The 56977-nt window shown below is 55.0% G+C and carries 55 protein-coding genes and 1 pseudogene (1 of these 56 cut by a window edge); 26 read left to right on the top strand and 30 right to left on the bottom strand.

What is annotated here, in order from left to right; translation table 11 throughout:
* A pseudogene (locus AC2VLR_RS05825) lies at positions 1-190 on the bottom strand (MotA/TolQ/ExbB proton channel family protein); the annotation flags it as partial.
* Between the two features lie 495 nt (positions 191-685).
* Here AC2VLR_RS05825 and AC2VLR_RS05830 point away from each other — a divergent pair.
* Together AC2VLR_RS05830 and AC2VLR_RS05835 are read left to right on the top strand one after the other, a co-directional pair.
* Positions 686-952, top strand: a complete 267-nt coding sequence (locus tag AC2VLR_RS05830) for a superinfection immunity protein (RefSeq protein WP_215844667.1) — start codon at positions 686-688, stop codon at positions 950-952.
* Between the two features lie 195 nt (positions 953-1147).
* Positions 1148-1663: an AAA family ATPase gene (locus AC2VLR_RS05835; RefSeq protein WP_486881270.1), complete on the top strand. Its 516-nt coding sequence runs from the start codon at positions 1148-1150 to the stop codon at positions 1661-1663.
* Between the two features lie 8 nt (positions 1664-1671).
* Here the strand turns inward: AC2VLR_RS05835 and AC2VLR_RS05840 are convergent, their stop codons facing one another.
* Positions 1672-2622, bottom strand: coding sequence for a cation diffusion facilitator family transporter (locus AC2VLR_RS05840; protein ID WP_486881332.1), 951 nt, complete (start codon positions 2620-2622; stop codon positions 1672-1674).
* A gap of 153 nt (positions 2623-2775) precedes the next feature.
* Between AC2VLR_RS05840 and AC2VLR_RS05845 the strand changes: the two genes are divergently transcribed.
* Positions 2776-3201 (top strand): tetratricopeptide repeat protein, encoded by a 426-nt coding sequence (locus AC2VLR_RS05845; protein ID WP_486881271.1) that lies wholly within the window; start codon positions 2776-2778, stop codon positions 3199-3201.
* A gap of 21 nt (positions 3202-3222) precedes the next feature.
* Positions 3223-3996, top strand: a complete 774-nt coding sequence (locus tag AC2VLR_RS05850; RefSeq protein ID WP_215844665.1) for a DUF481 domain-containing protein — start codon at positions 3223-3225, stop codon at positions 3994-3996.
* Here the strand turns inward: AC2VLR_RS05850 and AC2VLR_RS05855 are convergent.
* Both AC2VLR_RS05855 and queF read right to left on the bottom strand, forming a co-directional pair.
* Positions 3993-5411, bottom strand: coding sequence for an FGGY-family carbohydrate kinase (locus AC2VLR_RS05855; RefSeq protein ID WP_486881272.1), 1419 nt, complete (start codon positions 5409-5411; stop codon positions 3993-3995). The genes AC2VLR_RS05850 and AC2VLR_RS05855 overlap by 4 nt on opposite strands.
* A gap of 11 nt (positions 5412-5422) precedes the next feature.
* Positions 5423-5848: a preQ(1) synthase gene (queF, locus tag AC2VLR_RS05860; protein WP_486881273.1), complete on the bottom strand. Its 426-nt coding sequence runs from the start codon at positions 5846-5848 to the stop codon at positions 5423-5425.
* A gap of 61 nt (positions 5849-5909) precedes the next feature.
* Between queF and smc the strand changes: the two genes are divergently transcribed.
* Positions 5910-9356 carry a chromosome segregation protein SMC gene (gene smc / locus AC2VLR_RS05865; protein WP_486881274.1) on the top strand — a complete coding sequence of 1149 codons (3447 nt, stop codon included), beginning with the start codon at positions 5910-5912 and terminating at the stop codon, positions 9354-9356.
* Between the two features lie 45 nt (positions 9357-9401).
* On the opposite strand, the gene AC2VLR_RS05870 is transcribed toward smc, so the two are convergent.
* From AC2VLR_RS05870 to AC2VLR_RS05885, 4 genes are all read right to left on the bottom strand, one after another.
* Positions 9402-10211, bottom strand: coding sequence for a hypothetical protein (locus AC2VLR_RS05870; protein WP_486881275.1), 810 nt, complete (start codon positions 10209-10211; stop codon positions 9402-9404).
* A gap of 33 nt (positions 10212-10244) precedes the next feature.
* The gene (locus tag AC2VLR_RS05875; RefSeq protein ID WP_486881276.1) at positions 10245-12470 is read right to left on the bottom strand and encodes a CPBP family intramembrane glutamic endopeptidase; all 2226 of its coding nucleotides are present in this window, start codon (positions 12468-12470) and stop codon (positions 10245-10247) included.
* The gene (locus AC2VLR_RS05880; protein WP_486881277.1) at positions 12467-13198 is read right to left on the bottom strand and encodes an ABC transporter ATP-binding protein; all 732 of its coding nucleotides are present in this window, start codon (positions 13196-13198) and stop codon (positions 12467-12469) included. Before AC2VLR_RS05880 ends, AC2VLR_RS05875 begins: the two co-directional genes overlap by 4 nt.
* Positions 13199-13342: 144 nt before the next feature.
* Positions 13343-14017, bottom strand: a complete 675-nt coding sequence (locus tag AC2VLR_RS05885) for a histidinol-phosphatase (protein ID WP_486881278.1) — start codon at positions 14015-14017, stop codon at positions 13343-13345.
* Between the two features lie 80 nt (positions 14018-14097).
* On the opposite strand from AC2VLR_RS05885, the gene ligA reads away from it, so the two are divergent.
* On the top strand, positions 14098-16134 hold the full coding sequence (gene ligA / locus AC2VLR_RS05890) for an NAD-dependent DNA ligase LigA (RefSeq protein ID WP_486881333.1): 2037 nt from the start codon (positions 14098-14100) through the stop codon (positions 16132-16134).
* A gap of 77 nt (positions 16135-16211) precedes the next feature.
* Positions 16212-16799: an OmpA family protein gene (locus tag AC2VLR_RS05895; protein ID WP_486881279.1), complete on the top strand. Its 588-nt coding sequence runs from the start codon at positions 16212-16214 to the stop codon at positions 16797-16799.
* Here AC2VLR_RS05895 and AC2VLR_RS05900 read toward each other — a convergent pair.
* Positions 16791-18458, bottom strand: coding sequence for an ArnT family glycosyltransferase (locus AC2VLR_RS05900; protein WP_486881280.1), 1668 nt, complete (start codon positions 18456-18458; stop codon positions 16791-16793). The two genes, AC2VLR_RS05895 and AC2VLR_RS05900, sit on opposite strands and share 9 nt — an antisense overlap.
* A gap of 334 nt (positions 18459-18792) precedes the next feature.
* On the opposite strand from AC2VLR_RS05900, the gene AC2VLR_RS05905 reads away from it, so the two are divergent.
* The gene (locus AC2VLR_RS05905) at positions 18793-20700 is read left to right on the top strand and encodes a penicillin-binding transpeptidase domain-containing protein (protein ID WP_486881281.1); all 1908 of its coding nucleotides are present in this window, start codon (positions 18793-18795) and stop codon (positions 20698-20700) included.
* A gap of 44 nt (positions 20701-20744) precedes the next feature.
* Here AC2VLR_RS05905 and AC2VLR_RS05910 read toward each other — a convergent pair whose 3' ends face one another.
* The gene (locus AC2VLR_RS05910) at positions 20745-21011 is read right to left on the bottom strand and encodes a Txe/YoeB family addiction module toxin (RefSeq protein WP_486881282.1); all 267 of its coding nucleotides are present in this window, start codon (positions 21009-21011) and stop codon (positions 20745-20747) included.
* Positions 21005-21247 carry a type II toxin-antitoxin system Phd/YefM family antitoxin gene (locus AC2VLR_RS05915; protein ID WP_486881283.1) on the bottom strand — a complete coding sequence of 81 codons (243 nt, stop codon included), beginning with the start codon at positions 21245-21247 and terminating at the stop codon, positions 21005-21007. Before AC2VLR_RS05915 ends, AC2VLR_RS05910 begins: the two co-directional genes overlap by 7 nt.
* Before the next feature lie 213 nt (positions 21248-21460).
* On the opposite strand from AC2VLR_RS05915, the gene AC2VLR_RS05920 reads away from it, so the two are divergent.
* The gene (locus AC2VLR_RS05920; protein ID WP_486881284.1) at positions 21461-21700 is read left to right on the top strand and encodes an addiction module protein; all 240 of its coding nucleotides are present in this window, start codon (positions 21461-21463) and stop codon (positions 21698-21700) included.
* The gene (locus tag AC2VLR_RS05925; protein WP_486881285.1) at positions 21700-22014 is read left to right on the top strand and encodes a hypothetical protein; all 315 of its coding nucleotides are present in this window, start codon (positions 21700-21702) and stop codon (positions 22012-22014) included. The genes AC2VLR_RS05920 and AC2VLR_RS05925 overlap by 1 nt, the downstream gene beginning before the upstream one ends.
* Positions 22015-22101: 87 nt before the next feature.
* Here AC2VLR_RS05925 and AC2VLR_RS05930 read toward each other — a convergent pair whose 3' ends face one another.
* From AC2VLR_RS05930 to AC2VLR_RS05945, 4 genes are all read right to left on the bottom strand, one after another.
* On the bottom strand, positions 22102-22575 hold the full coding sequence (locus AC2VLR_RS05930) for a group II intron maturase-specific domain-containing protein (RefSeq protein WP_486881286.1): 474 nt from the start codon (positions 22573-22575) through the stop codon (positions 22102-22104).
* Positions 22576-23387: 812 nt separating this feature from the next.
* Entirely contained in the window at positions 23388-23789 is a 402-nt protein-coding gene (locus tag AC2VLR_RS05935) for a GFA family protein (protein ID WP_486881287.1), read from the bottom strand.
* Between the two features lie 292 nt (positions 23790-24081).
* Positions 24082-25341: a hypothetical protein gene (locus AC2VLR_RS05940; protein WP_486881288.1), complete on the bottom strand. Its 1260-nt coding sequence runs from the start codon at positions 25339-25341 to the stop codon at positions 24082-24084.
* Between the two features lie 360 nt (positions 25342-25701).
* Positions 25702-26160, bottom strand: a complete 459-nt coding sequence (locus AC2VLR_RS05945) for a Fur family transcriptional regulator (RefSeq protein ID WP_486881289.1) — start codon at positions 26158-26160, stop codon at positions 25702-25704.
* A gap of 195 nt (positions 26161-26355) precedes the next feature.
* Between AC2VLR_RS05945 and AC2VLR_RS05950 the strand changes: the two genes are divergently transcribed.
* The 4 genes from AC2VLR_RS05950 (at position 26356) to AC2VLR_RS05965 (ending at position 30591) form a co-directional block, all read left to right on the top strand.
* On the top strand, positions 26356-26835 hold the full coding sequence (locus AC2VLR_RS05950; RefSeq protein ID WP_486881290.1) for a peroxiredoxin: 480 nt from the start codon (positions 26356-26358) through the stop codon (positions 26833-26835).
* Positions 26832-28241: a PhoH family protein gene (locus AC2VLR_RS05955; protein WP_486881291.1), complete on the top strand. Its 1410-nt coding sequence runs from the start codon at positions 26832-26834 to the stop codon at positions 28239-28241. The genes AC2VLR_RS05950 and AC2VLR_RS05955 overlap by 4 nt, the downstream gene beginning before the upstream one ends.
* A 67-nt stretch (positions 28242-28308) precedes the next feature.
* Positions 28309-30195: a biosynthetic arginine decarboxylase gene (gene speA / locus AC2VLR_RS05960; RefSeq protein ID WP_486881292.1), complete on the top strand. Its 1887-nt coding sequence runs from the start codon at positions 28309-28311 to the stop codon at positions 30193-30195.
* Positions 30196-30198: 3 nt separating this feature from the next.
* On the top strand, positions 30199-30591 hold the full coding sequence (locus tag AC2VLR_RS05965) for a group II truncated hemoglobin (RefSeq protein ID WP_486881293.1): 393 nt from the start codon (positions 30199-30201) through the stop codon (positions 30589-30591).
* Between the two features lie 15 nt (positions 30592-30606).
* Here AC2VLR_RS05965 and AC2VLR_RS05970 read toward each other — a convergent pair whose 3' ends face one another.
* Complete coding sequence (locus AC2VLR_RS05970) at positions 30607-31467, bottom strand: fumarylacetoacetate hydrolase family protein (RefSeq protein ID WP_486881294.1); 861 nt, start codon at positions 31465-31467, stop codon at positions 30607-30609.
* Positions 31468-31556: 89 nt separating this feature from the next.
* Between AC2VLR_RS05970 and AC2VLR_RS05975 the strand changes: the two genes are divergently transcribed.
* From AC2VLR_RS05975 to AC2VLR_RS05985, 3 genes are read left to right on the top strand one after another with little or no spacing between them, the layout of a single operon-like run.
* Positions 31557-32114 (top strand): mechanosensitive ion channel domain-containing protein, encoded by a 558-nt coding sequence (locus tag AC2VLR_RS05975; protein WP_486881295.1) that lies wholly within the window; start codon positions 31557-31559, stop codon positions 32112-32114.
* Positions 32111-32815 carry a PfkB family carbohydrate kinase gene (locus tag AC2VLR_RS05980; RefSeq protein WP_486881296.1) on the top strand — a complete coding sequence of 235 codons (705 nt, stop codon included), beginning with the start codon at positions 32111-32113 and terminating at the stop codon, positions 32813-32815. Before AC2VLR_RS05975 ends, AC2VLR_RS05980 begins: the two co-directional genes overlap by 4 nt.
* On the top strand, positions 32749-33018 hold the full coding sequence (locus AC2VLR_RS05985; protein WP_486881297.1) for a PfkB family carbohydrate kinase: 270 nt from the start codon (positions 32749-32751) through the stop codon (positions 33016-33018). Before AC2VLR_RS05980 ends, AC2VLR_RS05985 begins: the two co-directional genes overlap by 67 nt.
* A gap of 8 nt (positions 33019-33026) precedes the next feature.
* Here AC2VLR_RS05985 and AC2VLR_RS05990 read toward each other — a convergent pair whose 3' ends face one another.
* Positions 33027-33509 (bottom strand): Lrp/AsnC family transcriptional regulator, encoded by a 483-nt coding sequence (locus AC2VLR_RS05990; protein WP_486881298.1) that lies wholly within the window; start codon positions 33507-33509, stop codon positions 33027-33029.
* Positions 33510-33651: 142 nt separating this feature from the next.
* On the opposite strand from AC2VLR_RS05990, the gene AC2VLR_RS05995 reads away from it, so the two are divergent.
* Positions 33652-35349 carry a 2-isopropylmalate synthase gene (locus AC2VLR_RS05995; protein WP_486881299.1) on the top strand — a complete coding sequence of 566 codons (1698 nt, stop codon included), beginning with the start codon at positions 33652-33654 and terminating at the stop codon, positions 35347-35349.
* Here the strand turns inward: AC2VLR_RS05995 and AC2VLR_RS06000 are convergent.
* From AC2VLR_RS06000 to xseA, 8 genes are all read right to left on the bottom strand, one after another.
* Positions 35332-35580 (bottom strand): hypothetical protein, encoded by a 249-nt coding sequence (locus AC2VLR_RS06000; protein ID WP_486881300.1) that lies wholly within the window; start codon positions 35578-35580, stop codon positions 35332-35334. The genes AC2VLR_RS05995 and AC2VLR_RS06000 overlap by 18 nt on opposite strands.
* 110 nt (positions 35581-35690) lie before the next feature.
* Positions 35691-36470, bottom strand: a complete 780-nt coding sequence (locus AC2VLR_RS06005) for a TSUP family transporter (RefSeq protein WP_486881301.1) — start codon at positions 36468-36470, stop codon at positions 35691-35693.
* A gap of 26 nt (positions 36471-36496) precedes the next feature.
* Positions 36497-37330 (bottom strand): hypothetical protein, encoded by an 834-nt coding sequence (locus AC2VLR_RS06010; RefSeq protein ID WP_486881302.1) that lies wholly within the window; start codon positions 37328-37330, stop codon positions 36497-36499.
* Entirely contained in the window at positions 37314-37532 is a 219-nt protein-coding gene (locus AC2VLR_RS06015; protein WP_486881303.1) for a hypothetical protein, read from the bottom strand. Before AC2VLR_RS06015 ends, AC2VLR_RS06010 begins: the two co-directional genes overlap by 17 nt.
* A gap of 52 nt (positions 37533-37584) precedes the next feature.
* A complete protein-coding gene (locus AC2VLR_RS06020; RefSeq protein ID WP_486881304.1) occupies positions 37585-40071 on the bottom strand; it encodes a cation-translocating P-type ATPase in 2487 nt (828 codons plus the stop codon).
* A gap of 64 nt (positions 40072-40135) precedes the next feature.
* Positions 40136-40912 (bottom strand): UDP-2,3-diacylglucosamine diphosphatase, encoded by a 777-nt coding sequence (locus AC2VLR_RS06025; RefSeq protein WP_486881305.1) that lies wholly within the window; start codon positions 40910-40912, stop codon positions 40136-40138.
* A gap of 2 nt (positions 40913-40914) precedes the next feature.
* Positions 40915-41427 carry a peptidylprolyl isomerase gene (locus AC2VLR_RS06030; protein ID WP_486881306.1) on the bottom strand — a complete coding sequence of 171 codons (513 nt, stop codon included), beginning with the start codon at positions 41425-41427 and terminating at the stop codon, positions 40915-40917.
* 136 nt (positions 41428-41563) lie between these two features.
* Complete coding sequence (gene xseA / locus AC2VLR_RS06035; protein WP_486881307.1) at positions 41564-42913, bottom strand: exodeoxyribonuclease VII large subunit; 1350 nt, start codon at positions 42911-42913, stop codon at positions 41564-41566.
* A 117-nt stretch (positions 42914-43030) separates the two neighbouring features.
* Here xseA and trxA point away from each other — a divergent pair, with 117 nt between their 5' ends.
* On the top strand, positions 43031-43402 hold the full coding sequence (trxA, locus tag AC2VLR_RS06040; protein WP_486881308.1) for a thioredoxin: 372 nt from the start codon (positions 43031-43033) through the stop codon (positions 43400-43402).
* Positions 43403-43457: 55 nt separating this feature from the next.
* Here trxA and AC2VLR_RS06045 read toward each other — a convergent pair whose 3' ends face one another.
* The 4 genes from AC2VLR_RS06045 to AC2VLR_RS06060 all read right to left on the bottom strand — a co-directional run bounded on the left by AC2VLR_RS06045 (position 43458) and on the right by AC2VLR_RS06060 (position 46249).
* Complete coding sequence (locus AC2VLR_RS06045) at positions 43458-43892, bottom strand: DUF3429 domain-containing protein (protein ID WP_486881309.1); 435 nt, start codon at positions 43890-43892, stop codon at positions 43458-43460.
* A complete protein-coding gene (locus tag AC2VLR_RS06050; RefSeq protein ID WP_486881310.1) occupies positions 43885-44058 on the bottom strand; it encodes a hypothetical protein in 174 nt (57 codons plus the stop codon). Before AC2VLR_RS06050 ends, AC2VLR_RS06045 begins: the two co-directional genes overlap by 8 nt.
* A gap of 20 nt (positions 44059-44078) precedes the next feature.
* Positions 44079-44930: a TonB family protein gene (locus AC2VLR_RS06055; protein ID WP_486881311.1), complete on the bottom strand. Its 852-nt coding sequence runs from the start codon at positions 44928-44930 to the stop codon at positions 44079-44081.
* Positions 44931-45028: 98 nt separating this feature from the next.
* A complete protein-coding gene (locus AC2VLR_RS06060) occupies positions 45029-46249 on the bottom strand; it encodes an MFS transporter (protein ID WP_486881312.1) in 1221 nt (406 codons plus the stop codon).
* 142 nt (positions 46250-46391) lie between these two features.
* Here AC2VLR_RS06060 and xseB point away from each other — a divergent pair, with 142 nt between their 5' ends.
* From xseB to clpB, 7 genes are read left to right on the top strand one after another with little or no spacing between them, the layout of a single operon-like run.
* On the top strand, positions 46392-46631 hold the full coding sequence (gene xseB / locus AC2VLR_RS06065; RefSeq protein WP_486881313.1) for an exodeoxyribonuclease VII small subunit: 240 nt from the start codon (positions 46392-46394) through the stop codon (positions 46629-46631).
* Positions 46621-47553, top strand: coding sequence for a polyprenyl synthetase family protein (locus AC2VLR_RS06070; RefSeq protein ID WP_486881314.1), 933 nt, complete (start codon positions 46621-46623; stop codon positions 47551-47553). Before xseB ends, AC2VLR_RS06070 begins: the two co-directional genes overlap by 11 nt.
* Complete coding sequence (gene dxs / locus AC2VLR_RS06075; protein ID WP_486881315.1) at positions 47550-49409, top strand: 1-deoxy-D-xylulose-5-phosphate synthase; 1860 nt, start codon at positions 47550-47552, stop codon at positions 49407-49409. The genes AC2VLR_RS06070 and dxs overlap by 4 nt, the downstream gene beginning before the upstream one ends.
* Before the next feature lie 56 nt (positions 49410-49465).
* Positions 49466-50260 (top strand): GTP cyclohydrolase FolE2, encoded by a 795-nt coding sequence (gene folE2, locus AC2VLR_RS06080; RefSeq protein WP_486881316.1) that lies wholly within the window; start codon positions 49466-49468, stop codon positions 50258-50260.
* Between the two features lie 3 nt (positions 50261-50263).
* The gene (gene aroC, locus AC2VLR_RS06085) at positions 50264-51355 is read left to right on the top strand and encodes a chorismate synthase (RefSeq protein ID WP_486881317.1); all 1092 of its coding nucleotides are present in this window, start codon (positions 50264-50266) and stop codon (positions 51353-51355) included.
* 43 nt (positions 51356-51398) lie between these two features.
* Complete coding sequence (locus tag AC2VLR_RS06090; RefSeq protein WP_486881318.1) at positions 51399-52565, top strand: MFS transporter; 1167 nt, start codon at positions 51399-51401, stop codon at positions 52563-52565.
* Between the two features lie 40 nt (positions 52566-52605).
* Positions 52606-55203 carry an ATP-dependent chaperone ClpB gene (clpB, locus tag AC2VLR_RS06095; protein WP_486881319.1) on the top strand — a complete coding sequence of 866 codons (2598 nt, stop codon included), beginning with the start codon at positions 52606-52608 and terminating at the stop codon, positions 55201-55203.
* Positions 55204-55216: 13 nt separating this feature from the next.
* On the opposite strand, the gene acs is transcribed toward clpB, so the two are convergent.
* Positions 55217-56977: the 3' portion of an acetate--CoA ligase gene (gene acs, locus AC2VLR_RS06100; protein ID WP_486881320.1), read on the bottom strand. It continues 207 nt past the right edge of the window; the window shows 1761 of its 1968 coding nt (coding positions 208-1968); its start codon lies beyond the right edge, outside the window — the gene reads right to left on this strand; the stop codon is at positions 55217-55219.

Genomic DNA, 56977 nt, shown 5'->3' on the forward strand with positions numbered 1-56977 from the left:
TCAGGGCTTCCCGATCCAGACGTCCGTGGCGCCCCAGTTCCTGAACAAACACCAGACCGCGCAGAATCGTGCGCCGCAAATACCAGAAACGATCGACTATCACCGCCAGCTCCACCAGCAGCATTAGACCCAGAATGTACAAAACCCCGTCCGAATAATTGGCGAGGTGAATGAGATATTGCAGATTCATAAAATGATTGGCTCCATGTCGTGGTGTGCTTGAAATGGCGAGCTAATAGGAGAGACAGTGAGTAATGCGAAATTGCTGCAAGCGGATACGCAAGCTGCCCCTGATCCGAACAGCAATTTTCGGAACTTGGGCATACGACGAACAAAGAAGTTATTGTCCTGCAGTACTGCGTGTTGCATGGGCTATCCTCTATCCATTCCTCGCAGACGCTCACTGCAAGGATGCTTCGTAGAGTTCTATACCTTTAGTGGCAAACACGATAACAGGGGAATGTGACAGTAATACGACAGTTTGATGACAAATTTCTTTCAAATCGTTTTTTTTTCATATTTTCTAGAATTTCTCATAAAACCATATGGTTAACATTGATATAAATATTTTTATGGCCTTATATTGTTATATGGTGGTTCGCTGGTGTCGCACGATGGAAAATGAATGTTCCCTTCCCGGGCGAAATCACGATATGATAAGGCATTCCTGTTGTGGAGGTGCTTCGTGTTGCGTTGGATGACGAACAGCACTACCGGGTTTGTCGTACTGCTGATCATCGCTTTTATCGTGCTGCTGGGCGTGTATTTGCTACCGACTCTGTTGGCATGGTTGATGGCTTGTCCGCAACGTATCAAGATCATGCTGCTCAATGTATTTTTGGGCTGGACCATACTGGCCTGGATTGCAGCGCTGACCTGGGCACTGGCCACCGCGCAGGATGAAAGTTTTGATGATGAAGTGCCGGAAAGGCAGGAGCCCTGGCTGCGCTAGTCACCGCTGGCAATTACAAACATAAAATGCATGGAATGCCGTTTTTTTGTTTCATTGTGGTTCAATACGGGTAATTTGATAAAGGCTGCTTCGCCCCAAGGTCTTACAGACGCTGCAGACCGTGTGTATCTGCAGCGCTGCTGAATTGCTGCCGACTGGTTAACAAGAGCGTAGTTGATAATAAGGAATTTTTTGATGAGTGATTCATCCCCATCAACCGATCAGCAGGATTTTCCGTTGATCATTTTTACGGTAGGTACGGCGGCTTCGGGCAAAAGCTCCTGGGCAGAAGCCATGCGTGCTCGCCATCCTTCCTTGCGGATCTGCATCCTCGAAAGGGACATGATTCGGGTAGAACTGTTTGAGGCCGAAGCCGACAAGCCATTTTCCTGGACGGACTGGAATCAGGCCTGGGAAAACAAGGTGCAGTGGTTATGGGAACAACGTGTGCAGGAGTTGGCGAAACAGTGTGATGCCTTGATTCTGGCCGATACCCATCTGGACACCGGAGAATTACGAAAAAAAGCGACCTGGCTGCGCGAGTTGGGCGCCAGCGAATTTACCCTGCAATATTTTCCGGCCCTGCCGTTGACCGATTTATTGCGTCGCGATCAGGGCAGAAGCCACCCCGTGGGAGGCGAAGCCCTGCGCGAACATCTTAAAAAAATAGGCGCGGAAGAACAGTACTGGGCGGCCATAGAAGGAGTTTGAGTGGCGACCTATACTTTCTGCTCGGGTTCCAGCGCGCAAGGATAGGCCTCGTCCCCGGTTTCCACCTGAAGGGTGGGATGGACTATGGCGAACTGTTCCCGCAGTGCTGTCGCGACATCTGTCAGGAAAGCATCGCCAGGATAACCCCGGGGCATGACGAGATGGGCTGTAAGCGCCGTTTCAGTGGTGCTCATGGCCCAGATGTGCAGATCATGGACGGCAGTGACTTCTGGCAGGTCGCGCAGGTACTGACGCACCGCATCTGTATTGATGTTGTCCGGGACCCCATGCAGAACCAACCGGGCGGCCTCTTTCAGCAAGGACCAGGTGGCCAGGATGATGAGCGCGCTGATGACCAGGCTCACCCCTGAATCCAGCCAGTACCAATGCAGATACAGCATGAAGATGCCGGCGAGCACGACACCCAAAGAGATCAGCGCATCTCCGGCCATGTGCAAAAAGGCCGCCTTGATATTGAGGTCGCCCTTGCGGCCCGACATGAAGAGCAGGGCAGTGGCGGAGTTGATGATTACGCCCAGAGCAGCGATAACAATGACCACACGGCTGTCCACAGGGCTCGGTTGGAGCAGACGCTCAATGGCTTCCCAGGCAATTCCCCCGGTGACCACCAGCAAAAACAGGGAATTGGCAAGCGCTGCCAGGATCGAGCTGCTGCGCAAGCCATAGGTGTAACGCTGAGATGGCGGGCGAGTCGCTAGGGCGCTGGCACCCCAGGCCATGACCAGGCCCAGCACATCACTGAGGTTGTGCCCGGCGTCAGCAAGCAAAGCCAGAGAATGACCAATGACGCCAAAAAACGCTTCGGCGATGACAAAAAAAACATTGAGGAAAATACCGATGGCGAAAGCCCGACCAAAATTTTTGGGAGCGTGGTGATGCCCATGATGATGTCCCTGGTGGGCATGACTATGGTCATGATCGTGGTCATGGTGCCTGATTGTCGGATGATGATGCAGATGTTCTGTCGGGGATTGTGCTTCGCTCAAGGACTATTCTTCTCTGAATGGATCGATCTGAATGAATCAACATGCTTCACAAGCTTAGGGAAAAAGCTTAGGCTGGGCAATAACCAACTGTGTTGGAGGTTAGTGTTGATTTCAAGTCTGTTTGTAAAAGTTCTGTGTGCCGGTTTATTGCTATTGCCTGCGACGGCCATGGCCGCCAGTGTGGCTCCCTCGGTGGCTTCTGCTCCTACTGCCAGTGTAACTCCCCAGGTTTTGGCCAAGTGGATGGCCGGTGCGCAAAATGGTTACGGGCCGGATCAATATCGCTTGGGTCTTGCCTATGCTGCAGGCGATGGCGTCCCCCAAAACTTTCAAGAGGCGGCCCATTGGTGGCGAAAGGGCGCTTATAACATTAATCCCCAGGCTGAACTGATGCTGGGTGAGGCTTATGCCCACGGGTGGGGCGTACCCCGCGATATCGATAAGGCGATTCACTGGTGGAAGGCCGCTGCCCGTTTCGGTCCGCCGGAAGTCGCCCAACGCGCCCAACTTTTGCTCGATTCTTCTGTATAATCTGTTCATTTCAAGGAATTTATGGGTTTTTTCAATAAACAGCGGGTGATGACGGCTGTGTTGTCATCTTTTTTGGGTTTTCCTGTGGTGACCATGGCGGATGTACCGGATGTCAATCCTGTCGCCATTGGCCAGAACGCGTTCACTAAAAAGCCGGAGTGGTCGGGCAGTGTGGGCCTGGGATTCAGTAATAGCACCGGAACCAGTCAGGCCTTGAATCTGAATACGGATGACAACCTGCTCTGGCACCGTGGGCCTTGGGCGAATCAGAGCAAACTCCTCTATAATTATGCCACCTCTCAGGGAGAGGTGAGTGCAGACCGCCTCGATGTCAGTAATCAGACCCGCTATGATTTTGCCCTCAATCAGTATCTTTTTGGGAATCTCAATTATCACCGCAATCATTTTGATGGCTATTATTTTCGGGCAGATGAAACTCTGGGTTATGGGCATTTTTTTGTGCTGAACCGGGTTTCGCATTTGCGCCTAGAAGCCGGTGCCGGTGTGCGCCAGTCCCATCCCATTGGCGGCAATTACAGTAACCATCCCATTGCCCGCCTTTACGGAAAATATCTCTGGCAGTTCAGTCCCCACGCCCATTTGTCGGAAGCGGTGGATGCCATTCTGGCGGATAATGGCGCGAATACCTATAACTCGATTTTGGCCCTGACCAGCCCTTTATATGGGCCATTAAATCTGCGCCTAGCTTTTATAGCTACCTATAACACGAAGGTGCAACCGGGTTACAAGCCATTGAATACGCTGACTACCATTAATCTGGCCTATGAATTTTAGGCGCTGAAACGCGTAAATTCATCCTGGAACTGTTGTAGGTAGGGGGCATAGCGTTCCACCGCTACGGTTTCCGGATAAAAAATCTGCCCTGACAGAATATCGGCCTGTTCCAGGGCAGCTACGCCCCCCATATCAGCGCTGGCGGCCAGTAGCGCCACCCCTCGGGCCGGATCGGCGTCAGGGAGAGTCTCCACTGGACGCTTGAGTATATGGGCACGCATCTGCATCCACGCCTGGTTGCGTGTACCTCCGCCGACACTGCGGATGGGTCCGCAGATTTTTCCGCCTGCAGTTTCCATAAGGTCATAGGACCAGGCTTCTATATAACTCAATCCCTCCAAAAGGGCCTGAAAATTGCGGGCATTGGGCTCGGCCGGGAGATTACTGCCCGGCCAGCCCGGCGCTCGAATCGGAAAGCGTTCGCCACTGGTGATGCCACTGGTGATGAGAGGATAAAGCAATTGGCCCGTTGCTTCGGCGGGGCGGAGAGCCGCTTCCAGTGCAGCCATTTGCGCCGGCTGGAAAACCCGTAACAGCGCTCCGGCACCAGCATTGGAGGCTGCCCCAGGCAGGCAGAAATCGCCCAGATAATGACTGTACAAGCCCCGGGTGTTCAGTGGAGTGGGATGAACGAACTTGAATGCTAACGAAGAGCCCAGGCTGGTCAGGGCCTTTCCGGGAGAGTTCAAGCCCGCTGCCAGCGCAGCGGCAACACTGTCGGTACAACCGGCACGGACTTCCACCGGAGTCGTCATTCCCAGCCGTTCCGCCCATTGTGGCTGAACCAAACCAAGGGTGCTGCCTTCCACTACGGCGTGAGGCAGAATGGCCGGATCAATGTCTAATGTTTCCAGGATGCGCAGTAATGCTGCAGGATAAGTTCTGGTTTGCGGATCAAGACCGATTTTCAGCAGGTTGCCCCGGTCGGCAATGCCACCCTTTCCGGTCAGTTGCGCCGCTACCCAATCGGCCTGATGTTGCACAAAGCGGGTTTGCTGGAAGTCGGCATGATGATGGCGTAACCATAAGAGTTTACTCAGAGAACTGGAGGGTGAAAGGCAGACGCCACCTGCGGGCCATTGTTGCTGGAGCCAGTCGGCCTCTGCCACGGCACGTTGATCGGAATAAGCCAGTGCCGGTCCTAAAGCCTGACTGTTCTCATTGCAGATCAACAATGTACCTGAGGTACCATCCAGACTCATGGCGCGTAAGGCGGCCCAGCCCCGGGAATGGGCCCGACGCAACTGTCGGGTCAGTTGCTCCAGTCCCGACAACCAGGTCTGGCTGTCCGTGAAGTTTTCAGGTGGATGACCGGGATAGGGCAGGGCGATACTGGCCAGTTGATGCAGGTGGTCATCGAGGAGTACACCGCGCAGGCCGGATGTACCGAGATCCACCCCCAGGTAGGTAGGCATCTGTAATGGTTTCAGTAACCGGGTTGCTGACGGGTCCAGTGGATGGTTGGTAACTGGGACAGGATTTCGGGGTTTTCCCAGCCCTTCTGGCGATGCTCGATGAGCAGGTCGGTACTGATGCCGCCGCGCACATACCAGCGTCCCAGCAGGCGCAAATAACGCGGCTGGATGAGCTGAATGATGTCGTCGGCAATCCGGTTGCTCATGGCTTCATGAAAAGCGCCTTCGTCGCGGAAACTCCAGAGATACAGCTTCAGGGATTTCAGTTCGACATTATACTCGCCGGGAATGAAATCCAGCAGGAAATGGGCAAAATCCGGTTGCCCGGTGAGGGGGCAGAGACAGGTGAACTCCGGCATATCCATGTGGACGACGTAATCTCTTTCCGGATGCGGGTTGGGAAAGCGTTCCAGAGCTTTGCTGGGTTGACTGGGCATGGCTTAATCCTCATCATCAAAGTTTCGACAGCTCGGTATATTACCTCAAAAAAGACCGTTCATGCGCCTCTCGGCCATTATTCTGCAAGGCTTCAAGTCTTTCCGCGAAAATACCCGTATCCAGATCAGCGCCAATCCGGTGGTGATCGTCGGGCCCAATGGTTGTGGCAAGTCCAACACCGTAGATGCCCTGCGCTGGGTGCTGGGCGAATCCTCCGCCCGGCAGTTGCGTGGTGGCACCCTGAGTGATGTCATCTCCAATGGTGGCGGCAGTCGTCCGGCGGCCTCCCTGGCCAGTGTGGAATTGCGCTTTGATAATAGTGACGGCAGTGCCCCGGGCGCCTTTGCCGAGGTGGCTGAAATCAGCGTCAAACGCAGTCTCGACCGCAAGGGCGACGGTCATTACCGGATCAACGGCGCGCGCTGCCGGCGTCGCGATGTGGGCGATCTGTTTCTGGGCACGGGTTTGGGCAGCAGCGCCTATGCCATTGTCGAGCAGGGGACCATTGGCCGCATCATCGAAGCCCGCCCCGATGATCTGCGCGCCATGCTCGAAGAGGCGGGTGGGATCAGTCGCTATAAGGAAAGACGCCGGGAAACGGCGCAACGCATGGCGGAAACCCGGGAGCATCTGCAACGTCTGCGCGATATTCATGGTGAAATGGACGGGCGCTGGCAACGCCTGCAACAACAGGCAGAAGCGGCGCGAAAACTCCGCGCCCTGCGGGTGGAAGAACGCCAATGGCAATGGTGGACTGTGGCCGCACGCGTGCAGGAATTGGAAAGTGAAGCCCAGGGCTTGATTCTGCGCCGCGATGCTGCGCTGGGCCAGCAGCTAAGCCTGGATGAACACCGCCTGCAGGTGGAGCAGCAACTGGTGAATTTGCGCGAAGCGGCGCGCAGTGCCCAGGAAAAGTTGAGCGCTGCCCAGGCGGATTTGTACACCGTGCAGGCTGAACTCAGTGAAGCCGAACACCAGTTCAAAGAAAGCAAAGGGCATATTCAAAGAGCGCAGACCGAGTTAACACAACTGGATCAGCAACAGCAAAAAATCCAGCAGGAAAGGCAACGCCAACAGGATAGCGAAACCCGGCGGCAGGAGCAGTTGCAGGCATTGCTGGAGCGTCAGGAGAGTTTGTCCCAGGAAGAAGAACAGACCCGCAAGGCGCGACAGGCAGCGGAGCGTCAGGCGGAAGAGCAGGAACAGTTGCGCCAGCAGGCGCAGCAAAATGTGGCAGATGTACGCCGGAAAAAAGAAGTCCTGCTGGCGCAACTCCGTGAACTAGAACCGCAAGTAGAGGGTCTGGAGCAGCGCCTGAGCCGTCTTGCCCAGAGTATTCCCTCGGAACGCCCGGCCCTGGAAGCTGCTGATTTGCGGGTACAACAACTCGATCAGGCCCTGAATACTGTCCACGAGCGTCTGACGGCTTTGCGCAAGACAGCAGAGCAACAGCAGGAACGGCAAGAACAGTTACGTGAACCCCGCGAACATGCCCAAAGTGCGGTTCAGGAATACCGCGCCCGGCAGAAGGCACTCAGCAGTCTGCTGCAACGCCTGCAAAAATCCCGTCCTGAGATGCGTGCTGGCCAAACAGCTTTGATGGACTGCCTGCAGGTGCAAAAGGGTTGGGAAGCCGCCATTGAACGGGTGCTGGAGGCTCGCCTGTTTGCGCGGGTGCAAGCTGAGGGAGATGCTCCGGAGCCGACTGCAACAACGCTGTGGGAATCTTCCACAACCCCCGTTCCGGTTGCCGCCGATGCCCTACTGAAAATGCTGGAGATTCCCGATGCGCTGCAGACCGGGGTACAAGATTGGCTGCGCGGCTTGCGTACTGCGCCCGATTTGCCGACAGCCCTTGCCCGGCGGCGGCAGTTGCAGACCGGAGAAGCCTGGATTACCCCCCAGGGGGTCATCGTGTATCCCTTGGCCGTGGTTTTTCCTGAACAGGAAGATGCGGCCAGCCTGCTGCAATGTCGTCGCGAGCTGGAAGAAAATGAACAACAGCTGGCTGCTGCCGAAATCCAGGCGTTGGCTACACAAGCGGCCCTGAACGAAGTCGAAACAGCGCTTCGCAATGTTCAGCAGTCCTTGCGGGAAAGTGAACAGGAAGCGCAGAATGCCGCACGGGAAATGGCGCAAGAACGGGAAATGCTGGTGCGTTTGCGCAGTCGCGTCGAAACGGAAGAACGGCAACGGAGCGAGCGTCAGGCCGAAGAGCAGCGACTGCAAGCAGAAAAAGCCGACATTTTGGCGCGCCTGAGTCAGTTGCGCCAATCCCTGACCACTGAAGAATCACACTGGAGCCAAGAGGAGCAGGCCCTGCGCGCCATCCTGCAAGCGGCGGAAGTGGACAAGCGCCGCGTGCAGGAATTGCGCACGGCCTTTGGGCGGTTGCGGGAGCAACGTCAGCAACAGGCCTTGCAGATTCAAAAATTGCAAACCGAATCCGTGGCCGCGCAGCAACGTCGGGATGATCTGCAGCAACAGGAACAACATCTTGCGCTGTCCAGATCCAGCAAGCAGCAGGATTTGGAACGACTACAGCAACAACTGCCGGGTTTGCAGGCCAATCAGACGCGTATTCAGGCGCGTCGGGAGGCCCAGCAGGCGGCTGTGCAAGATCAGCAGAATTCTGCCCAGACATTGGATCAACAGATTCGCGCACTGGAGCAGCAACGCCATCCCCTGGAAACCCAACTGCGCGATCTCCAAAAAAATCTGGCGTTGACCGAACAGGAAATAGCGGCAGTGCAGGTGCGTCTGGAAGAAAATGCTCTCCGCGCCGCAGAACTGGCGCAGCAGCTCGGCGAAAATCCCGGCCCCTGCCCCGACCCCGGTGCATTGCCGGACCAACAGGAGCGCATTGCCCGCGCCATTCAGCGTCTGGGTAATGTCAATCTGGCGGCCGAAGAAGAACTGCAGGAACTGGAAGAGCGCCGGGGCAATTTATTGGCCCAGATGGAGGATGTGGAAAGCGCTCTCAACAGCCTAGAAGAAGCCATGGCGGCCATGGATCAGGAAACCATCAGCCGCTTTGCTGATACCCTGCAACAGGTCAATCAGGAATTGCAGGTTCTCTTTGCCATTCTTTTTGGTGGCGGTCAGGCAGCCCTCAGTCTGCTGGGAGACGATTTGCTGGATGCGGGCCTGGTGTTGCGCGCGCAACCCCCCGGAAAACGTAATGCGAGCCTGCAGCAATTATCGGGCGGCGAGAAAGCTTTGACCGCCATCGCCCTGGTATTTGCCCTGTTTCGCCTGAATCCCGCGCCTTTCTGTGTACTCGATGAAGTGGACGCTCCCCTGGACGATGCCAATGTCGGCCGTTTCTGCCATCTGGTTCAGGAAATGGCGGCGCAAACCCAGTTTTTGATCGTGACCCACCGTAATTTGACCATGCAGGTCGGGGAACAACTCATCGGTGTAACCATGACCGAGCCCGGCATTTCCCGCATTGTTCCCGTCAGCGTAGCCGCGACCCTGGCCGCAGCTGCCGAAACTACGCAATGACGATCTTGTGTCAGGCTATATACCGCCGATAAAATCGGTTTGGAGCTAGTTTATATCAGCTAATAAAGCACTACTGGCTATGATCATGCTGGCATACATCCAGATAATAAAAGCTATCATGATGGCGACGAAAATGACCACAAAAAATACGCCAATAATAATTTTACCAACAAGTATGAATCCTAAGTATTTAAATATAAATACTAATAAAGCAGCGAGCAACCCCAGAATAATGCTGATGCCCAACAAAATTATCAAAAGCAGGGCTGACAAAACCAGCGGAAATAACAACCATTTCCATTTTTTTCCATAAATCTGCAAACTGAGAGTGACGGCCTTTTTTATTTCTACGCCATAGGCCGAATAGAGCATGAGTATATAACTGGCTAATATCCCTAAAAAGAACAAAATAAATAAGATCATGCCAACCTGGGGATGCATAAACCAATCATTCGGTAATTTTTGACCGGGCGTGACCGTGGGCAAACCCATATTCAGAATGCTGGCAATAATAGAATATACGATGGCAATTAACCAGGCCTCTTGCTGTCGGAACGCCCAAAATAAATTACCTGTGTTCCAGTGGTTGTTAGTAATCGTTTTGGCAATAATGTAGAACAATCCCATATCGAGCAGGGTAGTCCATAAGTTTAACGGGAATCGCCATAAATCAATATATGCAGGGAGAATGCGGTTGAGTAATAAATCTATGGCAAAGCCAATCCCTAAAAGTATCATCAGGAGTATCAGGGTTCCAGCCAGAGAATAATATTTTTGCTTTAAAAGGTGAAATCCTCCAGTAATAGCGCTGGCATAAGTCGGGTTGTGCGGTGACATTGTGTTAAACTCATTCATAAAATCATCCTGTAGAGCGAATAAAGTAAACCTTCACTGCCAGAGCAGCAATAAAAATCCACTGCTGTTCCAGAGCATGTGCAACAGTATTCCCGGCCAGAGGGAACGATAACGGATGCGCAGAAAAATCAATGCCGCCGCCAATAAGGCAATAATAATCAGAGCGGGTGGATAGTGAAACTGCTCGATTTTGCTGGGGATATGGGCGAGGATAAATAACAGGCTCACAAAAATTGCGGACCAGGTGACTGAAAAGCGACGGCGCAGGCCGGCATAAATGGCCCCCCGAAAAATGATTTCTTCGGCAAAGGGAGCAATCACGATCAATAGCAATAAAACCACATAGTGGGTGAAGCCGGAACCTTTCAGTCCTTCGAAAAGACCCAAAGAACGAGGATTCAGGTGATCGGGAGGCGGAAAAGCCTGAAAAAGCAGATGCGCGATCAGCCCGAGACCCAGAGCCAGCAAAATGGCCAGCCCATAGCCGGAGGGACGAGATGGTGCGCACCAGGCCAAACCATTGTTTTTGGCGCTGAGCCAGGCGGCTTTAGGAAAGGTGCGCAACAGAAAAACCAATACCGCCAGCGCAGATAGGCTATAACCGAGAATGCCAAGCCAAATGCGCAATGGGCTACCGATGGTATGGAAGGCTTTTTGCTCGACCAGATGGGGTATTTTTTCGTGGAGAGCGGCGTAATGGATGCCTAATTGTATGCCGAGTACAAAGTCTCGCGCCATGATGATGATAACGGCAATAATGGCCTGGCCCAGGAAAAATGCGAGAAACAGTAATAAGGCGGACCAGGGTCCCCAGCGCAAATAGAGGGATTTGTGCGGAATGTGGCTGTTCCCCGCCATGGTTGCTGATTGCTGGATGCCTTGTAAAAGCGGAACGTTTTTGCCCGTATAGTGCGTGAGATTCCAGTCACTATGTTGCAATTTGCGGCACGCCAGAAAGGCAGCAATGCTCGCACTGAGTAGCGCCAGAAGCAATAACACGCTTGTTCCACGGAGATGAAAGGGCACATGAATAAGATGACGATAAAACCAGTAGTGTCCTGTACGCGCGACCAGAAAAGCATCGAGCATAAAAGAGAGGATCATGATGAGTTGCTGCCAGATTCCCGTAATTCCCAGCCCGATGGCGCCCATGGGTGCCCAGGCCATAACCAGCATGCCGCAATATAAGGTCCACAAAATCATGATGATTTGCAGGGCAGGATAGCCTAGATAAATGAGTATCAAAGCAGGCCAGAACAGCAGTGCCAGAGCCAGCAAGCTGGTATGAGCGGCATGGCTTTTCAGGATTTGCGTGCTGGCCTGCCCGTGGTTACCACCAAAACGGCCCGTCAGCATCAGATATTGCCAGTCAAATACCCGCAGTGGCCAGGCCCCCCAGGTCATAACTGGAATCAGAAAAAGTACCGGAAAAAATGGTAACAGGGCGGATAGATGCACTGCACCCAAGCGCAGATATTCCAGCCCAAGAATGAGCAGTGGTGCCAGGGGTTGGATCAACAGAACTGCCGGAATCCCTAGAGGGCGTCGCGCTGTATCAAGGATTGGGCTGTGCCAGGAGCCGGGCATCCAGCGCCAGAAATTTGCCCAGACTATCCCACGGAGGCGAAATTCCCTGGGAAAATGTAAGAGGGCTCTCCCGTATTCCTGCCACTCCTGCGGGGTTTTTCTCATCAAAAGCGCGATGAGCAGCAGCAGGACTGTCCCCAGCGTCCAATCCAGAAAAGCCGGTATGGCCAGAAATGCCTTTCTGGCAGGGGCAAAATACAGCACCGGATAGATGGTCAACAGGGGAAAAATCTGCCAGGGTTTGCGATCTTGTCTGCGATAGCCCCCAAGGCTCAACAACAGGGCAAATATCGCGGCCCAGAAAACAATATAGGTACTGAACAGGTAAGCGCCGGGCGCAAGGATGGGAATCTGCAGCACTTCCACCCCAAAAAGGATCATGATGGTCAGCAGCAGGGCAAAAAACAGGTTTCTGGATTGTCGGCGAAAGTCGGGGAGCAGACGTAACAGGTCTTCGGAAATCAGGCGCCAGTAGTGCAGCAAAAAACCCGATGCGATGAAAAATAAGGACAAGGCTAATATCGAAAAAAAAGCGTTTAAAGCGTGTGGATGTTCCGCTTTAAGCGCAAAAATACCCGCTGAACCCGCCAAAAAAAAGCCAACTCCTGCAAAGAGGTTCAGGTTATTCTGGAACAGCAGACGCGGATGCAGGCAGCGCCAGATGCCGCTCATGACAACTCCCGGGTCAGTTCCAGAAAGCGGGCTTCGGTTTCCCCGGGCTGTAAGGTCTGACGGGGCCAGTCTGCCAGCATCCGGCCATGATGCAGTACCAAAAACCGTGAGCAGATGCGTTCCAGATCGGACACAATGTGGGAGGACAGTAATACGGCTGCTTCCCGCTCCTGCACATGCTCATGGAGCAGACTGAGAAAATCCTGACGGGCCTGTGGGTCCAGTTGGGAAACCGGTTCATCGAGCAGCAGCACCCGGGGACGGTGGCGCATGGCCAACACAATGGCCAGGCGTTGCCGTTGTCCCCCGGAAAGTTCCTGGACCTTTTTCGCGGGATCCAGATCTGCCCAGTCTTCCAGTTTTTTCCAGTGTCGATCTGCCGCAGGGTAGAAACCGGCAATCAGTTCGAGAAGCTGGTGTACCCGCAACCAGGAAAATCCCGAAAATTCCTGGGGAACGTAGCCAGTTTGAATGCGCCTTTGAACATCCAGTTGGGCAACATTTTGCCCCAATATTTGGATGTCCCCGTGATTGGGCAGAACAAGGCCAGTCAGGCAGGTGAGGAGGGTGCTCTTACCCGCCCCATTGGGCCCCAGTAATGCCACGATTTGGGCAGCCGGTAATTCCAGACTGACATTCTGGAGGATGACGGTCTGTCCGTAGCTTTTACTGATATCCCTGCACAGTAATAAGGGACAGTCCTGTGCAGGGTTCTCCAGGTTCGACATTGCGGCTCCTGAACCGGTTTTTACCGGTTATGATCCTCTTTGTCATTTAAGTTATCACAGAAATATGACAGTTTCATGAACTTCCGGCACCCATATCAATGGGTTACAAAAGAGTCGATCAGGAACGCATTTTTCGCATGGAGATCACGCGTCATATAGAGAAAGAATAGGCCAGCCTTGGGCCTCCGCATGGGCTTGCAAGCGCTGGTCAGGATTCACCGCCACAGGATGCTCAACGGTTTCCAGTAGTGGCAGATCATTATACGAGTCGCTGTAAAAGGTGCTGCCCTGCAGACTTTGCTGCCAGTCGTGACCTTGTTCCTGCAACCAGTGGCGGAGACGTTCGATTTTGCCTGCTTGAAAACAGGGCGTGCCGACAGTTTTTCCGGTAAAGTCGCCGGCCGCATTTTCTTCAATTTCGGTCGCCAGTAAATGCTTAATACCGAATTCTTCCGCAATGGGCGCTGTGACAAAACGATTGGTCGCAGTAATGATGACCAGCTGATCGCCTTGTTGGCGATGATCTTCCACCAGTGCCCGGGCTCGGTTGGAAATCATGGGTAAAACCCGTTCCTGAAGATATTCCCGGTGCCAGGCATCCAGTTGGGCGCGGGGATGAGCAGTCAGTGGCGTCAATTGAAAATCCAGAAAAGCCCGAATATCCAGTTGGCCCGCCACATAATCTGCATAAAACTGATCATTACGCCGGTTGAATTGTTCGGCATCGACAATGCCGCGACTTCCCAGAAATTCCATCCAGGCGTGGTCGGAATCGCCCGTCAGCAGGGTGTTATCCAGGTCAAAGAGGGTCAGCGCCATTTTTTCTCCGTCAGATTAGGGGTGTCGGCATGGATTATACCAGAAAGGGCAATTGGGATATGCTCGCCACAGCATTCACGATGGGCAATTTGAAGGAGTTTACGGTGGCATTGGCGCATGAAAAAGATCGGGAACGGATGATGCATTTACGGGCGCAATTGACAGATGCCAATGCCGCTTATTATCAGAAAGATGCCCCCACTCTCAGTGACGCTGAATATGACAATCTTCTGCGGGAATTGCAGCAACTCGAAGCGCAGTATCCGCAATGGCAAAGCCCTGATTCCCCCACCCAACGGGTAGGCGCTGCTCCACTCAGTCAGTTTGCCGAGATCCATTATCAGGTGCCCATGACCTCTCTGGATAATGTGTTTGATGCGGCGGGTTTTGCCGACTGGTTGGCGCGGGTACACAAGGGTTTGGGACAGGAGCAGGTCAGTTTGAGTGCTGAACCCAAATTTGACGGTCTTTCGGTCAATATCCGCTATGAACACGGACAACTGCAGCAGGCGGGAACCCGTGGGGATGGGCAGACCGGCGAAGATGTCACCGCTAATGTCCGGAGTATTCGTAATGTCCCTTTACAGCTGCAAGGGAATAACTGGCCGGATATTCTGGAGGTGCGGGGGGAGGTGGTCATTCCGGTGGCGGCCTTTGCGCGCTTGAATGCCGAACGGCTGCGTCAGAAGGAAAACCCGTTTGCCAATCCGCGTAATGCAGCGGCAGGAAGTTTACGGCAACTGGACTCGCGGATCAGCGCCCAAAGACCCTTGGCTTTTTTCCCCTGGGGCTGGGGAGAAGTTCATGCGCCGTTGGCGCCCACGCATCTTGAAGTAATGTCTAAACTGTCGGAATGGGGATTTGAAGTGACTCCTTACCTGAAGAAGGTGGGCGATCTATCTGAATGCGCAAAATATTATCAGGAAATGCAGAATCTGCGTGAACAAATGCCCTTTGAAATTGACGGGTTGGTGTTCAAGGTCAACGGCCTGGAAGAGCGGGAGCAACTGGGTTTTACGGCGCGGGCGCCACGCTGGGCCATTGCTTATAAGTTCCCGGCCCATGAAGAAAAGACTGTGGTTGAAGATATTCTCGCTTCCGTGGGCCGGACCGGGGTCATCACCCCGGTGGCTCAGTTGCGCCCGGTGCAAGTAGGTGGGGTGATGGTCAGTCGCGCCAGTCTGCATAATCAGGATGAGGTGGAACGCAAGGATATCCGGGTCGGTGATACGGTCCTGGTGCGTCGGGCGGGCGATGTGATTCCCGAAGTGGTCATGGTGATACTCGACGCCAGACCTGAGCATACCCAACCCTGGCAGATGCCTGCGCGCTGCCCGGTGTGCGGCTCGGAAGTGCTGCGCCTCAGCCACGAGGCCGCCCATCGCTGTATGGGGGGTATTTATTGTCCAGCCCAGCGGATGGGAGCCATCAGCCACTTTGCTTCGCGCAAGGCCATGGATATCCGGGGCTTGGGTGAAAAGTTGATTAGCCAGCTGGTAGAACGAGAGATTATCAAAACCGTCGCCGATATTTACCGGCTCGATGAGACCGTTCTCTGTGATCTGGAACGCATGGCGCAGAAATCGGCCCAGAATCTGCTCGCTGAAATCGCCGCTTCCCGTGACACGCAGCTTTGGCGCTTTTTGTATGCCCTGGGTATCCGTCAGGTCGGAGAAACCACGGCTAAAGCCCTGGCTACCCATTTCGGGGATCTGGACCCGTTGATGGCCGCTGACATGGAACAGCTCCAGCATATTCCCGATGTGGGGCCGATCGTTGCCGAAGCGGTGCTGCATTTTTTTGCCCAGCCCCATAACCAGGAAGTAATTGCCGCCCTGCGCGCCGCCGGTCTGCACTGGGAGAAAGTAACGCCCAAAAGTGTCGGTCATTTGCTCGGACGTATTTTTGTCTTGAGCGGAACGCTTCCCCATTTAACCCGGGAAGAGGCCAAATCTCGCATTGAAGCCGCTGGCGGCAAGGTGAGTAGTTCAGTATCCGCCAAAACCGATTATCTGGTACTGGGTGCCGAAGCGGGTAGTAAAGCGGAAAAAGCCGCAAAACTGGGGATCAAAACGCTGGATGAAGGGCAATTGCTCGAGCTTCTGGGGATGGAATGACGGACTAACATTAAAGCTGGCTTGAAACTTAGGAGCGTGGCGGCGGTCACAATTATCCTGCTTAACAGGAGGAAAACATGCCGCTTATCCATAATCGTCCATCCATGCTGAAATCCTTATGGTTGCTGTTTCCGGCCAGCCTGCTTCTGGCTGGCTGTGCCCAGGAAGTCTCACCCGGTCCGGTGGCCCGGGTGCAAGCCCCCACCCCTATGGCGCCTCTGCCTACCCGGAGTTATCAGGCACCCAAAGTGGAAAGCAAAAACATCAATGGACCATTAGGCGGGAGCAACCGCTATTTATCCGATGCAGAACTGGCTGCCTTGCCCACTCATCTGCGCGTCCATTTTGCGACCAACAGCAGTCAGGTCAATGGGCATGGTCGTCATATTGCCCTGGATAATGCCCGCTTTCTGCTGAAATTTCCCCATGTGGATGTGCGTCTGGAAGGTAACTGCGACCAGCGCGGTACCCAGGAATACAATCTGGCGCTGGGTAACCGCCGTGCAGAAGCCGTCGCCCGTCTTCTGGAAGCGGATGGCGTATCTGCCCGCAGAATCCAGATGGTTTCTTTTGGCAAGGATAATCTTTTGTGTTATGCCAATGACCCGCAATGCTGGCAGCGCAACCGGCGCGTGGATTTTGTTTATCACGCCGTATTAGGTTGAGTGCGTTATCCGACTGATGCGCAGCAAGGTCAGGTTTTCATGGTTATATAACTCGTAGCTGACATAAATGGTCTGCACAGTGAGATTATCCGGCAAGAGCCGACGTATGCCCGGAACCTCCCGACTGGGCAGGACCAGATACAAAGGAGCGGGATTATTGCGGAGAATGGTCAGCAATTCGCCGATTTGTTTGGGGCGATGCAGGATCATGTTGCCGCGTCCGGCATAAAACAGGAAATTGGGCTGAAACCAGTGCCAGGCGGCAATACTATAGGGCTTTCCATCTTGATATTGGCGGATTTTTTCGCCCATAAACGCTGAAGGTTTGAGTATATTCAGGGCAGGTTCGGTATAGGTCATGAGACAGAAGGTGAGGGCCGCAGCGCCGATGGTGAGGGTGCTGAGCCAGCGCCTGATTTGTCCTTTCCAGACCCAGAGCATGGCTATCAGGGCGGACAGGGCGTAGGGCAGCCCCAGATAATACAAAGAACCCAGGGGCGGGATTTTGACCGGAACGATGAAGGTACCGGCAATCACCAGAGTCATTCCCACCAGGAAGAGTGCGAGCAAAGATCCATACAGGCCCGAACGCTGCAGCGGTTTTTCCCCGGTGAGTGCTTGATGGAGGCGGACGCCCAGAAACATGAACAGGGACGGATAAGCCTCCCAGACATAATTGGGCAACTTGGTGGCGGAAATGCTGAAAAAAATCACCCAGACCAACAACCAACTGAGCAGAAAATTATCTACGGGATGGTCTTGAATGAGTTGCCGACGTTTCTGCCACAGGGGTAACAACGCCTGGGGCAGAAAAATGGACCAGGGTAGCAGGGCGAGGGGAATGGTGATCAGGTAGTAAAAGAATGGACCGCGATGTCCCTGCATTTCCGCATTATAGCGGCTGATATTGGCGCGCAGCAGAAAACCCAGGTCCCAGCGCCAATGGGTTTCCACCCCCACGGCCACGTACCAGGGCAGGGAGAGAAGCAAAAACAGGGGCAAACCCCACTGCAGGCGGCCTTCTTTCCACAAATAGGGGAGGTTCCCGCGCAGCAACAAAAAGACGACGATAATCAATCCAGGGATCAGAAAGCCGATGGGCCCCTCATCCAGCGTGGCCAGGGCCATGGCCGCATAGCTGAGCAATATACTGATCGTGCGTTCATCCGGAAATTGATAGGCTCGCAAGTAACTGATCAGGCTCATACTGACAAAAAGGATCAGTAACGGGTCGGGCACCGCCGCCCTGAATATGATTTGACTGTGCAAAATGGTGGCCGCAATCAGTCCCGTCAGCAGGGCCGGTCCGGGGCCGATCAAACGCCGCGTGGACATGATCAGATACAGGATAAACAGTGCCCCCACCAGCACCGAGCCCATTCGCAGACCCCAGCTGTTCATGCCAAAAACCTCTACTCCGCCCCACATCAACCAGTAATTCAGGGCTGGTTTGGCGACCCGCAAGGTCCCGTTGAACAGTGGCACGACAAAATTATGCCGGGCAAACATTTCCTTGAGGGCCTGGGCGTTGTTGGGCTCATCAATGTCCCAAAGACTGCCGCTGCCACTGTGATAGGCAAACAGGGCCAACGCACCCAGAAAAAGCAGGCCACATAAAAAATAAAAACGTGAATTACTCAGAGGTTGCTTCAAAGCCATAAAAACAGGCGGACTCCATAAAAAGGTCGGTTTTGCCGAGGGTATCATAGCAAAAACCGGAGCGGGGTTATCCATTCTCTTCCCGATTCTTTTGCGGGCACGTTCCAACCCCTGCCATGCTGAATGCTTGCCAAGATGAAGAGAGGGAACTTTCCCAAGCCTTACATATCATATTAGTCTTATGCAGAGACATATTTCCCATGCCCTTGTTCCGGAGGAGGCTGAGGCCGCTTTTCCGGTCAGCACCGACCTGCTTGATGTTTGCCTTCTGGCGCTTAAGAATTATTTGTTATTTTCAGGAAAAAATATTGTTGGTCTGTAAATGGTATAATCCATGAAAAGGCCGGTAAAATCTCTTCCGGCGGGACGTGCGCGTCTGGTGATTGTGGTCTTGCTGCTGGCTTTTTCGGTCATGCTGTTGCGCGATATTTATCTGCAGTTGCTGGATCAATCCACTCTGCGCCAGCAAGGGCAAATGCGTTATCTGCGTTCGGTACCTTTACCTGCCAGCCGGGGCATTATCATGGCGCGCAATGGTCAGCCCCTGGCGGTGAATGTACATGCAGTGACCATCTGGGCAGACCCGGCCATTCTCGATAAACATCGTGACCAATGGGCAGCACTGGGTCGTGTGTTGCATCTTTCCCGGGCGGATTTTGCCCGTCGGGTGGCCAGCGGTGGGGCCGATTATACTTATATCGAACGTCAGGTGGCCCCGCGCATCGGCAACGCTTTGCAAAAGCTGCAGGTTCCGGGGATTTATGTGCAGAACACCAGTAGAACCTATTATCCGCTGGGGGCCGTAACAACCCCCTTGCTGGGGCTGGTGGATGAAGCTCATCAGGGGTCTGCGGGGCTGGAGCGAGGCTATAACACCTGGCTCCGAGCGCGCCCCGGCCGGGAGTTGGCGCTGGTGGATGGGCACGGGCAGATTGTGCATGTCGCCAAGGTGCAGCAGCTGGCCCATTTCGGTCATCCCCTGCGGCTGACCATCAATTCCCAGATGCAGTACTGGGCTTATATTACTTTGACTCGTTCGCTACATCATTTTCATGCCAAAGACGGTTCAGCGGTGGTCATGAATGTGCATACCGGGCAGATTCTGGCCATGGTCAGCGCCCCCAGCTGTAATCCCAACGCCTTGGGTGCTTGTACGAATCCTGGCGATTATACCAATAATGCTGTGCATCAGGCCTTTGAGCCGGGTTCTGTCATGAAGCCCTTTGTGGTGGCGGCAGCACTCGCCAGCCACAGTGTGCAGCCCGATGCCCGCTTCAACGTGTTTCATCCGCTGATAGTGGATGGTTATGCCATTACTGACGATGTCCGCCATCACATTCTGAGCATTGAAAAAATCCTCAAGTATTCCAGCTGTATCGGCGCCTCAAAAATTGCCCTCAAAACCCCGGAGCAGATCATATATCACATGTATCGCAGTGCCGGATTCGGGCGCAAGCCGGACTTGGGTTTTGTGGATGCCACGGCGGGTGTGCTGCCCGACTGGCGGAACTGGAGTCTGGCCCGCCATGCCACCATTGCCCTGGGGTACGGGGTCAGTGTCACCACTTTACAGTTGGCCGACGCTTATGCGGCATTTGCCAATGGCGGTTATCATTTGCGCCCGGAACTGGTGATGGGGCAGGCGCCAGTAGCCACCAGAATCATGCCCGCCTGGGTAGCGAGAAAACTCCGGGTCTGGTTGCAGAGCGTAGCCGAACCGGGAGGCACCGGAATTTTGGCCGCCATTGACGGCTATCATGTGGCGGGCAAGACCGGTACGGCCAATATGGCCAATGGTCACGGCGGTTTTTACGGCCACACCACCAATGCCACCTTTGTGGGTTTCGCCCCCGGCAATCATCCCCAACTGGTCATGGCCGTTTCCCTGCGCGGCAGCCATTTCAAGTGGAATTTTGGAGGGATTGAAGCGGCACCCGTATTCCGGGTGACCATGCGCCATGCCCTCCAGGAAATGAATGTGGCGCCCGCCTGTCAGCATGGTCCAATCATGCGTATTACCATTAAGCCCGGTGAAAATCTCGCAGAAATCGCCCGGCAGTACCATAGTTCAGTCACGCATCTGATGAATATCAATCAACTGCGCAATCCCGAAGATATTGACTCAGGCACTTTACTGAAAGTACCGACCCCTAAAGGTGAAAAGCATATTTGCCGTTTTGCGGCACCGCTGGTTTCCCGAGCCCAGGCAGAGATCTGGAGTGAGGGCGGGGGAGGGACCTGACAGTGAGGGCTTAGCCGTGTCCGCACGAGCACATAATTGGGCTCTTATTCATAGTGCGTCCACATACGGAGGACACGCACCGTTTTCTCTTTGGTAAAAACTTCGTAAACAATGCGGTGCTGAATATTGATGCGGCGAGAGTATGCGCCGGCAAGATCACCGACCAACTTTTCGAAGGGCGGTGGATTTTGGAATGGATCGTTGGCAAGAACCGCGAGAAGTTCCTGCGCCTTTGGCTTAAGACCCCTTGCAGCGAGTTTCTTTGCATCTTCCATTGCATGCTTGGCATAAACAACGGCCCAACTCACCATTTAAGCTCCTTCGAGCTTTTTGCGAGGGGTTCAGCTATACCTGCCTTGATGGACTCGCGCATGCCAGGCACAGCAAGCAGGTACAGGGTTTCCTGAATGGCGTTCCAATCTTCCGTAGAGAGCAGTACAGCACTGCTGCGTTTTCCGGAAATAATGACCGGTTCGTGAGACTCTGCTGCTTGATCAATGAGCCGGTACAGATTTGCGCGAGCTTCGCTGGCGGTAAGTGTGTGCATTTCGTGCTCCTTCTAAAGAAGCTCAAAAAGTACGTTATAGCGTACGCCTCGTCAAGTGGATGTGCGAGAGGCCCAATGGAGCGCAGTTTAGCGGCCTCTATCGGCCAAGCTCACCGGCAGCTTTGAGCACTGCAGAAAGCCGTCTGACGAAGCGCCTTGTTGTGGGCATAAAAGGGGGCTAGAATAACTAAGCTTCTGGATTTGGGAGGCATTATGGCTACCGAGGCACTGGAACGACTCCGTTCTGAAATGATGACGCTTCCCGAGACCGAGCGCGCGGAATTGGCCCACCAGCTGATCGAAAGCTTGGATGCGCCCCGGGACAACGGCGTTGAAGAGGCATGGGACCGTGAAATCTTGCGTCGAATTTGCATGGTTGACGACAGACAGGCCAAGCTGCTGGATCGCGAGGAATTTCGAAGGAGAATGCGGGCAATATCTGGAGCCCGGTAGTGCGGGCTGTACGGATCCTGCAAGAGGCTGCCGAAGAAGCGGCCGCTGCTGCTAATTGGTATGACAGGGAACGGCTTGGACTTGGTACGGAATTCTCTGATGCAGTCGAAGCTGCCATTGATTTGATTGAAGAGGATATTCTTCCTCTCTCTCCTATGCCAGCCAAATCCGGTGCCAAGGGCGCAAAGCGACTCATTCTCAAACGATTCCCGTACGACATAGTCGTCATTGAGCGAGCCAGCGAAGTGCTTGTTATTGCCGTTTCTCATCATTCGAGAAAGCCTGGCTACTGGCGCGAACGAATTCACCCTTAATCGGGATAGGAAGAAGCCTCACGGCCCCTCCCTCCCACACCACCGGACGTACGGATCACGTATCCGGCGGTTCGATGAATTGAATTCTTACTGGGCCGCAAGGCTCGGCACTCCCAGGTTCTTGAAGAAGGCCAATGGTAATGCAATGGTCAGCGCCGGTGTCTTCGACAGCCGCCACGGCCCATGGGCGGACTTGCTGGTGTTCCACGCTTCGCGCACCGATACCCCACGCTTGCGCAGTTCCCTATAGCCCGCCGGCCCCCATTGTTTCCAGACGTAGCAGCGTAACTTGCGTCGTATCCACTTGTCGATGTCGCGCAGAGGGCTCAGTACTTCGGCGATGCCGAAATACGCTTTCCAGCCAAGCAGGCTTTCTCTCAGCTCTGCGGCGATCACTTCCAGGCGGTTGCCTCGTGTACGACGGGTCAGTTCCCGCACCCGACTTTTCAGCTTGTCGAGGGCCTTGTCGGCCACCTTCAGCCTCTTGTCGGAGCGGCTGACCGTGAAGCCCAGGAATTTGCGTTTCCAGGGCCGATCCACCGCGCTCTTCAGTGGATTCACTGTGAGCCTCAGCGATTCGCGGGATGTCCACGCGCTTGACCGGGCTCGGGCGGTAGTGCCCCGTTTCCAGTTGCGCGCGGATTTCCAGCCAGTGGTGCTTGAGGTACTCGGGGAGTTCTTCAACGGTCATGCCGTCAATGCCCGGCACGCCTTTGTTCCGGCGCACTTGCTTCAAGGCGCGTTGCAGGTTGGCCCGGTCCAACACTTGGACCAGCAACGCGCAGGGAGGAATCGACTCGGGATGTCCATTCGATCCAGCCACGGGTTCATCCGGCGGCAGGGCCGCCGCCAGCCGAGGCTGGAGGTCTGATGCGTTCCCGTTGCTCTTCGTCATGGTCCTTTGTCTTCCATCGTTCAGGCCTTCAGCGGTGGCTGCCGCCTACTATGCCTTCTGCTGACTTCTCCACAGTATTCAGCGCCCGTCTCCAGGCGCCCAGCTTCGTTCTCTTGAAGCACCGGGGAGATCTCCCGGGGTAAGACACGTTACCTTCCTTGCGTAGACGCCGGATTTACAAAATGTACCCCAGTCGCAGATGGAGGACTTCGCGGTCACGTGCCCGCTCGTCCCGGGTGCATCACGCCTCGTATCCGGTTTTTGTTCATCGCCCCGCAATTTCGGATTGGACTTCCTCCAGACCCCGCCTCGCGACGACGCCCTTGCCCTTCTCCTTGCCTTCGGCTCTGCGAAAAACCTGGCCATAGGACTTCCACCTATGAAGTAACGCGCCATGCCCGGCGCACACGTTGAGGTGAGGGGCGCGAGCCGCATAGCGGCGAAGCGTCCCTCTCGACCGCAGGGTTGGGCGTCATACTCATTGCCGACCGGGTTGCCACTCTTGATAAGACGGAATGGTCTCTTCGTCTTGCAACCACGGTACGTTGTGCGAACACCATATGTGCATGGTCGGCTTGGAACCGGGATCTTCATCGAGTGTTGCCACGCGAACGATGACGTGGGGCTGCGCAGGGCGCTGGGCGACGAGGTGAGAGCCGCAGACAGAACAAAAATGCCTGAGCTTTCCCGCCGATGATTCAAAAGCCGCCAGCTTCTCCTTACCTTTTACCCAGCGGAAATGCTCACGCATTACGCCGGCAGTTGAAGCAAAGGCCGCAGCATGAGCCTTACGACAAGTATGGCAATGGCAATGAGAAATTGGCATGTCCAATTGATCGACTTCGTATTCAACGGCCCCACATAAACAACTGCCCTTCATGTCTTCTCCTATGCAATAGCCACGCAGAAGTCTGATGACGCCCAACGGGGTCGCGAGTTGTGCGGCACCCTCGCCGGGAGGCATCGCGCTTGCGCGGTGCCGACCAGAGAGGGCGCAGCCGCGTAGCGGTGTCCGCTCGAACGAGGGGTTCGGCGGCGCTTCGCGCCGATCCCCGCGTTTGAAAACTCGCGACCCCGTTCGCAGGCGCGAAGCGCCGGCGAACGTCGCAAATCACCGGCAGCCAAAAGCGGAACGCAGCGTAGCTTTTGGCTGTCCGAGTGCATTTGCCTTGTTAGCCGTTCACCGCATCGGACCAGCGGATATAAAACAAGAAGTACGGATCTCGTATATCAAAGACATCGTGCTCTCCATCCCACTCCACGATCCTCGTTCCGGCCGCATCATTTAGTATTTTTGCCGAATGCGAGCAGGCACTCGTAATGCTTGATCCGCTGGGGCCTCCTGTTGTACAGATATCAAGAATCCGTTTATTTAATGAGTCGTAACGAAATGTAAGCTTTGGCGGGTCGACTGATAGGGCTTTGGCAAGTAAGCGATAAACGTCTCCGTTCCATCCAAAGCGTGTTATGTAGACATTTCTATCTGAGCCCCGAGTCTTTGGGCCTTCCTTCATGAGCTCAACTACAGACCCGTAGTCCGTTGATTGAACAGTTCGTCTGCAGATATTTTCGTGAAGCTGTCTATTGTTTAACAATTCCACTTCTCGATCTGACTTTTCTCTTACACCGAGCTCGAAGCACGAATTCAAGCACAAGTATTGCATCAATTGGGGAGACCCAGCAGCTTCAGACACGAGTTTCTCAATGGCTGTATCCCTGTATCCGATACCAAGTGAAGAGAAGCCCTTATATGCAATTTTTTTAAGAGTTTCTGTACCCCAGTATTCAAAATCTATTGAAAATACTCGCCCCCGTAAGTCTGGATTGCTACGAATAACGTCATCGGCATGGTAGGGAACCGATGCACAGACAAACTTAACGCTCTTCCTAATCGCCTCTTTTATCTGCTGTGCCAATTCAGTCTGTACATTGGATGGCACATAGTGAAAGTCATCAATAAATACAACCAGGTCGGTGCCTCCAAGCTCTCTTACAAGCAACTGTAGGCAATCTGATGATAATGACGAAGATGTGGTTTCTATATCTGAAGTGGTTCTGCTAACCGAGACTTCACCTTTTCCTTTTACGACAAGTGCGCTGCCTTCAACAGCACCTTTACCTCCAACGGTACCGGTTGTACCTGATGCACGAGCAATTGATGCGGGAATTTCAGTTCCAATGATGTCAAATACCCGCATCCATAAATCGGCTGGCGTATTTATGCCAGCTCCAGTTACCTGAATCAGGCTAGTACGGCCAAGGCACTCTTCAATAAATACGGTCTTCCCTGATTTTGAAGGGCCTGCGATTGAAATCAGCATCGCACCAGCTTCGAGCGTATCTAAAAGCTGCTGCTTCTTATCCTGAAGGTGATCGTCCACAAAGGTGTGCACTGGAAATTTACCTGGCGTAAATACTTCAGATGCGTTCATTTTATCTCCTTACCAGTTTCGACTTTGGGCGTATGCCTCGTGGACAGCTAACGTAATTTAGACGACATCACAGCCGCCCTACCCACATCGCCTAAATTCTGTCCAACCCTCAGGGCTTCCAATTCTTTAAGTATCACGGCTACCTCAGTCTGTTTATGGAAACCTAAATGTATCCGGATGCCCAAGCACATGGCCACACGAAGAATTCCCTCACATCCACCCAGACAAACATAAATCATACTTTAGCCTATTCATATCAAAGCTTCCAGTCTGTATGAACCCAGCATAGGCGGTTTCGGAACGTGCATGGCGAAAATACCGCAGCATCATTTTATATGGGCACTTGTTCACGCAATGGCGCTATTTTTTTCGGCCACAATGGGCACAAAGACCATTGACCACCAGCTCCATTTCGATAACGGAATAATCCTTGGGCAGTTTGGGGGCAGCAAGCTGGCTGTCAGGCAGGCAAAATACCTGTCCACAGGACACGCAATGAAAATGGGGATGTTGCTCGGAATGTTCCTGGCGCCGGGCGCTGAAACGCCAGATCCGGTCATCGGCGGTGATGCGGTGGGCGAGTCCAATATCCACCAACCATTCCAGGTTGCGGTATAAACTGACCCGATCAACCGAACCCACCTGGCTACTTTCCAGGCGTTGCTGTACTTCCGGATGGCTCAGGGGTTGCTCGGCTTCGAGTAGGGTTTTATACACCGCCACCCGCAGGCGCGTAACCCGCTGTCCGGCATCCCGCAGCAGTTGGGTCACTTCCGCATCGCTGTGTTTGAGGGGCGCGTCATGGACATGATTATTCATGGGTTCATGCTAGAGCAGCCCCTGCATGGGTGCAAGCACACTGAGGGCATAAACAGCGGCCTTGTGATCTATCCCTACCACAAGGCCACCTGAACTCGATCATCCGATGGATAGATAAAGAGTAAGCAGGCGCATTGCTGGACAGTGAGGCATCTGCCGCGCTAGATTTTCAACAGGTCCACTCAGGAGTTTCTCATGTCCTCAGAAAATATCGTGGTCGGTCAAGATGCCCCGCAATTTCAGGCGGCTGCTTATGGTCAGCAAGCCAGCATCAGTCTCAAGGATCTGCAGGGAAAAATCGTGGTGCTTTATTTCTACCCCAAAGATGATACGCCGGGTTGCACCACGGAAGGCCAGGAATTTACGGCGCTGTATCCTGAATTTCAGGCGGCCGGGGCGGAAATTCTCGGAGTGTCTCGCGACAGTCTCGCCAGCCATGAAAAATTTGCCTGCAAATACCATTTCCCTTTCCCCCTGCTGGCGGATACGGATGAAAAACTATGCCAGACTTTTGACGTACTCAAGGAAAAAAATATGTACGGCAAAATCAGCATTGGCGTCGAGCGCAGTACTTTTGTTATAGACCGTCAGGGCAAAATTGCCTATGTGGAACGCAAGGTTAAAGCTGCCGGTCACGCTGCGGCGATACTTGATCTGGTGAAAAAACTTCCATGAATGCCAGGAAAACGGTTTCCGACGAGCATCATAAACCGCGTCTTTACATTCTCGATACCAATGTATTGATGCATGATCCTGCATCGTTGTTCCGTTTTCAGGAACACGACATTCTACTGCCCATGATTGTGCTGGAAGAACTGGACCAGCATAAAAAAGGGCTGAGTGAACAAGCCCGTAACGTGCGTCAGGTCAGCCGCCGACTGGATGAACTGTTGACCGATACGGCGGATCTAGACCAAGGCTTACCCCTGCCTTACGCCCAGGGTCGCCTGTTTTTTCAGACGGCGGCTTATCAGCAAGCCTTGCCGGAAGATCTGGCTGGCGGCAAGGCCGATAATGAGATTCTGGCAGTCACTCTGGCTTTGCAGAACCGTCATCCTGAAAAAGATGTCATTCTGGTCAGCAAGGACATCAATCTGCGCATCAAGGGCCGTACCCTCGGCATCCGTGTGGAAGATTACGAAAACGACCGGGCTCTGGAAGACGCGGATTTACTGTACACCGGTTCGGAAGTGCTCAGCGAAAACTTTTGGGAGCAGCACAGTCGGGATCTGGATGCCTGGCAGGAGAGTGGCCGCAGTTTCTACAAGATCAGCGGTCCGGCGATTCAGCACTGGCATGCCAATGAATTTATTGCCCTGAATCAGGGGGAGGAAAACACCGAGGATTTCGCAGCCATTGTCCGTGAGGTGCATCCGGAACATGCCATTATCGAGCGCATTACCGATTACCGGCACGAGCGTCACGCCGTCTGGGGCATTGTCGCCCGCAATCCCGAGCAGAATTTTGCCCTGAACCTGCTCATGGATCCGGATATTGATTTTGTGACCCTGCTGGGCCATGCCGGGACCGGTAAAACTCTGCTTACTCTGGCGGCCGCTCTGGATCAGGTATTTGAACATAAACGCTATTCCGAAGTGATCATTACCCGGGCAACAGTGCCGGTGGGTGAAGAAATCGGTTTTTTACCGGGCACTGAAGAAGAAAAAATGCAGCCCTGGATGGGGGCGCTGGAAGACAATCTCGAAATTCTGGCGCGGACCAGCGATGAGGCGGGTAGTTGGGGGCGCAGCGCCACCCAGGACCTGCTCAACAAGCGGATTCGGGTCAAATCCATGAGCTTCATGCGCGGCCGGACGTTTCTGGAAAAATTCGTCATCATCGACGAAGCCCAGAACCTCACCTCCAAGGAAATGAAAACCTTGATCACCCGCGCCGGTCCCGGCACCAAAATCGTCTGTCTGGGGAATATCGCCCAGATTGATACCCCGTATCTGACCGAAACCACTTCAGGACTGACTTATGTAGTCGATCGCTTCAAGGACTGGGCGCACAGCGGGCACATCACCCTGCGTCGCGGTGAACGCTCTCGTCTGGCTGATTTTGCCAATGAAGCACTTTAGGTGACTTGTCGGCCAGGCTGCTGACCCCTTAGACTGCGCTAGGCGTTTTCTGGGGGGGAGTGCAGGCATGAACTGGACGGTGGCCGATAGTCGTCATCTGTACAATTTGCAGCAGTGGGGCGAAGGCTATTTTGATGTGGGCGCCGATGGTCAAATGGTGGTGCGACCGGAAGCGTGCATGGACAGTCCGGCCATTGGGCTGGCCGATGTGGCTGCTGAACTCGGTGAACATTCACTGGGCCTGCCCTGCCTGCTGCGTTTTCCGCAAATTCTGGGGCATCGCGTCGAAAAATTGCGCGGCGCTTTTGCCGGAGCCATGCAAGACACGGGATACCAGGGTGGCTACACCCCCGTTTATCCCATCAAGGTGAATCAGCAGCGCCGGGTGGTGGAAGAAATTTTGCGCGCCGGGGCGGGCAAGGTGGGCCTTGAAGCGGGCAGTAAGCCCGAATTGCTGGCGGTACTGGGCCTCATGCCCCTGGGTGGTACCGTTATATGTAATGGCTATAAGGACCGGGAATACATCCGTCTGGCCCTGAGTGGCGAGAAACTGGGTCTGCGGGTGTATCTGGTGGTGGAAAAAATCTCCGAACTCCCCATGATCCTCAGCGAATCCCGGGATCTGGGTGTGCAAGCCCGCATCGGGGTGCGGGCGCGACTGGCTTCGGCGGGTGCTGGCAAATGGCAGAATACCGGCGGTGAAAAATCCAAATTCGGTTTATCGACAGCACACATACTCGAACTATTGGCTCAACTGCGTGCGGAAAATGCCCTGGATAGTTTGCAGTTGCTGCATTTTCACCTGGGTTCGCAAATTCCCAATATTCAGTTCATCAAGGGCGGCATGCGCGAATGCGGGCGTCTGTATGCGGAATTACGCCGTCTGGGCGCCAATCTGGAGGTGGTGGATGTGGGCGGTGGTTTGGGGGTGGACTATGAGGGCACCCATTCACGGGCTTACTGCTCTACCAACTATCATATAAGCGATTACGCCCATGCCATTGTCAGTGCCCTGGCGGAAGTGGCGCGCCAGGAAAACCTGCCGGAGCCCCATATTATTTCCGAATCAGGCAGGGCCCTGACTGCCCATCATGCCATCCTGCTGACCAATGTGACCGATGTGGAAACGGCGGCGGGGGAGCATCCCCTGTCCGCAGTTTCTGTGCAGGCAATGCCGGAAGAATGGCAACGCCTGCTCCAGCGTCTCGATAACGCCCAGGCTTCAGATGCGCTGGAAGTTTATCAGGAAGCCATTTATCTGCTGGGCGAAGCCCATCAGCAGTTCAATCTGGGGATGAACGCGATTGAAGAAAGAGCCCGGGCCGAAGAAGTGTATGCGCGGGTCATCTGGCAGGTCCGGCGTTTTCTGGACCCCCACAATCGCGCCCATCGGGATATTCTCGATGAGTTGGACGAAAAAATTGTCGATAAATATTTCGTCAATTTTTCCCTGTTTCAGTCTTTACCCGACGTCTGGGCCATTGATCAGATTTTTCCCATCATGCCCATTCAGCGCCTCCAGGAGGAGCCCACCCGGCGGGCGCGCATTGAAGATATTACCTGTGATTCCGATGGGCGTATTGATGCCTATGTGACCGCCGAAGGCTTGACGCCAGCCCTGCCGGTGCATGCTGTAGATCCGGACAAACCCTATATATTGGGGGTGTTTATGGTCGGGGCTTATCAGGAAATTCTCGGCGATATGCATAATCTTTTCGGCGATACGGATTCCGTCAATGTGCTCTTTGACGCTCAGGGCCAGATGTTGCTGGAACAGCCCATGACTGGGGATACGGTGGAGTCGGTACTGAATTATGTGCAGTTTTCGGCACCGGATCTGCTTGCGCGTTTTCAGAAAAAAGTCGATCAAGCTGAGGATCTGGACGCCGGGCAGCGCCATTTATTTCTGCAGCAATTTGCCGATGGTCTGCATGGTTATACCTATCTGGAGTAATTTGTGATTCTTGAACCTGATACTTCGCCTTACATCCTGCTGGGTGGTGAAAACGCCGTCCGGGCCCTGGTAAATCGCTTTTATGATCTGATGGACAGCGAAGCCCAATGGCGCAGTCCCTTGCGGGAGATGCACCCGAAGGATTTGTCTGAGTCCAAGGAAAAGCTGTTCCTGTTTTTATCGGGATGGCTGGGTGGACCGGACTTGTACGTACAGAAATTCGGGCATCCGCGCCTGCGCGCCCGCCATGCCAGCTTTCCGGTGGATGATCAGGCCCGGGATCAGTGGATGGCGTGTATGCTTCGTGCCATGCAGGAACAGGAAATGTCGCTGGAACTGTACGAACATTTGCAGACATCTCTGCAGCGCACGGCGGATTTCATGCGCAATCGTTAGGCATTCAACCCGCCGTCAGGCGGTCACTACCGGGTTGATCAAAGAACCGATGCCTTCGATGCGAACTTCACAGTGTTCTCCCGGCTGCAAAAAACGCGGTGGCTGGCGGGTGAAACCTACACCGGCGGGGGTTCCGGTAATGATCAAGTCGCCGCAATGCAGGGGGGTGACTGCTGCCAGCGCCTGAATCAACGCGGCCACATTGAAAATCAGGTCGGCGGTATTGCCGGTCTGCATGACAGTACCATCTATTAGCGTATGCAGGTTCAATCCCTTGGCCCCAAGGGGCAACTCATCGGCACTGACCAGTACCGGCCCGCAACCGCCTGTTGCCGGGAAGTTTTTACCCAGTGTCCATTGACTGGCGCGAAACTGGAAATCCCGGACGCTGGCGTCGTTGAAAATGGTGTAACCCGATACAGCATCCAGTGCCTGATTTTCCGTCAAGGGTCCGTAGCAGGTTTTACCGATGACCACAGCGAGTTCGCCTTCGTAGTCCAGTTCCTGAGAGTTTGCCGGGATACGCAGGGCCTGACCATGGCCCACTAGAGTATCGGTAAAACGCGTAAAAAAGTTGGGAAATTCTGCCACAGGCGCCGCAACTTCAGTGGCATGGCTTTGATAATTCAGGCCGGCACAAAGGATTTTGCTGGTTTCCGGCAAAGGCGGTAAAAAAATCAGTTGTTCAGGATCCAGTATATCCTGGGAATGGGCACGATTGAGCCGCTGCTCCAGATCATTACGCAAACTGCCGCTAGCCCCCAGCAAATCGCTGAGTGACAGACGTGGAGCGATGTTGCGGAGGGAAAACAGATCCCTGCCGCGCCATAGTGCCAATTCGACATTACCATGGTGACTGACTTGACTGAGTTTCAATGCGGGCTCCTTTGAAGCGGGCAAAAGGATTGTCGTATGCTATCAGCTTCGTTAAGGTGCGACTATCAAGCACGTATCAGGAATGAGACATGAGCATGACGATTTATGGGATGGATGTGGACCCCGAATGGCTACTGCATAGAGGCATTTATACCATACTCATAGTGCTGGGCAGTTACGTACTGTTGCGTTGGTATGACAGGGCGATCAGTCATCTGCTCACTTTTCTGGGTGCGCGACGCACTATTTCCCATGGCTATGGCATTATCTTCAAAAGGATGACCACCTGGTTTTTGTGGCTTCTGGTCTGGGTGGTAGTCTTGCGGGTCTGGGCGGTGGATGTTACTGCGGTCTGGACGACTTTTGTCAGTCTGCTGGCGGTGATTGGCGTGGGTATGCTGGCTTTGTGGGCGATGGTCAGCAACATTACCGCCCGCTTTTTCATCTGGTTCTGGCAACCCTTGCGTCTGGGACAGCGCATTGAAATTTTTCCCGAGGCGCTGACCGGTGAAGTGGTCGAAGAAAACCTCATGTTTACGGAACTGAAGCAGGATGACGGTGCCATTGTGGTGATCCCCAACAATTTTTTCTTTCAGCGGGTGATCCGGCGCTTGCCCGGTGAATCTCAAAAGCCGGATGCCTCATGAATGACCACGGACCTACCGGAGTCATCTTCGGCGAGTGTCTGGTGGATGATTTTGGTGACAGCCAACGTCTGGGCGGTGCGCCTTTTAATGTCGCGCAGCACTTGCAAGGCCTGGGTACGGCAGCATTGTTCATCAGTCAGGTAGGAGATGATGCGCACGGCCGATGCATTCAGGCGCATATGCAGCAATGGCAAATGCCGGTTGCGGGGGTATCTGTCAGTACGAGCCTGCCCACCGGGCGTGTAGAAGTGCGCGCAGACCCCGTGGTGGGGCATCAGTTCCATATTCTTCCCCATCAGGCTTACGATGCCATCCCCCTGCCAGACCCGCTGCCTGAGTCCATCGCCTGGCTCTACCATGGTTCCCTGGCTTTGCGGGAGCAGGGTGAATCCCTGCAAAGCTGGGGTACCTTGGCTGCCCTCAGTCCCTGGCGCTTTATGGACATCAATTTGCGCTCGCCCTGGTGGCAGCCGGAATCCCTGGGGAGTTGGATGACGGGTGCTTCGGTCCTGAAATGTAATGAGGTCGAGCTGGATAGTTTGCTGGAAACCTACGGGCTGTCTACCGGACCAGATTTTCAGGACAAGATGCAGGTATTTACTGAACGTTTTTCTCTGGGTGCCTTGTTACTGACTTGTGGAGCCGAGGTGCCGCCTATTGGGACCGGAAAAAATTTTACAGGGTCGCGGCAACTTTTGTAGCTGAGTTGAAAAATACCGTCGGTGCCGGTGACGCTTTTGCCGCCGCCTGGTTGTGGAATTACTGGCGGGGAGCTAGCCCTGAAAACTGCCTGCTCCGGGGCGGGGAGTTGGCGGCCGCTATCTGTGCTCTGCCGGGTGCCACGCCGGACACCAGCGCGTTTTATGAACCATTCAGACGGCGTTGGATGCAAGTGGCATCCTAGCTCAAGCCCTACAGGGGTAGCTCGGTTTTATCGATGATCTTGCGCAGAATAAAACTGGAATGTACGCCGGTGACGCCTTCAATCCGGGTCAGGCGATTGAGCAGAAAATCCTGAAAATGGGCCATGTCCCGGAGGACGACTTTCAGTTGATAGTCCGCATCATGGCCGGTGATCAAAAAGCATTCCAGCACTTCGGGCGATTGCATGATGGTGCTTTCGAAGTGTTCAAAACGCTCGGGGGTGTGGCGGTCCATGCTGATATGCATGAGCACCATCAGTTCCAGGCCGATTTTCTCCGGTTGCAGTAACGCCACCCGTTGGCGAATGATCCCCGCCTCTTCCAGAGCCTGTACCCGGCGCAGGCAGGGGGAGGGGGACAGGCCGATTTTTTCGGCGAGGCGCTGATTGCTCAAACCCGCATCTTGTTGCAGGGCTTCGAGAATACGACGATCGTAGCGATCCAGGGATGAATGAGGTGCTTCAGGCTTCATGGCGCAATTTTCCGTCCTTTAATCGCTAAAATTCGCTATAATCATGCGCTATCATCGCCTTATGGGGGGCAATTCGCAAGCACCTGTCCATGAATGAAGCGTATAGTGCTTCCATCATCTTGAATAGGCAGGAGCAGATATTATGAGCAGTTTCAATCATCGTCGTTATCGGGGTTTCCCGGCCGTTCACAAGCCGGATCGGCGCTGGCCCAACCGGCGGATGCACCACGCCCCCATCTGGACCAGTGTGGATTTACGCGATGGTAATCAGGCTCTGGTAAGTCCCATGAACGTGGCCCAAAAATTGGAGATGTTTGATTTGCTGGTGCGCATGGGATTCAAGGAAATTGAAGTCGGATTTCCGGCAGCTTCCCAACCGGATTTTGATTTTGTGCGTAAAATCATTGAAGGAGGACGTATTCCCAAGGATGTGACCATTCAGGTATTGACCCAGGCTCGGGAAAATCTCATTGAGCGGACTTATGCAGCGCTCAAGGGGGTTGAGCGGGCCATTGTCCATGTCTATAACTCGACCAATCCCGTCCAGCGCGAGCAGGTATTCGGGCTCGACCGGGAAGGCGTGAAGGACATTGCCGTAAGGGGTGCCGAATGGGTCAAGGCTGGCGCTGCGCAATTTCCAGAGACGCAGTGGACTTTTCAGTATTCGCCGGAAAGCTTCAGCAATACTGAGCTGGAATATGCCGTGGAAATCTGCGAAGCGGTCATGGCCGTCTGGCATCCTGAAACAGGCCAGCCCGTCATTTTGAACTTGCCGGCCACGGTAGAATCGGCCATGCCCAATGTATTTGCCGATCAGATTGAATGGTTCTGCGATCATTTGCACGGACGCGAGCATGTCAAAATCAGTGTGCATACCCATAATGACCGGGGCTGTGCCGTCGCCGCTGCAGAACTGGCCGTTTTGGCGGGTGCTGACCGGGTTGAAGGGACGCTTTTTGGTAATGGTGAACGCACCGGCAACATGGATATTCTCACCATGGCCATGAATATCTACTCCCAGGGTCTGGATCCCCGGCTTGACTTGTCCATGGGGTCTGAAATCAGCGACGTTTATACCCGCGCTACGGGAATGACCGTTTCACCCCGCCATCCCTGGTTTGGTGAACTGGTGTACACCGCGTTTTCCGGCAGTCATCAAGACGCCATCCGCAAGGGGATGCAGCACCGCCGGGGCCAGGAACAGGCGCTCTGGGAGGTACCTTATTTGCCCATTGATCCTGCGGATTTGGGGCGCAATTATGAAGCCGTGGTGCGCATCAATAGCCAATCCGGCAAGGGTGGAGTCAGTCATGTGCTGGAGCGGGATTATGGTATTTCCCTGCCGCGCTGGTTGGCCCAGGAACTGAGCGCTATCGTCCAACAGGTGTCAGAGCAGCAGTCCGGAGAAATCTCGGCAAAGCAGATCCATGCCTTGTTTGAGCAGCATTTCGTACCGAGTCATGAAGACTGGCAGATGCGGCGCTATCGCCTGCAGCGCGAGGGCGACAAGGTGATCGCCTCGGTGGTCATGGGCAGTGATGCCCACCCCCGCATTTTACAGGGCAAGGGCAGCGGCGCCGTCGGCGCCTTAGTGGATGCCTTGATTCAAGGAGCGGGCATCTACGCGGAAGTAGAGCAGTTTGACCAGCATGCTCTGGGAACCGGTACCGGAGCACGCGCCATGGCCTGCGCCCGGGTCAGCCTGGAGTCAGGAAAAACTGCCTCAGCAGTGTCTTTTGGCGAAGATACCACCGAAGCCGCCCTGCAGTCGGTATTAAGGGCCATCGGCAAGGCCGGGGCTGTGATTCATCTCCAGCAGCCTTCAAAAGCCGCCGTATAGCTCCAGACGACGCTCGATACGTTCCAGACGCTGGTTGAATCCATCTGATGAAAGCTGTTGTTGGGCATCGGCGGCGGCCAGCGTTCCCGAGTGCTGGATGATATTGGCCTGTCCGGATTCCAGATTACCAACACGGCGGATCAGATCGTCCAGCTTACGCTCGACGCGGTCCAGTACAACCTGAAGCCTTTTCAGGTGCTCCAACATGAGGTTTTCAATTTCGTCCGTCATCCGTTGTCAGGTGGCTTTGACCACCTGCCTCCATCCCTGCTGATTGGGTTGCTGCCCATTATTTTATCAAAAATACGACAGGGCTTGGAAAGAGCAAGTAATTATCTGAATTATCCAGCAAAAGCATCCCAACCCGTCTTGGTAATCAGCAGCAGCACGACCACGATAAACAGGCGGCGGACAAAAACGCTGCCATGAGTCATGGCCATACGCGTACCCAGCAGGCTCCCCAGCATGTTGCATGCGGCTAAAAACAAGGCCAGATGCCAGAAGACGAGGGATTTGCTGGCAAATAATCCCAGCGCAGCAAGATTGGACGAAAAATTGACGAGTTTGGCACTGGCGCTGGCATGTAAAAAATCGAAACCAAAAACGAGAATAAATACAAAAACCAGAAAACTGCCGGTACCGGGCCCAAGAAACCCATCATAAAAACCAATACAGAAACCACCTACAGTACCGAGGATGATGGCCGTCCGCTGGGAAAAGCGGGGGCGATGAACCTGTCCCATCTGCCGATTCAAGAGGGTGTAGAGAAAGACGACAGCCAGCACAAAAGGCAGCACTTTACGAAAGGCCGCATCATTGATGCTGCTGACCAGATCTGCCCCGAGCAAAGCCCCGGTCAGAGATGCCAGGGCGGTCGGTAGAACGGTTTTCCAGGGAATCTGCACCCGTCTGGCATAGGACAGAAAAGCCGCGCCAGTACCCCAGATGGCACCGGCTTTATTGGTGCCAAGCAAACTCGCGGGTACCGCTTGGGGAAAACTCGCAAATAATGCCGGGAGCAAAATCAAACCGCCACCGCCAACGATCGCGTCCACAAATCCCGCCAGTCCTGCAGCAAGCCCCAGCCACAGGTTGGAGATGTGGAACCATAACCAGGACATGGGGTTACTGCGGGATGACGGAAGATTTAAGCATGGGCTGCTGCTCTTTTGCGCGCCGTGACGGTGGCAGCTTTAGCCACCTGAGCACCCGGTAATCCAAAGGTTTCCCGCACAAAACACCAGCCATACAGACCCACCATGATCAGCACCGCCACTCCCAGCAGAGATACCAGCAGGGCGGCAGCATAGGTATGCAGGCGAGCCGAAATAAACGTAATGACCCCCTGCAGCAACAGGCTGGCTATGAGAAAACTCAGCCATACCCGCACATTGGCCAGAACCGCCTGAAAACCGGCCAGCAGCGCCAGGTACCCTCTTTGGGTGATGCCGGTAACAATCACCCCCACAGACAGGAGCAGAAAGGCGTTGCCCAGCATGGTCTGGGCAGTGCCCAGAGCGTTGGTGATGAGCGAGCGCAGCCAGTCAGGCAGTTTCTGCCAGTCCGGAGATTTCAGGTTATGCAGGGTTGCTGCCGAGGAAATATGATCCTGACTGAAAATACCTTGCAGATAGTGCCGGAATAGCAGCATCAGCAGCAGAAGTGCCGCTACCAGCAGGGCAATTTCGACAATCAGCCTCAACAGGGGCCACCAGGGGACATCGCGAATACTGCGACCCACATCGGCCAACTGGGTGCTGCCCTGATGAATGGCCATGGCTACGGCAAATATGATGGCCACCACTATACAGGAAATGGGAATACTCAATACCAATGGCTGCCAGGCCATATTCAACAGCAACATGACCAGATAAAGCAGGGCGAAGGCACGGGGTGCCGCGCGCAGCAAAATCAGCGAGTCTTTCCACCAGCGCAATAACCAACCGGATGCGACAGGCTGAGGTTTAAGCGATGCGGCCATGGGCAATATCAGGGTGCATGAAAAAGGGCATACGCTGACGACCAGCCATCGTCACGGTATGCCCCTCTCCCTGCGTCCCCTGCTGACCACGGTGCTTGACCTTGCGGTTATAGACGGTGCGATCTTTTTCGATACGGGTAGGGTGTACACCCAGCCTGGGCTTGGTTCGCTTGGCCTTGCCCTGGAGTCGTTCAATTTTCATGGCTCATCTCCTGTCTGTCTCCTGAGGAGCATTTAGTCTAGCATGATCAGAATCAGGATGAAGGTTTTCCGCGTTTGCGGATGCGCATAGTGAGTTGAGTGACCAGCCAGGCCAAGAACGCCGTCAATAAAATGATTGCGAGGTCCATCATGGACATGGTCGCACTCTGAAAAACATGTTGCAGAAGGGACCATTGTGAAAATAGGCCCTGCAATACCACAATGCTGCCCAGACTGCCATACAATACCCAATCACCCCGATCCTGGCGCCTGGGCCCGTACATCGCCAGAAGAACTCCGCCTTCCATGGCCATCAATATATTGACAGCGAGGGTATGCGCATGCCGGATCCCGAAAGACGCATTATCCACAGAAAAAACCACAAACACCGTAGCCACCAGAAACACCGTCACGATGCCCATCCGCAGCCAGAGTAGTCCTGTCATCAATGGTTCATGCAGCGGTCTGGGCGGGCGTTGCATGAAGGTTTGATGCGTCCCCATGAAGGCGAATACCAGTGCCAGGGTGACGGCAGTGACGGTATTGATCCAGAGAATCTGCAAAGGGGTAATCGGCAGGGTGATTCCGCCAAGTACCGCAATGAAAATGATCAGTCCCTGGGCAAAATTCGTGGGCAGCATGAACAGGATGGTCTGCTGGATATTGTGATAAATATGACGACCCTCGGCGACGGCGCTGGCTATATGGGCGAAATCATCGTCAGTCAGGATCATGGCCGCCGCTTCGCGAGCCACGGCACTGCCGGACAAGCCCATGGCTACTCCGATCTGAGCGCGCCGCAAGGCGGGGGCATCATTCACACCATCTCCGGTCATCGCCACCACTTCGCCACTGCTTTGCAGGGTCTGGACCAGCTCCAGCTTATCAGTGGGCTGCACCCGGGCAAAGACGCTGACTTCCCGTGCCAAAACCCGGCGTTCTTCCGGGCTTGCGGCAACCCACCGGGTATGATCCACCACCTCGATCGAATTTTCGGTACTCAGGCCCACTTGACGGGCAATGGTGGTTGCCGTTCGGGGATGATCTCCAGTCACCATGATCACGCGGATTCCGGCCTTGCGACAGGCGGCTATGGCTGCCGGAACCGCTGGCCGAGGGGGATCCAGCAGCGCCACAACCCCCAGCCAGCGCCAGTTTCGCGCATCGAGGGTCGTCCAATCGGCGGGATTGGCCTCAGCCAGGGCAATGGTGCGCAGTCCCAGATTAGCCATTTCTGAAATCACGCCCTCCCAATAGGCAAATTCGGGGTTTTGGAAATCCAGGCAGTGACGCAAAACATATTCCGGTGCGCCCTTGATGGCGACCCGATCGGTATGGAGTGTCGCCATGTAGGGCTTTTCGTGGTCAAAGGGACGGGTGTCCAGGCGCAGCAATGCCTGTTGGACAGACAGCAAATTCGCTTGTTCTTCCAGAATAAAGAGGAGCAAAGCTTGCTCCAGCGGATCACCACTGCCGCGTCCATCGGGCATGATCTCGGCATCATTACAGAGCATCATGATTTCCAGGGCCCTGCGTCGTCCCTCAGGGTTATCTTCAGCCAGGCGCAGGTCTGCAACCGCCATGCGATTTTCCGTGAGGGTGCCGGTTTTATCGGTGCAGATGACGGTGACCGCTCCCAGGGTTTCCACTGCCGGCAATTGCCGGATGATGGCACCCTGTCGGGCCATGCGTTGAACACCCAGAGCGAGGGTGATGCTGATCACTGCCGGGAGCCCTTCGGGAATAATGGCCACCGCCAGACTGATGGCTGCCAGAATGGCAAATTCCAGATTGTCGCCACGCTTCCATGTTACTGCTGCAGCAATGACAGCCAGAAGGAGCACCGCAGCGCCCAGTAGCCGGGAAAGCCGGTTGATCCGGAGCAACAGCGGAGATTTTTGGGTTTGGGTTTGATCCATGAGTTGCTGGATTTTGCCAATGGCCGTGGCCGACCCAATGGCCCGGACTTTTCCGATCCCGGATCCGCGCGTGACCAAGGTACCGGCATGCACCATGCTGTCTGGCTCTTGACCGGAAACCGCCTTGTCCAATGACAGCGATTCACCAGTCAAAAGGGATTCATCCACCTGCAGTTGATGGGCCTCCAGTAAATCCAGATCAGCGGGCACCCTATCTCCGTTTTCAATACGCACCCAGTCACCGGGAACCAGAGTATTGGATGGCTGTTTCTGCCAGTGCCCATCGCGCAGAACCTGGGAATATTCCACCAGGTAAAATTGCAGGGCGGCAACCGCCTTTTCGGCACGATTTTCCTGCAGGAATCCAAGCAGGGTATTGATGAGGATGACAGCGCCAATAATGGCACTGTCCACCCAATGTCCCAGGATTACCGACAGCAAAGCAGCCATGCTGAGGATGACAATCAGTGTGTTACGGAATTGCTGGAGGAGTTGTTGCCACCAGTGCGGTGAGGGCGGAGCGGGAAGTTGATTGGGACCGAATTTTTGCCTTAACAGCGTTGCTTCGTCACTACTGAGCCCCTGCTGCATCACGCTTTTTTCATCACGATTGACCATCATGACAACGCTCCCGGGTCAGTGCCGTTGAAGATGCAGGGCAAACCTCATTCCCTGGTAGGGCAGTCTAGGATATGGACATGATTTTCTCCAGTGACCACTGTCCTTCAGCCCATCGACCGATGATGGCTTCATCCGCAGTCCAGGCACCCAGGACCATGCGCCAGCCGTCCTTGTTCTGCTCCCAAACGGGACGATGGGTGTGACCATGCACCAGCACGTCAAAGCCCCGCTGCTGACGGGTTTTACCTATTCCCTCACGCAGGGCGGATTGTATGGCCGCTGGCTGGGCATCGGTGATCTCCGGAGCTTTTTTCTGGACTTCCCGGGTACTACCGCTACGGAGTTGGGCTGCCAGCTTTTGCAGCCAGGGGTAAGGCAGGTTGCCGATACTCAGACGCGTCAGCGGATGACGAATCACTCGTCGAAAGCGCTGATAGCGACGGTCATCCGTACACAGCAGGTCACCATGAGTAAGCAGAATATTTTGCGTGCCCAGGTGGATGGCACAGGGATCAGGAATCAGCTGCAGACCAAAGCGAGCGAGCAGCTTCGAGCTCAAGGCGAAATCCCGGTTGCCGACCATGACATAAATACGCATGCCAGTGGTCGCAAGCTGCTGCAGACGGTCAAAGACTTGGGCATAAGTGCTCTCCCGGGATTGCGCCGGGTGTACCCAGTAGTCAAACAAATCGCCGAGAATGAAAAGGGCCTGCCCCTCCGGCGCGCGGGTATCGCAAAATTGCTGAAAAAGACGAGTCAGGGCAGGTTGGCGGGGGCTCAGATGCAGATCAGAAATGAACCAGACCGGTCCTTCCCCGAAATCTGCATCCAGGGAATACATGCTCAGGCCACAGTTACCCGTTCTCCCTTGTCGATGGAGACCGTCTCTTTGGGAACATCCTGATGCATGCCTTTATTGCCGGTGGGAGCCTTGGCGATGGCGTCTACCACATCCATCCCGCTGACCACCTTGCCAAATACGGCATAACCCCAACCAGAGCCGGAAGCGGCCTTGAAATTGAGAAAATCATTGTCCGTCAGGTTGATGAAAAACTGGGCAGTCGCCGAATGGGGATCATTGGTGCGCGCCATGGCCAGGGTGCCACGCAGATTTTTCAGACCGTTTTCGGCCTCATTCTGAATCGGCTCATGGGTTTTCTTCTGCTGCATGTCAGCGGTAAAACCGCCGCCCTGAATCATGAAACCGGGTATCACCCGATGAAAAATCGTGCCATCAAAAAAACCCTCATCCACATAGCTCAGAAAGTTTTCGACGGTATTGGGAGCCTTTTCGGCGTCCAGTTCAATGACGATATCACCCTTGTTGCTGTGCAGTACGACTTGTGGATTGGTCATGAAGACTCCTCGAATTGGCAGGGCATCTACCCTGTTCTAAAAAAATCACACCACTGACTCAGCGGCAGCGAGTGGGAAGAGTAAAGCGACAGGCTGGCTTTTGTCGATAGCCTGGGCCGCGCTTCATGGTGGGGCATCAATCACCCGTTGCCTCCGCTTCCAGCACCTGGCAATGCAAGGTGCCCCGGGCAAGCGTGGCTTCCAGAATATCCCCGGAATGACTGTCGGCACTACTGAACAACACCTTGCCTGAGGCATCCCGCAATACCGCAAACCCCCTCTGCAGGACCGCCAGGGGGTCCAGAAAACCCAGTGCGGCAGTGGATTGTTGCAGGCGCAGTTCATTGCGCTGCAAGTGCTCCAGCATCATCTGGCGCAGCCTGCTGCGACTAGCTTCCAGCTGTTTTTGCAGCGCCTGCAAATGCTGGATGGGATCCTGGCGCCGACGTCGTTCCTCCAGATAAGCAAATTGTCGGGTCCAGAATTGTTCCCGCAATAACATGGCCCGTGCCAGATTTTGCCGGGCGGCGGCCAAACGCTGCTGCGCCAGGTCGAGTCCTTCTCCAGGATGGCGCAGACGCATCCGCAAGAAATCCAGGCGTTGCGCCTCATCCTGTAATTTTCGCTGCATCTGTCTCGTCAACTGGCCAGACAGTCCCTGCACTCTGGGTAACCACTCGCTGCGATCGGGGCTGACCGCTTCGGCAGCAGCCGTAGGCGTCGCGGCGCGCAAATCGCTGGCAAAATCGGCAATGGTGAAATCAATTTCATGGCCGATTCCGGTGACTACCGGAAGGGTAGAGGCACGAATGGCCCGCGCGACGACTTCCTCATTGAAACACCAGAGGTCTTCGGCACTGCCTCCGCCCCGGGCCAGAATGATCACCTCTTCGCTACGCCGAGTGCTGGCTTTGCGCAGGGCTTCGACAATCTGGGCACTGGCTTGCTCGCCCTGCACCAGCACCGGATACACGAGAACAGTAAGTAGTGGCCAGCGCCGCGCCAGGGTGGCGCGAATATCCTGCAGGGCGGCACCCGTCGCCGAGGTGATGACCGCAACCCGCTGCGGCCAGGTCGGCAGAGGGCGTTTGAGCCGGGCTTCAAAAAGCCCTTCAGCAGCCAGCTTTTCTTTCAGGGCAACAAAACGGGCCTGTAGATCTCCTTCACCCGATTCCTGAATTTGTTCAACGATCAACTGAAACTCACCCCGGCCTTCATAGAGTGTTGGTTGCGCCAGCACCTGCACCTGCAAGCCATTGCGGGGCTGCATCCGGCTGTAGGTGTTGCGTTGCCGAAACATCGCGCAGCGGACCTGGGCGCTGCTGTCTTTCAAAGAGAAATACCAGTGACCAGAGCCGGGTGCGCTAAAGTTGGAAATTTCTCCTTCGACCCGCAGCAACGGGAAGTTGCCTTCAATGATTTCCCGGGCGGTACTATTCAGTGCCGTTACCGAAAGTACCGGAAGCTGTTCATCCATCAATACCATGCCTTGACCCCATCAGTTTCGCGCTTTAAGGTCAGCATATATCAATTTACTGTCATTCGGGATGGTCCCGTCTGCCCGGCGCAATTCTGCGTATTGTGATATTTAAGAGGATTCAGCATGGCCGTTGTGGAACTTACCCAAGAGAATTTTGAACAGATCGTGACCGGCAATGACATGGTTATCGTGGATTTCTGGGCGCCCTGGTGTGCCCCGTGCAAGGCCTTTGCCCCGACTTTTGAGGCCGCTGCCGAAAAGTATCCGGATATTGTTTTCGGTAAGGTCAATACGGATGTGGAACAGGAACTGGGTGCTTCTTTTCAGATCCGCTCCATTCCCACCCTGACTATTTTCCGCCAGCAGATCGGCATTTTCTCCCAGGCGGGCTCACTGCCGGCCAGCGCTCTGGAAGAAGTCATTCAACAGGCGCTTGCCCTCGACATGGACAAGGTCCGCGAGGAAATCGCCAGCCAGCAGGGTCAGACTCACTAATCAAGATACTCCGCGAGGCCATTTATCGGCCTCTGTCGGGTATTTACATCCGCAATCAGAATCCGGCATACAACTGCAGCAGTAGCAAGCCCAGCAGGCATACAACTGCTGCAGTCAAGCCGCTGCGCAGTGGAAAAAACCAGGAGGGCAGGCGCAAGCGTTTGTTGAGGCGATAGTCTGCAAACCACTGGGCGATAAATCCCAGAATCAGCAGTGCCAAAGCTAATGGTGCCGACCACCACAGTGCAAAAAATCCCCAAAGTGCTGGAATCACACTCCAGATCATCAGCATGGATGCATCATCGCTATGCTCACGATTCATGGCCAGACCCCAGTGAATCGCGCCGAGAAATCCCAAAATGATGGCGGCGTAGATATTTCCCAGAGTCAGGGCCACCACACCATAACCTTTCCAGACCCCGAAATTGGCAATAAGCAGGGGGATGATTCCCGCCCATCCCAGGGTTCTGGCCATTCGCACGCTATCCATGTGGCTGCTCCTTGACGGTCGGCGAGGCACTGGAAGCTGTAGCAGTATTGCCGATGCCTGCCGGTTGAATGTTGGTAAATCCTATCACCACGAGGGCGACCATAGCCGCCGCCCAGAGTACGAGAAACAAGGCGAACAACACGGTACCTATTTTCGGTTTTTTCAAAATTTTCTCCTCATGACGGATTACCAGGCACTGACACGGCGTACCCCCATAAAGTGCATGTTCAGGGGAATTTCAATTTTCCGGGTCTGGGCTGCCAACTGTTTGGAAAATGGCATATAGGGAAAAGAAAGACGAATAATCCGCTCTGCTGCCGCATCTAGTTCCTTATTGCCCGAGGGATCCACCATAATGATGCGCTCCAGATTGCCCTGGGGGTTCAGCACCACCTTGACTTTCAACTGACCGACCAGGGAACCGGGATAATTCAGATCGCCGATCCGTTCCAGCTTTTGAATCCAGCCGGCAATATAAAAATCGGCAACCGGCCCTTTCGGATTTTCAAATTTGGGTAGAGGCGGACTGGCGGTGGCTTCGCGCGCGGCCTGATCCATCTGCTCCTGCAATCTTCCCAGATTGATGTGGGGTGGGCCGGGTGGTTGAGCGTTCTGCTGAACCGATGAGGCACTGGGCGCGCGCACTGGTGACCGTTGCGGCGCCACATGCGCCTGGTTCAGGGGATGCGGCGGTTGCGGCCGGGGGATCGGGCGCGGTATGGGCCGTGCTACGGCCTGTGGCCGCGCCTGAGGTTTTAGCGGATGGGGCTTCACTATGGGACGAGGGTGTGGAACGCTCTGCGGCTTTGCCAGACTCGGGGCCAAGGATTTGTTGGGTAAGGGCATGATATGAAAAGTCTTGTTGACTTCGGTCTGGTTATGCAAGGCCTGCATTTTGGGTTTATGCACATGGATCAGCAGAAACAAAATCAGGGCAATGATCATGGCCGAAAGGGCCAGCCATGGGGCGAGGCTCTCGCTCCAATGAGGTTTTTCCTCGGGAATCAGAAAGTAAAATTTTGGTTCAGCGAAAGCCAATCGTCCTAACCTCGCGGCAAAGCCGCTCCAGAAAGAGGCCCGCACATGGCGGGCGGCAATGCGTAGCTTGTCTTATCAACCGCTGTGAGTAAAGACGCTTAGTGGGCCTTTTCCCGGGTACTCGGGATATGGGGCAGGAAAGCGGCGAGCAGGCCCAGTAACGGCAGAAAGGCGCAGATCTGATAAACCACCTGGATGCTCCAGATATCCGCCAGTTCCCCCAGAAGCGCTGCACCCACACCACCCAGGCCGAAGGCCAGTCCAAAAAACAGTCCGGAAATGGTTCCGACCTTGCCGGGCACCAGCTCCTGCGCATAAACCACCATGGCCGGGAAAGCCGAGGCCAGCAAAAAGCCAATAATCACGGTCAACAATGCACTCATGGTCAGACCAACATAAGGCAAAACCAGGGTAAAGGGAGCAATGCCCAAAAGAGATACCCAGATGACTTTTTTACGGCCGATGCGGTCGCCAATCGGCCCGCCCATCAGGGTGCCTGCGGCGACAGCGGCCAGAAAGATGAACAGATGTAACTGGGCTTCCTGGGTGGCAATATGAAAACGCTGCATCAGGTAAAAAATCAGATAACTGCTGATGCTAGTCAAATAGAGAAATTTGGAAAACATCAGAGCGACCAGGATGGCGATACTGCGCTTCACCAACTTCGCTGGTAAGAGTGCTTCCCTGTTTGCCGCCTGCGGCTTTTTGGGGAGGCGATGCTGATGCTGGTACCAGCGTCCGACAAAAGTCAGAATGACAATAGCCAGCAGCGCTGCCAGTGAAAACCACGATAAACTGTGCTGACCGTTGGGCATCACAATAAAAGCCGCGAGAAGCGGACCCACCGCCGCGCCGATATTTCCGCCCACCTGAAAAATGGATTGGGCAAGTCCATGCCGACCACCCGAGGCCATGCGCGCAACCCGCGAGGATTCCGGATGGAATACTGACGAACCGAGCCCCACCAGGGCAGCAGCCAGCAGCAGAATGGCGTAATTGGGGGCTATGGACAGTAACAGCAATCCGGCAAAGGTAGAAACCATGCCAATGGGCAGGGAAAAGGGGAGGGGGTGTGCATCTGTGTAGCGTCCCACCAGCGGCTGGATGATGGAAGCCGTCAATTGATAAGCCAAAGTGATCAGGCCGATCTGGGCAAAGCTCAAATCAAAATGCGATTTGAACAGGGGATAAACGGCCAACATCAAGGATTGAATGCTATCATTGAGAAAATGCGACACGCTGATGGCACCGAGTACGTCAAAGCGGGTGCCTTCCTGTCTGGGCAGGGAGGTCATCTGTGCCGTTTTTTGGATGGACATGAGGGGTACAGCCCTTTTGGAAAGTGAAAAACAGAGGAAATAGTAGTGTTGGATCGACCGACCGTCCAGTATGGATTTATGATGTCTGACGCTTGCCCCGGATATGGGGCCTAGTGTTTAATTGGCAAACATGGAAAATGACATGAATAATACCAGTGCTTCAGCAGATACCCCCGCAGACTTTGCCAGCACCCTGGATTCTCTCGAAGCCACGGTGCGCCGCCTGGAAGGCGGTCAACTGGGTCTGGAAGACTCAGTGGCTCTTTTCAAGCAGGGTATGGATCTTGCCAAACGCGCCGAAGCGCAACTGCAGCAGGCGCGTCAGACGGTAGAGATCCTGCTGGGAGAAAATGCCACCCCGATGAATCAGGATGAACCATAAAATGACTCTGGAAGCTCTGGAAACCACCCAGAAATTTGCTGAATTCCGCCAGCAAGCCGTCACCCGCATCGAAACGGTCCTGCAGGACTTGTTGCCGGACGAGCATATCCTCCCGGCTCGCCTCCATGCCGCCATGCGCTACAGCACCCTGGGCGGGGGCAAACGGATTCGGCCCTTGCTGGTCTATGCCAGCGGGTTGTGTTTGGGCATCGCTCCGGAGCAACTGGATCGTCCCGCTGCCGCCCTGGAAATGATTCATGCCTACTCTCTGGTGCATGATGATCTCCCGGCCATGGACAATGATGATTTGCGTCGGGGCTTACCTACCTGCCACAAGGCTTATGATGAAGCAACGGCCATTCTCGTGGGGGACGGCCTGCAAGCCCAGGCTTTTGTGGTACTTTCCGAGCCGGGTTGGGGGATAGAGCCCGAATGGCAGATGCGCATGCTGGCGGCACTGGCCCAGGCGGCGGGTTCCCGGGGGATGGTAGGTGGTCAGGCTATTGATCTGGCCGCCGTCGGTCATGAACTGGCCTTGCCTGCCCTGGAACAGATGCATCTGCACAAAACCGGGATGCTGATCCGCTGCGCTATTCAATTGTCTCTCTGCGCTGCCGGCGTTACGGAAATTAGCGAACAGGGGGCTCTGCTCTTACAGTATGCCGACCGGGTCGGACTGGCTTTCCAGGTGCAGGATGACATCCTCGATGAAATCGGCGACCTTCAGCAAACTGGGAAAGCTCTGCAAGGTGCGGATCGCAGCCGTAACAAACCCAGTTTTGTGACCCTGCTGGGGCTCAAAGAGGCCCAGAATTATGCACACCGCCTGCTGGAAGAGGCGCTGACAGCCCTGCACAGCTGGCAGCACGAGGCGGATCACCTGCGCGCCCTGGCGCGCCTCATTGTTGAGCGAAATAAATGACAGACTTGTTGAAGGGTATTCCCATGCCCGATGAGCTGCGGAGCATGTCCCGCGCTGAACTGAAAGGCGTGGCCAAGGCGCTTCGTCAGTTTCTTCTGGAATCCGTGAGCCAGACCGGAGGGCACTTGTCTTCCTGTCTGGGGACGGTTGAACTGGCAGTGGCCCTGCATGCCGTATTCAATACCCCGGATGATCGCCTGGTCTGGGATGTCGGCCACCAGGCTTATCCCCACAAGATTCTCACCGGCAGAGGCTCGCGCTTCTCGCAACTGCGCATGAAAGATGGACTCTCCGGATTTCTGAAGCGCGATGAAAGTCCTTATGACAGCTTTGGAGCCGGGCACTCCAGCACCTCCATCAGCGCCGGATTGGGTATGGCTGTGGCGGCCAAGCTGGAAAAACGCGATCGCGAAGTCGTCGCCATTATCGGTGATGGCGCCATGACCGCCGGCATGGCCTATGAAGCACTCAATAACGGCGGGGTACTGGATGCCAACCTGCTGGTCGTGCTGAATGACAATGAAATGTCCATATCCCCCAATGTGGGTGCCGTTTCCCAGTACCTGACCCGCATTCTTTCGGGGCGCTTATACAATACCGTCAGGGATGGCGCCGGTCAGGCCTTGAGCCTGGTACCCCCCCTGCGCGAACTGGCTAAAAAAGCTGAGGAAGGCGTCAAAGGGCTCGTCACGCCCGGCACACTTTTTGAGGAAATGGGCTTCAATTACTTCGGTCCTATTGACGGGCACGACCTGGATACCCTGATTCCCACCCTGGAAAACCTCAAGAAAATTGAAGGGCCACGGCTGTTGCATGTCATGACTAAAAAAGGCAAGGGCTACGGTCCTGCCGAAGACGACCCTTGTACCTATCATGGGGTTACACCCTTCAACCAGAGTGACGGGAAAATGGCTAAAAAGGCCGGTGGTCCGCCGACTTACACCAAGGTTTTTGGTGACTGGCTCTGTGAAAAGGGCGGTGCCGAATCCAGTCTGGTGGCCATTACCCCGGCCATGCGCGAGGGTTCGGGGCTGGTACGTTTTGAGCAGCTTTATCCCGAACGCTATTATGATGTCGGTATTGCCGAGCAGCATGCGGTGACATTTGCGGCGGGAATGGCCTGTGATGGTATTCATCCCGTAGTTGCGATTTACTCGACCTTCCTGCAACGCGCCTATGATCAGCTGCTCCATGATGTAGCCATCCAGAATCTGCCCGTCCTCTTTGCCATTGATCGTGCCGGTCTGGTGGGAGCAGATGGGGCGACCCATCAGGGAGCCTTCGATCTGGCCTATTCTCGCTGCATCCCCAACCTGGTGATCATGGCTCCCAAAGATGAACAGGAATTGCGGGACATGCTCAATACTGGATTTGCCTATCCCGGCCCGGCACTGGTGCGTTATCCCCGGGGTAACGGGGTGGGTCTGGAACTCGACAAGAATCTGCAACGGCAACTGCCCATAGGCAAGGCAGAAACTCTGCGTACCGGAAAAAAACTGGCGATTCTCTCCTTCGGTACCCGTGCCGCTGCGGCTTTGGAAGCGGGAGAAGCGCTGGATGCCACGGTTATCAATATGCGCTTCGTCAAGCCTCTGGATCATGAGCTATTGAATGAAGTCGCCCGAACCCATCAGGCGCTGATCACGGTGGAAGAGGGCGTTATTGCCGGTGGAGCTGGTGCGGCGGTGGCCGAATACCTGCTCAATCAGGGACAGATGCTCCCCATGCGTATTCTCGGCTTACCCGATCAATTCATTGAGCAAGGAGATGCCTCGCAGTGGCTCGCCGAATTGGGTCTGGATGCTGCCGGAATCACCGCTTCAGGGAAGCTGTTGCTGGAATCCCTTGCCCGTTAGTCAGGTCACAGGTAATATCTGACTGAATTGGTCCACTATTCATAAGTGAGGTATGCGTGCGTATTTGCGCTACAGAAGTACTTGAAGATGTTCAGGGACGGGTGGATCCCCGTGCCATTCCCATTCAGCAGGTCGGCATTCGTGCGGTTCGGCATCCTCTACAATTTGCGGACCGCGATGGCGCCGTCCAACCCAGCGTCGCCCTGTGTAACATGTATGTCAGTTTGCCTGCCCATCTCAAGGGCACCCACATGTCGCGCTTTATGGAAATCCTCAACATGCATGATGCCCCCATCAGCGTGGAAGGATTTCGGGCGATTGTCGAAGAAATGTGTAAGCGGCTGGAAGCCGACTCTGCACGGCTGGAAATGCGTCTGCCGTTTTTTGTGCAAAAACAGGCCCCCGTTTCCGGTGTCAAAAGCATGCTCGACTATGAAGTCGAGCTGGTTGGTGAAATCACCCCCAAAGGCTATCAGTTGACGGTGGGAGTCATGGTGCCGGTGACCAGTTTGTGCCCCTGTTCCAAAAGTATTTCGGAGTATGGCGCCCACAATCAGCGGGCCCATGTCTGGGTCCATGTGCGCAGTCAGGAAAGCATCTGGGTGCGCGATCTGATTGATCTGATTGAGGGCGAAGCCTCCTGTGAGTTGTTTGGTCTGCTCAAACGTCCCGACGAAAAATATGTGACTGAATACGCCTACGATCATCCCAAATTTGTGGAAGACATGGTCCGGGATGTCGCTCTGCGCCTGCAGGAAGATGACCGTGTGCAATGGTTTTCTGTGTCTTCAGAAAACTTTGAGTCCATTCATAATCATTCGGCTTATGCCATGATTGAAATGGAAAAATAGATTATGGCCGGGAGCAGCATCGGGGAATGTTTCCGGGTCAGCACCTTCGGCGAAAGTCATGGCCCGGCCATCGGTTGTATTATTGACGGCTGCCCGCCCGGACTGCCTCTCGCCCCTGAAGATATCCAGGGCGATCTGGACCGACGCCGGCCGGGGCAGTCGCGGCATACCACCCAGCGTCAGGAAAAAGATCAGGTAGAAATCCTTTCGGGGGTGTTTGAAGGGGTGACCACCGGCACGCCTATTGGTCTGCTCATTCGCAACACCGATCAACGCTCCCAGGACTACAGCAAGATCAAGGATCTGTTCCGACCCGGACACGCGGATTATACCTATCTGCAAAAATACGGCCTCCGGGATTATCGTGGCGGTGGTCGCTCCTCTGCCCGGGAAACCGCTACCCGGGTTGCCGCCGGGGCGGTTGCCCGCAAGTTTCTGAAAGAACGTCTGGGTGTGGAATTTCTCGCATGGATGGCGCAGATGGGGCATGTGCAGGCTCAGACTTTTGACCCCGCAGAAATCGCCCGCAATGACTTTTTTTGTCCGGATGCTCTGGCAGCAGAACAGATGGCTGAATTTCTTGATGCCTTGCGCAAGGAAGGGGATTCCATTGGCGCACGAATAGAGGCCCGGGTTTCAGGGATGCCGGTGGGGCTGGGTGAGCCTGTTTTCGACCGCCTCGAAGCCGATATCGCCAAGGCCATGATGAGCATCAACGCCGTCAAGGCAGTGGCCATGGGCGATGGTTTTGCTGTCGTGGAGCAACGCGGCAGTCAGCACGGCGATGTCATGACTCCCCAGGGCTTCCTGAGCAATCATGCCGGAGGGGTGCTGGGTGGCATTTCTTCTGGTCAGGATCTGCTGCTTTCGGTAGCCATCAAGCCGACTTCCAGCATTCGGATTCCCCGCCAGAGTATTGACATTCACGGCCAGACAACAGAAGTGGTGACCACGGGCCGTCATGATCCCTGTGTAGGTATCCGCGCCGTGCCCATTGTCGAAGCCATGCTCGCCCTGACTGTGATGGATCACTGGATGCGCCATCGCGCCCAGAACGGGGACGTTCAACCCCCGCTTTCGCCCATTTCCGCGTAACCCCCCATCATCCACCTCCTGAGCAGCAGGTCCAGGATCCATCATGGGCATTGAAAGAGAAGGAGGCTGGCTGGCAGCCTTCTATTTTATTTACTTCTGTGCCCTGGGTGCTTTCATGCCCTATTGGGGACCCTGGCTGCATGACCAGGGGCAAACTCCCCTGGCCATCGGGATTCTTACGGCTGCCGTTCAGTTCAGCAAAGTCCTTGCTCCCAATCTCTGGGGCTGGCTCGCGCATTTCTGGGGAAGCCGCCCGATTGTCATGGTCGGCACCCTGCTTACTGCTGCGGGATTTTTGGCGCTGGAGTTCAGTGCCGGAAATTTTATCGCCATTCTGCTGATCACCCTGGCTTTTTCATTTTTCTGGGCGGCAACCTTGCCGCTGGTGGACGCCACCACCATGGATTGGGCGCAGCGGCGCTCCGCCTCCTATGGGCGTATCCGGCTCTGGGGTTCCCTGGGATTTATTGCGCTTTCCCTGGGAATGGGAGTGCTCATAAGCACTTTGGGGATGCAGGCTTTTATACCGGGCATTCTCCTGTTTCTGGTGCTGGCCTGGTGGGTCAGCCGCCACCTGCCTTATGCAAGTCATGTCCCTTCGTCCACACAAGCGCGGCCACGCATGACCCCTGTCCTCCGCGATCTGCGGCTCTGGTTTTTTCTGCTGGCAGGTTTGCTGGAACAGGCCAGTCATGGAGTGTATTACGCTTTTTATTCCATCTACGCCGAGGCCCATGGCCTCAGCAGTACCAGCGTCGGCATGCTCTGGGGCTTTGCCGTACTCTGTGAGGTGGCTTTTTTCTGGTGGGGTGACCGCTTTATCCGGCGCCTCGGTATCCCGCTGGTGTTTACGGCGGCCTTTGTCCTGACCGCCTTGCGCTGGGGTGTGATTGCCTGGTGGCCGGGTTTGCTGTGGATCATTCTGGTGCAGAGCCTCCATGCCGCCAGTTATGCGGCTTTTCATCTGGCGGCCATCCACTGGATTGCTGAACGTTTTCCCGGTGCCTTGCGCGCCCGGGGCATGGCGCTCTATGCCAGCATGGTTTATGGCTTGGGTGGAGGCATTGGTGCTCTCGCGGCGGGCTGGTCCTGGGCACACTGGGGGGGGCAGTGGACTTTTGCTGCTGCCGGACTGTTAGCCCTCTTCGCCACGGTGTTTTTGATCAAAGGGCTGCAACGCAACCCTACACTTGAAAAAAAGACCATCTGATCCCATGTGATGGTCAACATTCATTTCACGGAGCTTATCCATGCGCACCGATAAATTGACCACCAAATTTCAACAGGCTTTTCAGGATGCCCAGAGTCTGGCTCTGGCTCAGGACCATCAACAAATGGAGCCTATCCACTTTCTGATTGCTTTTCTCGATCAGGAAGGGGGTATTGCCCGTCCTTTGCTTGCCAAAGCCGGAGTACAGGTGGATGCCCTGCGCAATCAGCTCAACCGCGCTCTGGAGGGCATGCCCAAAGTCCAGGGTCAGCCCGGCGAGGTCCAGGTCAGCCGCGATCTGAGCAACATGTTCAATCTGGCCGATAAAATCAGCCAGAAACGCGGTGACAGCTTTATTTCCACTGAGCATTTTCTGCTGGCACTGCTGGAAGACAAAGGCGAAGCCGGACGTCTGTTGAAAGCCGCAGGGGCGACCAGCAAGGATCTGGAGCAGGCCGTACATGACTTGCATGGCGGCGAAAAAATCAAGGATGCCAATGCCGAGGAGCAGCGTCAGGCACTGGATAAATACACCATTGACTACACCGAGCGTGCCAGTCAGGGCAAACTCGATCCGGTTATCGGTCGGGATGATGAAATCCGCCGTACCATTCAGGTATTGCTGCGCCGCAGCAAAAATAATCCCGTACTGATCGGCGAACCGGGGGTGGGCAAGACTGCCATTGTCGAAGGCCTGGCCTTGCGCATGGTCAATGGCGAAGTACCCGAGTCCCTGCGCGATAAACGCCTGTTGGGACTGGATTTGGGTGCCCTGATTGCCGGCGCCAAGTTCCGGGGCGAGTTTGAAGAACGCCTTAAGGCATTGCTTACCGATCTTGAAAAGAGTGAAGGGAAAATTATTCTTTTCATTGATGAAATTCATACTCTGGTGGGTGCCGGTAAAGCCGAGGGGGCCATGGATGCGGGCAACATGCTCAAACCGGCCCTGGCCCGGGGCGAGTTACACTGCATCGGTGCTACCACCCTGGATGAATACCGCAAATACATCGAAAAAGACGCCGCTCTGGAGCGTCGTTTTCAGCGGGTCCTAGTGGATGAACCCAGCGTCGAGGACAGCATTGCCATTCTGAGGGGGCTGAAAGAACGCTACGAGGCCCATCACGGGGTGCGTATCACTGACCCGGCCCTGGTGGCGGCGGCGCAGTTATCCCACCGCTATATTCCCGATCGCAATCTGCCCGACAAGGCCATTGACCTGATGGACGAGGCCGCGTCGCGGATCAAAATGGAAATTGACTCCAAACCCCAGGAACTGGATGAACTGGAGCGGCGTATCATTCAACTGAATATTGAAAGAGTCGCCCTGGAAAAGGAAAAAGATGAAGCCAGTCGCAAGCGTCTGGATATTTTACAAAACCAGATCAAGGAACTGGACGTCAAATATCAGGAACTGGAAGAAGTCTGGAAAGGGGAAAAACTGAGCATTGAAGGCACCTCCCAGATTCAGAAGGAGCTGGATCGTAAACGTGTCGACCTGGATACCGCGCGTCGCGCCAACGATCTGGAACGCATGGCCGAATTGCAATATAGCGTCATTCCGGCACTGGAAGCCCAATTGCAGGCGGCAGAAACCCGGGATGATGCTACCTCAGCCAAAAAACCAACGCTGCTGCGGACTGAAGTCGGCGAAGAAGAAATCGCCGAAGTAGTGGCCCGCTGGACCGGTATACCGGTTTCCAAAATGCTCGAAGGGGAAAAAGAGAAATTACTGAAAATGGAAGAACGCCTGCAGGCGCGGGTGGTTGGACAAAGTGAAGCCGTTTCTGCGGTGGCCAATGCCATTCGTCGTTCTCGGGCAGGGCTTTCGGATCCGCGCCGGCCCAATGGCTCCTTCCTGTTTCTCGGCCCCACCGGGGTCGGTAAAACTGAGTTGACCAAAGCCCTGGCCGAATTTCTGTTTGACAGCGAAGACCTGCTGGTGCGCATCGACATGAGTGAATTCATGGAGAAACACTCTGTCGCGCGCCTGATTGGGGCTCCTCCCGGATATGTGGGTTATGAGGAAGGTGGTTATCTGACCGAAGCCGTGCGCCGCAAACCTTACTCGGTGGTGCTGCTGGATGAGGTGGAAAAAGCCCATGCCGATGTGTTCAATGTGCTTCTACAAGTGCTGGATGATGGGCGCTTGACCGATGGTCAGGGGCGTACTGTGGACTTCCGCAACACCGTCATTGTGATGACCTCCAACCTCGGTTCTGACCGGATTCAGGAGTTCAGCCGGACGGGTAATTATGATGCCATGCGCGTTGCGGTGATGGACGTGGTTCAGGATCATTTCCGTCCGGAATTTCTCAATCGCATTGATGAAATGGTTATTTTCCATCCCCTGACCGCCGTCCAGTTGCGCGAAATCACCAGCCTGCAGATGGGAGCCTTGCGATCACGCCTGAAAGAAAGGGATATGGATCTGATGCTGAGTGAAGGAGCACTGGACCGTCTGGCTGAGGTGGGCTACGACCCGGTGTACGGTGCGCGCCCCCTGAAACGGGTCATTCAGCGCGAGATCGAGAATCCCCTCGCGCAGCGTCTGCTGCGCGGTGACTTCAGTCCGGGGGAACTCATTGATGTCGAACTGGAAGGGGATCAGTTCAGCTTTATTCCGCGCCGCCTGCACTGATCAGAGCGTTCAGCTATTTTTCTTGGGCACCTAATTGTTGCAGGGTGCCCGCATCCTCCAGAGTGCTGATGTCCTGGGTGACTTCTTCACCCCGGGCGATGGCGCGCAAAAGCCGACGCATGATTTTGCCGGAGCGGGTTTTGGGAAGCGTGTCGGTAAAACGAATATCATCGGGTCGGGCAATGGCCCCGATGAGTTCGGTGACCTGTACGCGTAAAGCTGCGTTGAGCTCATCCCGATCATCGCCCTGATGTTGATGTTTTAGCACCACAAAAGCACAAACCGCCTCGCCTTTGATTTCATGGGGAATACCAACCACGGCGGCCTCGGCCACGGCAGGGTGGGCAACCAGGGCAGATTCAATTTCTGCCGTGCCTAAACGATGACCGGATACATTTAGCACGTCGTCAATCCGGCCCATGACCCAGAAGTAGCCATCCTGGTCCATGCGGGCACTGTCACCGGCCACATAATAGCGGTTATGGAATTTGGCCCAATAGCTTTCGATATAGCGCTCGGGATTTCCCCAAACACCGCGCAACATGCCCGGCCAGGGCTGCTCCATGACCAGATACCCGCCAGCATCAGGCTGATCAATGGCATTACCCTGATCATCCACAATCCGGGCGACAATCCCGGGCAAGGGGAGGGCGCAGGAACCCGGCTTGTTGGCAGAAACTCCCGGCAGCGGGGCAATCATGTGCCCACCAGTTTCGGTCTGCCACCAGGTATCTACTATTGGACAGCGACCGCCCCCAATCTTCTGGTAATACCACATCCAGGCCTCGGGATTCATGGGTTCGCCCACCGTCCCCAGCAAACGCAGGCTGAAGAGATCGTGTTTGGCAGGCCATTCATCGCCCATTTTCATGAAAGCGCGGACCGCCGTAGGGGCGGTATAAAGGACGCTGACCGCATGGCGGGCAATCATTGCCCAGAAGCGGTCGGGTTGGGGATACATGGGCGCGCCTTCGTACATGAAAATAGTCGCGCCGTTGGCCAAAGGGCCATAGACCACATAGCTGTGGCCGGTAATCCAGCCAATATCCGCCGTGCACCAATATACATCCTCGGGTTTGAGATCAAATGACCAGCGGGTGGTGAGCAGGGACCAGAGCAGATAGCCGGCACTGCTGTGCAATACCCCCTTGGGTTTGCCGGTGCTGCCCGAGGTATACAAAATAAACAAGGGATCTTCAGCAGACATGGGCAGGGCGGGACAATGACTGCTTTGCCCCTGAATGGCTTCCTCCCACCAGATATCCCGGCCTTCCTGCATATCGATTTCGGTACCGGTGCGCCGCAACACAATAACCCGTTTCACGGAGTGTTCATGTTCACGCAACAGGGCCTGGTCGGCATGATGCTTGAGGGGCACATTTTTGCCAGCGCGCCAGGCTCCATCGGCGGTAATCAGCAGCATGGCGGCGGTATCTTCCAGGCGATCCTTGAGGGCTTCAGCCGAAAAGCCCCCGAATACCACGGTATGAATGGCGCCGAGGCGGGCGCAGGCAAGCATGGCCACCACCGCCTCGGGAACCATGGGCATATATATGGCGACCCGATCACCCTTATGAACGCCCTGATGCTGAAGAGCATTGGCAAAAACACTCACATCCCGATGTAACTGGGCATAGGTGTAGGTGCGGACTTCGCCGTTTTCGCCTTCCCAGATCAGTGCCGCCTTATGCCGTTGTGCCCCCTGCAGATGCCGGTCCAGGCAGTTATAGGCAACATTGAGGCTGCCATCGCCAAACCAGCGATAAAAAGGGGC

It is taken from the genome of Acidithiobacillus sp. TH-A117 (assembly GCF_057473465.1).

Excerpts from the sequence above, each read along its gene's own strand:
- AC2VLR_RS06015 (WP_486881303.1), bottom strand. The coding sequence starts at position 37,532 with ATGAAAATTGAACGACTCCAGGGCAAGGCCAAGCGAACCAAGCCCAGG.
- AC2VLR_RS06025 (WP_486881305.1), bottom strand. The coding sequence starts at position 40,912 with ATGTATTCCCTGGATGCAGATTTCGGGGAAGGACCGGTCTGGTTCATT.
- smc (WP_486881274.1), top strand. The coding sequence starts at position 5,910 with ATGCGCCTCTCGGCCATTATTCTGCAAGGCTTCAAGTCTTTCCGCGAA.
- dxs (WP_486881315.1), top strand. The coding sequence starts at position 47,550 with ATGACAGACTTGTTGAAGGGTATTCCCATGCCCGATGAGCTGCGGAGC.
- AC2VLR_RS05905 (WP_486881281.1), top strand. The coding sequence starts at position 18,793 with ATGAAAAGGCCGGTAAAATCTCTTCCGGCGGGACGTGCGCGTCTGGTG.
- AC2VLR_RS06010 (WP_486881302.1), bottom strand. The coding sequence starts at position 37,330 with ATGGCCGCATCGCTTAAACCTCAGCCTGTCGCATCCGGTTGGTTATTG.
- AC2VLR_RS05920 (WP_486881284.1), top strand. The coding sequence starts at position 21,461 with ATGGCTACCGAGGCACTGGAACGACTCCGTTCTGAAATGATGACGCTT.
- AC2VLR_RS06000 (WP_486881300.1), bottom strand. The coding sequence starts at position 35,580 with ATGACGGACGAAATTGAAAACCTCATGTTGGAGCACCTGAAAAGGCTT.
- AC2VLR_RS05995 (WP_486881299.1), top strand. The coding sequence starts at position 33,652 with ATGAGCAGTTTCAATCATCGTCGTTATCGGGGTTTCCCGGCCGTTCAC.
- AC2VLR_RS05990 (WP_486881298.1), bottom strand. The coding sequence starts at position 33,509 with ATGAAGCCTGAAGCACCTCATTCATCCCTGGATCGCTACGATCGTCGT.
- AC2VLR_RS06045 (WP_486881309.1), bottom strand. The coding sequence starts at position 43,892 with ATGGATAGCGTGCGAATGGCCAGAACCCTGGGATGGGCGGGAATCATC.
- AC2VLR_RS05875 (WP_486881276.1), bottom strand. The coding sequence starts at position 12,470 with ATGAGCGGCATCTGGCGCTGCCTGCATCCGCGTCTGCTGTTCCAGAAT.
- AC2VLR_RS05885 (WP_486881278.1), bottom strand. The coding sequence starts at position 14,017 with ATGGCGCTGACCCTCTTTGACCTGGATAACACCCTGCTGACGGGCGAT.
- AC2VLR_RS05950 (WP_486881290.1), top strand. The coding sequence starts at position 26,356 with ATGTCCTCAGAAAATATCGTGGTCGGTCAAGATGCCCCGCAATTTCAG.
- aroC (WP_486881317.1), top strand. The coding sequence starts at position 50,264 with ATGGCCGGGAGCAGCATCGGGGAATGTTTCCGGGTCAGCACCTTCGGC.
- AC2VLR_RS05940 (WP_486881288.1), bottom strand. The coding sequence starts at position 25,341 with ATGAACGCATCTGAAGTATTTACGCCAGGTAAATTTCCAGTGCACACC.
- AC2VLR_RS05955 (WP_486881291.1), top strand. The coding sequence starts at position 26,832 with ATGAATGCCAGGAAAACGGTTTCCGACGAGCATCATAAACCGCGTCTT.
- AC2VLR_RS05980 (WP_486881296.1), top strand. The coding sequence starts at position 32,111 with ATGAATGACCACGGACCTACCGGAGTCATCTTCGGCGAGTGTCTGGTG.
- AC2VLR_RS05935 (WP_486881287.1), bottom strand. The coding sequence starts at position 23,789 with ATGAAGGGCAGTTGTTTATGTGGGGCCGTTGAATACGAAGTCGATCAA.
- AC2VLR_RS05870 (WP_486881275.1), bottom strand. The coding sequence starts at position 10,211 with ATGAATGAGTTTAACACAATGTCACCGCACAACCCGACTTATGCCAGC.
- AC2VLR_RS05835 (WP_486881270.1), top strand. The coding sequence starts at position 1,148 with ATGAGTGATTCATCCCCATCAACCGATCAGCAGGATTTTCCGTTGATC.
- clpB (WP_486881319.1), top strand. The coding sequence starts at position 52,606 with ATGCGCACCGATAAATTGACCACCAAATTTCAACAGGCTTTTCAGGAT.
- AC2VLR_RS05855 (WP_486881272.1), bottom strand. The coding sequence starts at position 5,411 with ATGCCTACCTACCTGGGGGTGGATCTCGGTACATCCGGCCTGCGCGGT.
- AC2VLR_RS06090 (WP_486881318.1), top strand. The coding sequence starts at position 51,399 with ATGGGCATTGAAAGAGAAGGAGGCTGGCTGGCAGCCTTCTATTTTATT.
- trxA (WP_486881308.1), top strand. The coding sequence starts at position 43,031 with ATGGCCGTTGTGGAACTTACCCAAGAGAATTTTGAACAGATCGTGACC.
- AC2VLR_RS05900 (WP_486881280.1), bottom strand. The coding sequence starts at position 18,458 with ATGGCTTTGAAGCAACCTCTGAGTAATTCACGTTTTTATTTTTTATGT.
- speA (WP_486881292.1), top strand. The coding sequence starts at position 28,309 with ATGAACTGGACGGTGGCCGATAGTCGTCATCTGTACAATTTGCAGCAG.
- AC2VLR_RS06060 (WP_486881312.1), bottom strand. The coding sequence starts at position 46,249 with ATGTCCATCCAAAAAACGGCACAGATGACCTCCCTGCCCAGACAGGAA.
- AC2VLR_RS05975 (WP_486881295.1), top strand. The coding sequence starts at position 31,557 with ATGAGCATGACGATTTATGGGATGGATGTGGACCCCGAATGGCTACTG.
- AC2VLR_RS05895 (WP_486881279.1), top strand. The coding sequence starts at position 16,212 with ATGCCGCTTATCCATAATCGTCCATCCATGCTGAAATCCTTATGGTTG.
- queF (WP_486881273.1), bottom strand. The coding sequence starts at position 5,848 with ATGCCCAGTCAACCCAGCAAAGCTCTGGAACGCTTTCCCAACCCGCAT.
- AC2VLR_RS06020 (WP_486881304.1), bottom strand. The coding sequence starts at position 40,071 with ATGATGGTCAATCGTGATGAAAAAAGCGTGATGCAGCAGGGGCTCAGT.
- AC2VLR_RS05910 (WP_486881282.1), bottom strand. The coding sequence starts at position 21,011 with ATGGTGAGTTGGGCCGTTGTTTATGCCAAGCATGCAATGGAAGATGCA.
- AC2VLR_RS05850 (WP_215844665.1), top strand. The coding sequence starts at position 3,223 with ATGGGTTTTTTCAATAAACAGCGGGTGATGACGGCTGTGTTGTCATCT.
- AC2VLR_RS05945 (WP_486881289.1), bottom strand. The coding sequence starts at position 26,160 with ATGAATAATCATGTCCATGACGCGCCCCTCAAACACAGCGATGCGGAA.
- AC2VLR_RS05915 (WP_486881283.1), bottom strand. The coding sequence starts at position 21,247 with ATGCACACACTTACCGCCAGCGAAGCTCGCGCAAATCTGTACCGGCTC.
- ligA (WP_486881333.1), top strand. The coding sequence starts at position 14,098 with ATGGGCAATTTGAAGGAGTTTACGGTGGCATTGGCGCATGAAAAAGAT.
- xseA (WP_486881307.1), bottom strand. The coding sequence starts at position 42,913 with ATGGTATTGATGGATGAACAGCTTCCGGTACTTTCGGTAACGGCACTG.
- AC2VLR_RS06030 (WP_486881306.1), bottom strand. The coding sequence starts at position 41,427 with ATGACCAATCCACAAGTCGTACTGCACAGCAACAAGGGTGATATCGTC.
- AC2VLR_RS06070 (WP_486881314.1), top strand. The coding sequence starts at position 46,621 with ATGAACCATAAAATGACTCTGGAAGCTCTGGAAACCACCCAGAAATTT.
- AC2VLR_RS05880 (WP_486881277.1), bottom strand. The coding sequence starts at position 13,198 with ATGTCGAACCTGGAGAACCCTGCACAGGACTGTCCCTTATTACTGTGC.
- AC2VLR_RS06005 (WP_486881301.1), bottom strand. The coding sequence starts at position 36,470 with ATGTCCTGGTTATGGTTCCACATCTCCAACCTGTGGCTGGGGCTTGCT.
- xseB (WP_486881313.1), top strand. The coding sequence starts at position 46,392 with ATGAATAATACCAGTGCTTCAGCAGATACCCCCGCAGACTTTGCCAGC.